This window comes from Jeotgalibaca porci (genome assembly GCF_011299095.1).
Classification (GTDB): Bacteria; Bacillota; Bacilli; order Lactobacillales; family Aerococcaceae; genus Jeotgalibaca; species Jeotgalibaca porci.
This window is the reverse complement of record NZ_CP049889.1, coordinates 2205247-2262917: the sequence shown is the minus strand read 5'-3', so window position 1 is coordinate 2262917 and position 57671 is coordinate 2205247. Positions and strand designations below refer to the sequence as shown.

The 57671-nt window shown below is 39.5% G+C and carries 50 protein-coding genes (2 of these 50 only partly in view); 5 read left to right on the top strand and 45 right to left on the bottom strand.

What is annotated here, in order from left to right:
• Positions 1-456 carry the 5' portion of a glutamate racemase gene (gene racE, locus G7058_RS11345; protein WP_166063628.1) on the bottom strand. Its footprint begins 348 nt before the window's first position, so the window shows 456 of its 804 coding nt (coding positions 1-456); its start codon is at positions 454-456; its stop codon lies off the left edge, out of view.
• A 104-nt stretch (positions 457-560) separates the two neighbouring features.
• Between racE and G7058_RS11340 the strand changes: the two genes are divergently transcribed.
• A complete protein-coding gene (locus G7058_RS11340; protein WP_166063627.1) occupies positions 561-863 on the top strand; it encodes a hypothetical protein in 303 nt (100 codons plus the stop codon).
• A gap of 274 nt (positions 864-1137) precedes the next feature.
• Positions 1138-1548 (top strand): DUF2507 domain-containing protein, encoded by a 411-nt coding sequence (locus G7058_RS11335; RefSeq protein WP_166063626.1) that lies wholly within the window; start codon positions 1138-1140, stop codon positions 1546-1548.
• Positions 1549-1607: 59 nt separating this feature from the next.
• Here G7058_RS11335 and trxA read toward each other — a convergent pair whose 3' ends face one another.
• From trxA to G7058_RS11270, 13 genes are all read right to left on the bottom strand, one after another.
• Positions 1608-1919 (bottom strand): thioredoxin, encoded by a 312-nt coding sequence (trxA, locus tag G7058_RS11330; protein WP_166063625.1) that lies wholly within the window; start codon positions 1917-1919, stop codon positions 1608-1610.
• A 71-nt stretch (positions 1920-1990) separates the two neighbouring features.
• Positions 1991-4369, bottom strand: a complete 2379-nt coding sequence (locus G7058_RS11325) for an endonuclease MutS2 (protein ID WP_166063624.1) — start codon at positions 4367-4369, stop codon at positions 1991-1993.
• Between the two features lie 37 nt (positions 4370-4406).
• Positions 4407-4955 carry a CvpA family protein gene (locus G7058_RS11320; protein WP_166063623.1) on the bottom strand — a complete coding sequence of 183 codons (549 nt, stop codon included), beginning with the start codon at positions 4953-4955 and terminating at the stop codon, positions 4407-4409.
• A 4-nt stretch (positions 4956-4959) separates the two neighbouring features.
• Positions 4960-5421 (bottom strand): cell division protein ZapA, encoded by a 462-nt coding sequence (locus tag G7058_RS11315; protein WP_166063622.1) that lies wholly within the window; start codon positions 5419-5421, stop codon positions 4960-4962.
• Between the two features lie 116 nt (positions 5422-5537).
• The gene (pheT, locus tag G7058_RS11310; protein WP_166063621.1) at positions 5538-7952 is read right to left on the bottom strand and encodes a phenylalanine--tRNA ligase subunit beta; all 2415 of its coding nucleotides are present in this window, start codon (positions 7950-7952) and stop codon (positions 5538-5540) included.
• A gap of 3 nt (positions 7953-7955) precedes the next feature.
• The gene (pheS, locus tag G7058_RS11305; protein ID WP_166063620.1) at positions 7956-9005 is read right to left on the bottom strand and encodes a phenylalanine--tRNA ligase subunit alpha; all 1050 of its coding nucleotides are present in this window, start codon (positions 9003-9005) and stop codon (positions 7956-7958) included.
• A gap of 313 nt (positions 9006-9318) precedes the next feature.
• A complete protein-coding gene (locus G7058_RS11300) occupies positions 9319-9648 on the bottom strand; it encodes a winged helix-turn-helix transcriptional regulator (protein ID WP_319593428.1) in 330 nt (109 codons plus the stop codon).
• Between the two features lie 44 nt (positions 9649-9692).
• Positions 9693-10223 carry an HD domain-containing protein gene (locus tag G7058_RS11295; protein WP_166063619.1) on the bottom strand — a complete coding sequence of 177 codons (531 nt, stop codon included), beginning with the start codon at positions 10221-10223 and terminating at the stop codon, positions 9693-9695.
• Positions 10224-10326: 103 nt separating this feature from the next.
• Positions 10327-11067: a TrmH family RNA methyltransferase gene (locus G7058_RS11290; protein ID WP_166063618.1), complete on the bottom strand. Its 741-nt coding sequence runs from the start codon at positions 11065-11067 to the stop codon at positions 10327-10329.
• A gap of 72 nt (positions 11068-11139) precedes the next feature.
• Entirely contained in the window at positions 11140-12468 is a 1329-nt protein-coding gene (locus tag G7058_RS11285) for a murein hydrolase activator EnvC family protein (protein ID WP_166063617.1), read from the bottom strand.
• A 350-nt stretch (positions 12469-12818) separates the two neighbouring features.
• Positions 12819-14222, bottom strand: coding sequence for a dipeptidase PepV (gene pepV / locus G7058_RS11280; RefSeq protein WP_166063616.1), 1404 nt, complete (start codon positions 14220-14222; stop codon positions 12819-12821).
• 44 nt (positions 14223-14266) lie between these two features.
• Positions 14267-14995: a 16S rRNA pseudouridine(516) synthase gene (locus G7058_RS11275; protein ID WP_166063615.1), complete on the bottom strand. Its 729-nt coding sequence runs from the start codon at positions 14993-14995 to the stop codon at positions 14267-14269.
• Between the two features lie 15 nt (positions 14996-15010).
• Positions 15011-16750: a putative polysaccharide biosynthesis protein gene (locus G7058_RS11270; RefSeq protein ID WP_166063614.1), complete on the bottom strand. Its 1740-nt coding sequence runs from the start codon at positions 16748-16750 to the stop codon at positions 15011-15013.
• Positions 16751-17119: 369 nt separating this feature from the next.
• Between G7058_RS11270 and G7058_RS11265 the strand changes: the two genes are divergently transcribed.
• Entirely contained in the window at positions 17120-18163 is a 1044-nt protein-coding gene (locus tag G7058_RS11265; protein WP_264372314.1) for a LysM peptidoglycan-binding domain-containing protein, read from the top strand.
• 126 nt (positions 18164-18289) lie between these two features.
• Here the strand turns inward: G7058_RS11265 and G7058_RS11260 are convergent, their stop codons facing one another.
• The 18 genes from G7058_RS11260 to tig all read right to left on the bottom strand — a co-directional run bounded on the left by G7058_RS11260 (position 18290) and on the right by tig (position 39574).
• Positions 18290-19930, bottom strand: coding sequence for a phosphoenolpyruvate carboxykinase (ATP) (locus G7058_RS11260; RefSeq protein ID WP_166063612.1), 1641 nt, complete (start codon positions 19928-19930; stop codon positions 18290-18292).
• A 135-nt stretch (positions 19931-20065) separates the two neighbouring features.
• Positions 20066-21202, bottom strand: coding sequence for a molecular chaperone DnaJ (gene dnaJ / locus G7058_RS11255; RefSeq protein WP_166063611.1), 1137 nt, complete (start codon positions 21200-21202; stop codon positions 20066-20068).
• Between the two features lie 177 nt (positions 21203-21379).
• Positions 21380-23191, bottom strand: coding sequence for a molecular chaperone DnaK (dnaK, locus tag G7058_RS11250; RefSeq protein WP_166063610.1), 1812 nt, complete (start codon positions 23189-23191; stop codon positions 21380-21382).
• Between the two features lie 59 nt (positions 23192-23250).
• Entirely contained in the window at positions 23251-23751 is a 501-nt protein-coding gene (gene grpE / locus G7058_RS11245) for a nucleotide exchange factor GrpE (protein WP_166063609.1), read from the bottom strand.
• 12 nt (positions 23752-23763) lie between these two features.
• Positions 23764-24810, bottom strand: coding sequence for a heat-inducible transcriptional repressor HrcA (gene hrcA, locus G7058_RS11240; RefSeq protein ID WP_166063608.1), 1047 nt, complete (start codon positions 24808-24810; stop codon positions 23764-23766).
• Positions 24811-24906: 96 nt separating this feature from the next.
• Positions 24907-26040, bottom strand: coding sequence for a radical SAM family heme chaperone HemW (gene hemW, locus G7058_RS11235; protein WP_166063607.1), 1134 nt, complete (start codon positions 26038-26040; stop codon positions 24907-24909).
• A 2-nt stretch (positions 26041-26042) separates the two neighbouring features.
• Positions 26043-27020 carry a riboflavin biosynthesis protein RibF gene (gene ribF / locus G7058_RS11230; protein WP_166063606.1) on the bottom strand — a complete coding sequence of 326 codons (978 nt, stop codon included), beginning with the start codon at positions 27018-27020 and terminating at the stop codon, positions 26043-26045.
• Positions 27021-27043: 23 nt separating this feature from the next.
• Positions 27044-27967, bottom strand: a complete 924-nt coding sequence (truB, locus tag G7058_RS11225; RefSeq protein ID WP_166063605.1) for a tRNA pseudouridine(55) synthase TruB — start codon at positions 27965-27967, stop codon at positions 27044-27046.
• 87 nt (positions 27968-28054) lie between these two features.
• On the bottom strand, positions 28055-28261 hold the full coding sequence (locus tag G7058_RS11220; protein WP_264372336.1) for a DUF1294 domain-containing protein: 207 nt from the start codon (positions 28259-28261) through the stop codon (positions 28055-28057).
• Positions 28262-28325: 64 nt separating this feature from the next.
• On the bottom strand, positions 28326-29558 hold the full coding sequence (gene pepT / locus G7058_RS11215; protein WP_166063602.1) for a peptidase T: 1233 nt from the start codon (positions 29556-29558) through the stop codon (positions 28326-28328).
• A gap of 20 nt (positions 29559-29578) precedes the next feature.
• Positions 29579-30721 (bottom strand): Nif3-like dinuclear metal center hexameric protein, encoded by a 1143-nt coding sequence (locus G7058_RS11210; RefSeq protein WP_166063601.1) that lies wholly within the window; start codon positions 30719-30721, stop codon positions 29579-29581.
• Complete coding sequence (locus tag G7058_RS11205) at positions 30718-31419, bottom strand: tRNA (adenine(22)-N(1))-methyltransferase (RefSeq protein WP_166063600.1); 702 nt, start codon at positions 31417-31419, stop codon at positions 30718-30720. The genes G7058_RS11210 and G7058_RS11205 overlap by 4 nt, the downstream gene beginning before the upstream one ends.
• 265 nt (positions 31420-31684) lie before the next feature.
• Complete coding sequence (gene rpoD, locus G7058_RS11200; protein ID WP_166063599.1) at positions 31685-32812, bottom strand: RNA polymerase sigma factor RpoD; 1128 nt, start codon at positions 32810-32812, stop codon at positions 31685-31687.
• Positions 32813-32839: 27 nt separating this feature from the next.
• Positions 32840-34702: a DNA primase gene (dnaG, locus tag G7058_RS11195; RefSeq protein WP_166063598.1), complete on the bottom strand. Its 1863-nt coding sequence runs from the start codon at positions 34700-34702 to the stop codon at positions 32840-32842.
• A 147-nt stretch (positions 34703-34849) separates the two neighbouring features.
• Complete coding sequence (locus G7058_RS11190; protein ID WP_166063597.1) at positions 34850-36118, bottom strand: MFS transporter; 1269 nt, start codon at positions 36116-36118, stop codon at positions 34850-34852.
• Positions 36119-36199: 81 nt separating this feature from the next.
• A complete protein-coding gene (yihA, locus tag G7058_RS11185) occupies positions 36200-36787 on the bottom strand; it encodes a ribosome biogenesis GTP-binding protein YihA/YsxC (RefSeq protein ID WP_166063596.1) in 588 nt (195 codons plus the stop codon).
• A gap of 89 nt (positions 36788-36876) precedes the next feature.
• Entirely contained in the window at positions 36877-38121 is a 1245-nt protein-coding gene (clpX, locus tag G7058_RS11180) for an ATP-dependent Clp protease ATP-binding subunit ClpX (protein ID WP_166063780.1), read from the bottom strand.
• A gap of 172 nt (positions 38122-38293) precedes the next feature.
• The gene (gene tig / locus G7058_RS11175; RefSeq protein ID WP_166063595.1) at positions 38294-39574 is read right to left on the bottom strand and encodes a trigger factor; all 1281 of its coding nucleotides are present in this window, start codon (positions 39572-39574) and stop codon (positions 38294-38296) included.
• Positions 39575-39817: 243 nt separating this feature from the next.
• On the opposite strand from tig, the gene recU reads away from it, so the two are divergent.
• Together recU and G7058_RS11165 are read left to right on the top strand one after the other, a co-directional pair.
• The gene (gene recU / locus G7058_RS11170) at positions 39818-40438 is read left to right on the top strand and encodes a Holliday junction resolvase RecU (protein ID WP_166063594.1); all 621 of its coding nucleotides are present in this window, start codon (positions 39818-39820) and stop codon (positions 40436-40438) included.
• Positions 40439-40450: 12 nt separating this feature from the next.
• The gene (locus tag G7058_RS11165; RefSeq protein WP_166063593.1) at positions 40451-43039 is read left to right on the top strand and encodes a PBP1A family penicillin-binding protein; all 2589 of its coding nucleotides are present in this window, start codon (positions 40451-40453) and stop codon (positions 43037-43039) included.
• A 59-nt stretch (positions 43040-43098) separates the two neighbouring features.
• On the opposite strand, the gene G7058_RS11160 is transcribed toward G7058_RS11165, so the two are convergent.
• The 13 genes from G7058_RS11160 to cmk all read right to left on the bottom strand — a co-directional run.
• Positions 43099-43794, bottom strand: a complete 696-nt coding sequence (locus G7058_RS11160) for a DnaD domain-containing protein (RefSeq protein ID WP_166063592.1) — start codon at positions 43792-43794, stop codon at positions 43099-43101.
• 85 nt (positions 43795-43879) lie between these two features.
• Entirely contained in the window at positions 43880-45163 is a 1284-nt protein-coding gene (asnS, locus tag G7058_RS11155; RefSeq protein WP_405002870.1) for an asparagine--tRNA ligase, read from the bottom strand.
• Between the two features lie 33 nt (positions 45164-45196).
• Positions 45197-46384 carry a pyridoxal phosphate-dependent aminotransferase gene (locus tag G7058_RS11150; RefSeq protein ID WP_166063778.1) on the bottom strand — a complete coding sequence of 396 codons (1188 nt, stop codon included), beginning with the start codon at positions 46382-46384 and terminating at the stop codon, positions 45197-45199.
• Positions 46385-46402: 18 nt separating this feature from the next.
• Positions 46403-46882, bottom strand: coding sequence for a cell wall elongation regulator TseB-like domain-containing protein (locus G7058_RS11145; RefSeq protein WP_166063591.1), 480 nt, complete (start codon positions 46880-46882; stop codon positions 46403-46405).
• A 102-nt stretch (positions 46883-46984) separates the two neighbouring features.
• The gene (locus tag G7058_RS11140; RefSeq protein ID WP_166063590.1) at positions 46985-49723 is read right to left on the bottom strand and encodes a helicase C-terminal domain-containing protein; all 2739 of its coding nucleotides are present in this window, start codon (positions 49721-49723) and stop codon (positions 46985-46987) included.
• A gap of 187 nt (positions 49724-49910) precedes the next feature.
• Positions 49911-50381: a hypothetical protein gene (locus tag G7058_RS11135; RefSeq protein WP_166063589.1), complete on the bottom strand. Its 471-nt coding sequence runs from the start codon at positions 50379-50381 to the stop codon at positions 49911-49913.
• Positions 50382-50496: 115 nt separating this feature from the next.
• Positions 50497-52074 carry a CCA tRNA nucleotidyltransferase gene (locus G7058_RS11125; RefSeq protein ID WP_227004446.1) on the bottom strand — a complete coding sequence of 526 codons (1578 nt, stop codon included), beginning with the start codon at positions 52072-52074 and terminating at the stop codon, positions 50497-50499.
• A 31-nt stretch (positions 52075-52105) separates the two neighbouring features.
• Positions 52106-52657: a ReoY family proteolytic degradation factor gene (locus tag G7058_RS11120; RefSeq protein WP_166063588.1), complete on the bottom strand. Its 552-nt coding sequence runs from the start codon at positions 52655-52657 to the stop codon at positions 52106-52108.
• A 26-nt stretch (positions 52658-52683) separates the two neighbouring features.
• Positions 52684-53955 carry a tetratricopeptide repeat protein gene (locus tag G7058_RS11115; RefSeq protein WP_166063587.1) on the bottom strand — a complete coding sequence of 424 codons (1272 nt, stop codon included), beginning with the start codon at positions 53953-53955 and terminating at the stop codon, positions 52684-52686.
• Positions 53956-54334: 379 nt separating this feature from the next.
• Positions 54335-54613: an HU family DNA-binding protein gene (locus G7058_RS11110; protein WP_166063586.1), complete on the bottom strand. Its 279-nt coding sequence runs from the start codon at positions 54611-54613 to the stop codon at positions 54335-54337.
• 191 nt (positions 54614-54804) lie between these two features.
• Complete coding sequence (gene der, locus G7058_RS11105) at positions 54805-56118, bottom strand: ribosome biogenesis GTPase Der (RefSeq protein WP_166063585.1); 1314 nt, start codon at positions 56116-56118, stop codon at positions 54805-54807.
• An 86-nt stretch (positions 56119-56204) separates the two neighbouring features.
• Positions 56205-57449, bottom strand: a complete 1245-nt coding sequence (rpsA, locus tag G7058_RS11100; protein ID WP_166063584.1) for a 30S ribosomal protein S1 — start codon at positions 57447-57449, stop codon at positions 56205-56207.
• Positions 57450-57614: 165 nt separating this feature from the next.
• A protein-coding gene (cmk, locus tag G7058_RS11095) for a (d)CMP kinase (protein ID WP_166063583.1) crosses the window boundary here: on the bottom strand, positions 57615-57671 show its final stretch. The gene runs 606 nt beyond the window's last position; 57 of the gene's 663 nt are visible here — the last part of the coding sequence; its start codon lies beyond the right edge, outside the window; its stop codon occupies positions 57615-57617.

Below are 57671 nucleotides of genomic sequence, written 5' to 3'. Positions count from 1 at the left end.
TTCTACTAAAGGGACAAACTTTGGACAGCTCAGACTTTCCACCTTGATAGTGGGATCTTTATCAAGCAAGGTCTGCTCATAAACATTACTGGCGATTGTCCCTTTTGTTCCTATTACGCCGATACGATTGTTTGTTGAGTACTTAATAGCAGCACGGCTACCAGGCAATATAACACCAACGACCGGGATAGAGATTCTGCTTCTTATTTCATCAAGCGCGACGGCAGTAGCCGTATTACACGCTATTACAAGTAACTTTATTTCTTTCTCCAATAAAAATTGGACTAATTCCCAGGTGAATTCCACTATTTCTTCAGCAGGTCGTGGGCCATATGGACAACGGGCGTTGTCACCAATGTAGTAGATGGATTCATTAGGCAATTGCTTCATCGCTTGTTTAACAACTGTTAAACCGCCCACACCTGAGTCAAGAAAACCGATTGCTTTTTCATTCATATAAACGTCCCCATCCTTTTAGTTACAACAATTATTATAACAAATATTCGGCAGTTTAGCTTGGATATGATACAATTAAAGAAATATTAAACGGAGGTGGTTCTTTGAGTTATCAAGCAATTATCACGATTATGGATCGCGGTTTATGCAGTAAAGCGGTAGAAGCTGTGACCGAAACTGGCTCCCATTCGGGAACATTACTAAAAGGTAGAGGTTCAGGAATACACGAGAAAAAAACAATCTTAAACATGGCTCTAGAACCCGAAAAAGATATTTTACTACTGATTAGTAAAGAGGAAAATGTGGACGAAATCGTACAGAACATGGATAAGAATCTTAACTTAACAGAACCAGGTCAAGGCCTCTTAGTCAGCATGAAAGTGAAGCGGATGCACGGTATGCGATAAAGTATGTTCATAGACGAAAAAGGAGCTGGGAAATAAATCCCAGCCCCTTACTTTTTTGTGAATAAAAATTTCCTAAAAGCGCTCAAATTAATAGCGTTTTGACTCTTCTTTCCAGTCTTGAACATACTTAACAACTGGAAGGACAAGCAGAATGAGGCCTATCCATTTTCTAAATGTTCTCATGCTTACAACCACCTTTCAATTCCATAACTTATCTAAATTATGCATGAATTAACCAAAAAATGCTATTAATAACTACGAAAGAAGGAACGAAATGTCTCAAGATAAGAGAAGTGAACTTATTGATTCCCCACATTTCAACTACATCCTAATCAGAGATTTTCTTTTAACCAATATTTTAGGTGATGATACGGATGAAATTTTATACTGGAGCGGGAAAGAACTTGCCCGTCAGTTCCCACTGACAGAAAAAGATGCTGTTATTGATTCTTTCTCTCATTGTGGCTTTGGAGAGTTGATACTAATCAAAAGTGAAAAAGATCAAAACCAGTATCAGCTTACAGGTGATCTTGTCTCAACAAGACTTCTGAACCCAGACGTATCATTTCAACTAGAAGCTGGCTACCTTGCTGAACAAATAAATCATATTACCGGTTCTTCCTGCGAAGCACGTGTGACTATCACCGATAAAAAAGAAGTTCTACTAGTCGTTACAATCGAGTAAGATGGAATAAAAAAACGTTAGGCTATCCGAATTGGGAGCCTAACGTTTTTTGGTTTTGCTTATACGTATTGTTCTAATACTTCTTCTAGCTTTTCTTTAGCTGTGTAACCAACCAATTTTTCTACAACTTCGCCATCTTTTTTAATGAGCAATGTCGGGATACCCATAATACCAAATTGTTGTGGTGTTGCAGGGTTTGCATCTACATCCATCTTAGCGAAAGTCACTTGGTCACCCATCTCTGCATCTAATTCATCAATGATTGGTGACTGCATACGGCAAGGTCCACACCATGTTGCCCAAAAGTCTACAAGAACTACGCCTTCTTTTGTTTCTGTATCAAAGTTTGCATCTGTAATTTCTCTAACCATTATTTATTCCCCCTGTTATATTTTCGTGTATTTAGTATATCAAATATTATACACGAAACCCATTTATCTGCCTAACCTTTAAAAACCGCAATTGTAGCACCGTTACCACCCGAACTTTGTGGTGCAAAATCAAACGACTTTACTTGCGGATGCCGTTTCAATGCATCCGTCACGCCTTTTCTGATTGCACCGGTCCCTTTGCCATGGACAATAGTTACTTGCGGATACCCTGCTAGTAGCGAAGCATCTAAATAACTATCCAACTCCTGCAACGCTTCCTCATAGCGGAAGCCGCGTAAGTCTAATTGCGTTGACACATGACTGGCCGTATTCGAACGGACAGTAGCAATTTGACGCTTGGTTCGTCTTGTTTCTTTCTCAGGTTCCGGTTGAATTCTGCGTAAATCTGTCTCAGGTAATTTCATTTTCATGATTCCCAGTTGGACAACCCACTGATCTTGACCGGACTTCTCGACTAAAATACCACGTTGGCCATAAGACTCTGTAATAACTTCGTCCCCGACTTTTAATTTTTTCTTTTCTTTTTCGCGACGCAAGACTTTATTGCTTGGAACGGTATCTTCTTGCCTCAAATCATCGAACTGTTTACGTAAACCGATCAATTCATGTTCTTTGACCTGCGCATTCTTCGAAACGTTCATTTGCATTTCTCTGATTTCTTGCATCAGCAACTCTGCTTCTTCTTTGGTCTTGGAAAGAATGCTATTGGCTTCTTTCTTAGCCTTGTCTATTTCTTTCTGTTTCGCAAATTCTAAAGTCTCAGTTTCCCGCTTCAATTCTTCAAGTAAGCGATCTGACTCTTGAATTTGCTTTTCAAGACGGTGCGATTCCTGCTCTGCTTTTCTTCTTTTTTGTTCTAAATCTGCAATCATTTCATTCAGTGACTGATTGTCTTCTTGAATAAAACCTGTTGCTTGGTCAATAATTTGAGATGGAATTCCCAATCTGCGTGAAATGTCAAAAGCATTACTGCGGCCTGGGATACCAATCTGCAGACGATATGTAGGAGCCAATGATTCACTGTTAAATTCCATACTGGCATTGATTGTACCCGGGCGGTTGTAAGCATACACTTTTAATTCGGGATAATGCGTAGTAGCCATGACATAGCTCCCTTTAGCCCCGATATAATCCAGTATAGAAATGGCAAGAGAAGCACCTTCTTGCGGATCCGTCCCTGATCCCAACTCGTCAAACAATAGTAACGATTGGTCATTTGCTTTATCTAAGAATGAGACGATATTCGTCATATGAGAAGAGAAGGTACTCAAACTTTGCTCAATAGATTGTTCATCACCGATATCAGCAAAAATTTCAGTAAAGATACCAATTTGACTGTCTTCAGCAGCTGGGATTTGTAAGCCCGCCTGTCCCATTAGTTGGATTAAACCAAGCGTCTTCAAGGCAATCGTTTTACCCCCAGTGTTTGGACCAGTGATGATGAGTGCTTGATATTCTTCACCAATCAACAAATCATTCGCAACAACATCTTCTTGGTCAATTAAGGGGTGACGTGCCGCCCAGATAGCAACATGATTCTCTTTGCTCAAATGCGGTTTCGTTCCATTGATGCTTTCTGAATAACGCGCTTTCGCATTAATCATATCTAAGATAGCCAAAATTTCATGATTATAGCGTAATTCTTGGATATGCAGCTCGAGTAAAGCTGATAATTCGTAAAGGATACGTTCTTCTTCACGCTTTTCGTCGGCTCTTAAGGTACGCAGTTTATTATTCAATTCAAGCACTGCTTGAGGTTCAATAAATAAAGTTTGTCCCGTCGCACTTTGATCGTGCATAATGCCCCCGAAGGCATTCCGATATTCTTGCTTCACAGGCAAAACAAAGCGATCATTTCTAATTGTCACCAATGTTTCACTCAAATAGCTAGCCTTGGTCCGGATTAAATCATCCAATTTCGTCCGGATAGCACCCTCGCCACTTTTGATAGCTTGACGAATACGGCGTAGCTCAACGCTTGCATCACTTAATATGTCGCCATCATCTGAAACAGATGATGTGATTCTTTTTCTTAAGTCGGGTAAATCGACCAAACCATCAATAATTTCATAGAGATGGAAAAACGCAATTTCATGCTCGCGGAACCAATCAAAAAAACTCATTACTTCTTTGGTCGTGCTAAGTACACGTCCAATTTGGGCAATCTCTTTTCCGTTTAAGTTTCCACCAATCTGTAATCTTTTCAATGGCAGTCCGATATTAGCTAATCGGGGTACCGGAATACCGCCTTTTAGACGCAACACTTTCCGGCCATCATCAGACTCATCTTGCTTTCTCTGTACGTCTTCGAATGTAGTAGACGGTTCTAAGGTAAGTAGTTGTTGTTTACCGATTTCAGTTGCAGCAAACTTTGCCAATTGCTGTCTTATCTTTTCAAATTCAAGTGTTTTAATTATTTTTGAATTCAACCCATTCACCTCTCCTGCGGTTGATTTTCAGTATCTATTACGCGGCAATAATGCCAACCCACCATTCGTAAACAGTAGATGATAAATAAGGCGTGTTTTGAATAATCCAATTTGCTAAACCACTTTCTGCCAATTGATTTTGAATAAAATCAAAAGGTATAAATGTAAAGAAGGATAATAGTAAAAATACGCCAAAGTATTGCATCAATAACCCAAGGATTGCTCCACCTAAATTATTGACTTGTTTCAATACCGGTAAATAAGCGAGTGAATTTAGCATGTAGCCAAGGATTCTCGTCACTAACCACCCAGCAGCAATAATAATTAAGAATGATAAAGCGTTATAAAAGGCTAGGTCTAAATTCAATTTTTCTAGGGTATCGTAATATACCATCTCATCTCCTATTCCTGGTTGGGAATACGGAATCAGCATTTCTAAGTGCTCAGCTAAAAGTAAATAATAATTTTTTGCAACAAAAAATGAAACGATATAACCCGCCGTATGAACGACCTGCAAAATCAGACCACGTCTCTGCCCTGCATAAACGCCGATAAAAAGGATAATTAATATAATTAACGTTAACATGTTATCACCTTTTTTCCATTTCAGTTGATCGATTTAATAGTTTTTCCTTTGAAGCACGTGGCATTCCGGGTGCTTGCTTTGATTGTGAGCGTAAACGTTGTTTTGCTGTGGTTGTATTCTTTGGGCTCACAGGTTTTTTGTGCGCTTCCAGTACTTGCGCACTTTGTGTTGTTACTTTGGTACTCACTGTTTTACTTGCTAGTGGTTTACCTTGTTCCAACTCTGAAATACGTTCTTTCAAGGCATTAATTTCTGCTTGTTTACTGATTGCATCAGAGATTGCATTCACAGCAACCAAGACAGAACGTTGTTCAATATCTAACTCCGGCATTGCGCCTTTTATTTGCGTTATTTTATCATTAGCTATTTCTGATACTGTTTTAAGATGTTCTTCAGGTTTGTTAGCTAAAATCGTGTAAGGTCTTCCCGCAATGATGGTTTTAAAGCGTCTTTTATCTTCGCTCATTCTCGTTCCTCCTCTTACTACATCCTTGTTATTTTACCATGTTTTTATGATGTTTTCAGTAAATTACCCGTAAAAAGCCACCCAAACATTACTTTTTGCTTGGGCGGCTCTTCGTATTATCTAATTGTTGCGTTTAATTCGGAAATTAAAGCTTCTTTTACAGCTTCAACGGCTTTTGTTACTTCTTCATCTACTAACGTCGCAGACGGATTTAGGAACGATAACGAGTAAGCCATTGATTTCATACCATCTTCAATTCCTTTACCTTGATAAATATCAAACAACTGAACAGTCGTTAAATACTTGCCTGCTTTTGCTGTGATAATTGCTGTGATTTGTTCATGTGTCACAGTCTCAGCAACAAGAATTGCTAAGTCGCGACTTGTTCCTGGATATTTAGGAATAGGCTGTTGCGTTACAACTTTTTTATTTACAGCTAAAACTGAATCTAGGTTGAACTCGAAAACGTACGTCTCTTTCAAGTCATACTTAGCAGACACCCCTGGATTCAATTGTCCCACATAACCGATAACCGTATCATTCAAAATGATATCAGCTGTACGGCCCGGATGCATCCAGTTGATTGCGCTGTTTGCTTCAAAACGAATTGCGTTGGAAACACCGATTGCTTCAAAGTATGCTTCTAGAATACCTTTTACATGATAAAAGTCTACTTGGACAGCTTCTTGTTGCCAGTCTTTCTCAATAATATTTCCTGTTAGAATACCCGCTACTTGTTCAGACTCAGTTGGCAGAACCTCTCCCGCATTTGGTAAGAAAATCTTGCCAATTTCATAAAATTGAATATCGGAATTCTTTCTCGCAACGTTATATGTTGCGTTTTCTAACAAACTTGCCAGTAAGTTCATGCGCAACGTTGAACGGTCTTCGCTCATTGGCCATGACAGACGAACGGGTTGCCCTTCTTCACGGGTAAAGCCAGTCGCATTTTCCTCTGTTGTTAAAACATAACTAATATTTTGAGTCAATCCAGCCGCTTCTAAATAGTTACGGGATTGGCGTACGAGCTTTTGTTTCTTAGTCAGTTCACTTGGAGTGGCTGCTGTTACAGGTAAAGTTGATGGCAGACGATCGTAGCCGTATATACGTGCTACTTCTTCGATAATATCTGCTTCAATACGAATGTCCCATCTTCTTGGTGGAACAGAAACAGAAATAACATCATCGGATACAGTATGTCCAAAAGCTAGTTGGTCAAAGATAGATTCAACTTCTTCTAAGGAAATCTTTGTTCCTAAGAGACGGTTAATACGCTCTAGCGTAATAGTAACTGTTACATTTTCTGGTTTAATAGTATTTACGGAAGCAGTTCCCGTTACAATCGTACCGCCAGCCAATTCGCTGATTAACTGTGCCGCTTTTTGACCCGCTTCTTGCAAGGTTGCAACGTTAATTCCTTTTTCAAATCGTGCGCTTGACTCACTGCGTAAGTTAAATTTCGAACCTGTTCTTCTGATTGAAAGAGCATCGAATAAGGCAGTTTCTAAAGCTACATTCACAGTCGTGTCGGTAATTTCAGAATCTAATCCACCCATTACGCCGGCGAGAGCAATTGGTTCCGTACCGTTTGTTACAACGATATTTGAAGCGTCTAAGATACGTTCTACGCCATCCAAAGTTGTAAATGGCTCGTCCTCTGTAGCACGACGAACAAGGATTTCTTTCGACCCAATCTTGTCATAGTCAAATGCATGCAAAGGTTGACCGTATTCGATTAAAATATAGTTGGTAATGTCAACGACGTTGTTAATCGGACGGATACCCGCGCTCATCAATTTTGTTTGTAACCAAAGCGGACTTTCTGCGATTGTCACATCTTTAATGACTTGGATATGGTACGCAGGTGCATCTGTAGTATCGGCAACTTCAACACGGATATAGTCCTTAATATCACCTGTCGTCTCTGATGCTTCTACGTTAGGGAAGTGCGCTTTTTTATTGTAAATTGCTGACACTTCGTGCGCAACCCCGCGCATGCTCAATGCATCTGCACGGTTTGGCGTAATATCTAATTCTAGGACTTGATCGTCCATATTTAATACAGAAACGACGTCATCTCCAATGGGTGTGTCCGCTGGAAGAACGTAAATACCATCTGCATATTTTTTAGGAACAACACTTTCAGAATAGCCCAATTCGTCTAATGAACAGATCATCCCATGGGAAGCTTCTCCACGAATTTTGCCTTTCTTGATCTTGTAGTTTCCAGCAATACGAGCACCATGTAAGGCAACAATCACTTTTTGATTTGCAGCAATGTTTGGAGCGCCACAGACAATTTGAATAGGCTCTTCTTCGCCTACATCAACCTGACAAATATGCAGGTGATCTGAATCAGGATGATCCACAACTTTTAAAGTGTGACCCACAACAATTTTAGACAGGCCTTCGCCTGGTTTCGCAACGCCGTCTACTTCAATACCTGTACGCGACATTTTCTCTGCTAGTTCATCAGCACGAATACCTGATAAATCAACATATTCTTGTAACCATTTATAAGATACTTTCATTGATTATTGCTCCTTCGCCTTGAATTGATCTAAGAACCGTTTATCATTTTGGTAGAAATGACGAATATCATCAATTGCATATTTCAACATCGCAACGCGTTCTGCTCCTACACCAAATGCAAATCCTGTATATTTAGAAGAATCAACGCCTGACATTTCCAGTACGTCTGGATGAACTTGGCCCGAACCTAAAATTTCAATCCAACCGCTGCCTTTACATACATTACAGCCGTCGCCACCACATTTGAAACAACTAACATCCACTTCAACAGATGGTTCGGTAAATGGAAAGTAACTTGGTCTTAGACGGATCTCACGGTCTGCACCGAATAATTTCTTAGCAAAGACATCCAACGTTCCTTTTAAATCACTTAATGTAACATTTTCAGCGATTACAAGACCTTCTACTTGTGTAAATTGATGCGAGTGAGTCGCATCATCGCTGTCACGACGGTATACTTTACCCGGGCTAATCATCTTCAATGGGCCTTTAGCAAAGTCATGTTTCTCCATCGTACGTGCTTGAACAGGTGATGTATGCGTACGCATCAATACTTCATCCGTAATATAGAACGTGTCTTGCATGTCACGCGCTGGATGGTCTTTTGGTAAGTTCATTTTCTCAAAGTTGTATGAGTCAAGTTCAACTTCTGGTCCATCAACTATTTGGTAGCCCATGCCCAAGAAGAAATCTTCAATCTCTTCCATAATTTGTGTCAGAACATGTTTTGTTCCAACCGAAATTTGTTTACCAGGTAGTGTTACATCAATCGTTTCGGAAGCAATTTGAGCTGCTAGCGCTTTTTCTTCCAAAACAACTTTGACATCTTCAATTGCTTGCGCGATATCGTCACGTACTACGTTCGCAATTCCCCCAATAACGGGTCTTTCTTCCGGTGATACATTCTTCATACCACGTAAAGCTTCCGTAATCGGCCCTTTTTTCCCTAAGTAAGCAACACGGTATGTGTTCAATTCATTCAAATCAGCAGCAGCTTGAATTTTTTCAATTGCTTCTAATCGAAGCAACTCTAATTGTTCTTTCAATCCCATTCGAATACCCTCACAATCTAATTTTTTGCATAAAAAAAATACCTCTCCCTAGAAGGGACGAGATATCGCGGTACCACCCTTGTTTTGCCCAAAAATAGGACAACACTTCCTTCGCTAACGACAAACATGCCGGGTCTTTATTCATTGCTATCGCAAATTCCAAAGCCTGCTCCGGGAGTGAAAAATCATGCCGTTATCGTCATTTGCTCTCAGTCTAGGCAAATTTCCCTGTAGTCTCTTTTAGGCAGATGGTTCCCATCTATGCATTTATATTATTTAATTAAATCTATCAGTAAATCAGTCAGCCGTCAAGCTAGATTGTAATCCATTGGTTTGACCAACGCTGGATTTCTATCATTGCGGGTTCTAAATTTTTACCTTTTTCAGTTAACCCATACAAAATACGAATCGGACCATCAGCTAATTCTTTACGAATAACGATGTCTTCATCTTCCAGTTCTTTCAAACGTTCAACTAAAACGCGGTCGCTGACGCCAGGTATCTCTTCAGCAATTTCTTTAAATCGGTGGTCGCCAGTCAGTAAAACTTCGATAATCAAACCGGACCATTTTTTACCTAAAATTGAAAAAGTTTTTTCAAATTTAGGACAGATGCAGGCATGCATCTCAACTCTATTTTCCATTTCGTGCACCTCTTCTCGTGGATGTTTCATTAAATATTACTTATCTAGAATGAGATTGGATTGGTAACAATTGCTTGTTTTACCGCCGTCCATTTTCCGATAAGTAAAAGCTTTGCTTTAGAAAATAATGGTGAGATTGCTTCGTCGCAAGCACAGTACTTATCGACCAATGTCACTACAAAACTTTCTTTATATTTTGGAAGAGCTACTGTTGCGCCCCACATATGTTTCAGGATAATATCTTTTTCTAAATCTGTTAATTCCGTCAATTTTTCAGCATTGGCACACGCAATCCTTGGATGTACGTAAGCATGAGAACCTTCATCAAATTTCGTTGTACGCCAATCATAATAAAATAAATCATGCAAGAGACCTGCACGTGCAATTGCACGGGTATCACAGTTGAATTTTTTTCCAATACAGAAACTCCGGTATGCGACAGAAATTGAGTGATCTAAGCGTGTGCTATGGTAATGTTGTGTAATATCTTTTAGCTGTTGGACCTCTTCGCACGCAAGCAAATCTTCTATGTGCGCTACAAATTCTTTGTCCAATTCCCATTTCTGCATTTTCATTCATCAAGCTCCCTTTTATTTGTTCGAGGTTTATTATACATCAAAAAGTGCCTTTGAAAAGATTTTTTACTTACTTTTAGTCAAATTGTAATATTCTTCACAATTAAACAAAGTAGTACATTAATATCCCACCAGCTATCGCCACGTTAAGTGATTCTGCTTTACCAATAATGGGAATGTATAAGTTATGGGTAGTCGCTTCTAAAACTTCAGAAGAGACACCATTTCCTTCGTTCCCAAGAATCACAGCGATATTATCTGTTTGAGGTACTTCGCGATAATCTTTCGCATTTTTATCCAGCGCTGTTCCGTAAATGTATTCAAATTCACCCATCATGTCACGAATATTCCCTCTATAGATAGGAATATGGAACTGGCTGCCTTGCATGGAGCGAACGACCTTATCATTATAAGGATCTACGCTACCCTCTCCAAAAATGACGCCGTCAAAGCCTGCAGCATCTGCCGTTCGAACAATCGTCCCAGCATTTCCTGGATCTTGAACGCCATCTAGAAGAACAAACTTGCCATTAAATGTTTTTGGCAAACGTTGCTCTGGTATTTCCAAAATACAGAAAATACCCTGCGATGTCTCTGTTTGCGAGAGTGTGTGCATCACATCATCTGTGACCAAAATGACTTGCTCAAGATGAGCAGGATTAACTTTACTTAAGAATTTCTCTGTCACAACTACGGTATCCAGTATCATGGCACTTTTAACTGCTTCTAAGTACAAGTGCTCCCCTTCAATCACGTATTGGTTGGTTTCTCTTCTACCTTTAGATGTCTGTAATTTTTTCCATTGTTTGATTTTTTGATTTTTCGCGGAGGTGATTTTCTCCATCGTCGGATCCCCCTTATTATTAGAAAAGGATCATTGTTTCTCCGAGAGAACAATGACCCTTCATATTATGCATTATAGTGAAAAATATTTCAATGGATTAATACGTGTTCCATTTTCGTAAACTTCGAGATGTAAGTGAACACCAGTTGATTCACCAGTTGTTCCCATAGTTCCAAGTTGTTGACCCGCGCTCACTGATTGCCCTGGTGCAACCGTTAAGCCCGGTGTCATGTGTGCATAAAGTGTTTTTACATTATTACCATCAATCGTGCCATGGTTAACAACGACATAGTAGCCCCAAGAAGGACTATATGTTGCCACTTCCACTGTCCCTTCACGTGCCGCAACGATTGGACCGCTGCCCGCGAAGTCAATACCATTATGTGAATGGTATGTTCCGGTGATTGGATGGAATCTCATTCCGTAAGGTGAAGAAATGTAGCCTGATGCGGGACGAATAAAGCCACCAACTGAACTGGATGAAACAGAGCTTGGTACCGATGATTCAGACGATGCAACCATATTGTTGGCCGCTTGTGCAGCGGCCGCTGCAGCTGCTTCTTCCTCAGCTTTTTCACGTGCAATTCTTTCAGCTTCAGCCTTCTCACGTGCGATACGTTCTTGTTCAATACGCGTTTCTTCTGCAGCGATTTCTGAACTAATTTCACTCGTCTGAGATGCTAAATCTGATTTCGTTGCTTGTAATTTACTTTTTTCTTTTTCAGTTAATTGCACATTTTCGAGCACCAATGTAATTTGATGATTCAACTCGTTTTGTTGTGCTACGACGTTGTTTTTACTGACAATAATTTGTTGTTTCAATTCTTCAGCTGCTACACGCTCGTCTTCGACAGCTGCTTTCGTATCTTCAACTTCTTGTTTATCATTTTCCTGTTGGATAACGATATCTTTGTTCGCTGTGATTAGACGGTTAACAGTAGATATTTTACCCACCATATCAGTCAATGATTCAGCGTTCATCACGATTGATACCATATCTGTCATACTAGCTTCAGTTTGAATAACACGTGCTTGATTATTTAATTTTTCAGTACGTTGCTCAATAATGATTTGTAAGGCTTCTATGCGTTCTTGCAAATCATTAATTTTTTGCTCAATTTTTTGCAGTTCTTCTTCTTGTTTGTCTAATTGTAATAATAGTTCATCTATACTTTCTTGAAGCTCCGCAACATGGCTCTCCAAGTTTGATTTTTCATCTTCCAGTTTTTGTAAAGAAGATTCTTTATCATTGATTTTATTTTGAACGTCTTCTGACTTTTGCTCTAATTGTTGTTTTTCACGGTTAAGTTCATCAAGTGTATCTGCTTGAACTTGCATACCGCCTACAAGCGGTGATAGCAAGACCATTGAAGATAGTAATGCAATATACTTCTTATTCAATGTTTCCTCTCCTTTTTCAAAATCTAACATTAAGAAGTATAACATTGTCATGTCGGTAATTCTGTAATAGGAGTATGACAGTTTGATTGCATCATTATCGAAATATCATCGCAGACACTCTGACTCTTATTTCTCAATATCATGATAGTAGCGTCATAATTTGGACATTTATTCACATATTAAGTCTCATACAAACTTAAAGATATGATTTAATTGCACTATTAAAATTTTAAAATTACATTATTCAAAAACTGTTCAAATTTAGATTGTAACATTTGTAACGCGTTTGTAACATACATGTGTGAACTAAACAAAAAAACGACCGGAGCCCTTACTCCGATCGTTGAAAATTATTTAATTAGCTCGTAGATAGCATCTGCATAGATTGCTGTTGCACGGAATAAATCATCCAATGCCAAGAATTCGTTTGCTTGATGCATCGTGTCGATACTGTCTGGGAATAAAGCGCCATAAGCAACGCCACGTTTTAATAAGCGGCCATACGTTCCGCCACCGATTGAACGTTCAGAGCCTTTTAAACCGGTGTGTTTTTCGTATACTGCCAATAATGTTTGAACCAATGGATCATCAGCTGGTACATAATGTGGTTCTTTGCCTAAACCGCCTTTTGCGATGGTAATACCGTATTGGCTCAATGCTGATTCCAGGTTAATTTCTAACCCTTCTGCAGACACGCCTGTCGGGTAACGGAAGTTCAAGGCAATTTGACCGCCCTCTTCAACAGTAAATGTGAAGACACCTGCGTTCATTGTTAATTCACCCATCACTTTATCCGTGTATGCCAAGCCTAATTTATCAGCGGTAAACTCTAAATGAATGAAGTCTGTAATCAAGCTGAAGAACTTCGCTGCATCGCCACCAAAGTTAAATTGGTTCAAGAATACTGCCAAGTAAGTCCCGGCATTGATTCCTGCTGCCGGATTCATTCCGTGTGCGGATTTACCAACCATTTCGATTGTAACAACATCGCCTTCAGTTGATAGTGTTGCTTTCACAGGATGGGTAGCTAAGAAAGCCTCCAAAGCCGTTTGAATTTTATCAGCTTCCAAACTTGTGAAAACAACTGTCGCATCTTGCGGGACCATATTCTCACGTAGGCCAGCATCAAAACTGATGAGTTGGTTTTTCCCACCCGCTAAATCATTTCTGAAACGCACGTATAGAGATTGATTTCCTTTTTCACCGTTGATGATTGGGAAATCTGCGTCTGGAGAGAAACCGAAGTCTGGTAACTCTTCGTGTTGCAGATAGTGATCCATACATTGCCAACCACTCTCTTCATCAGTACCAATAATCATACGGACACGCTTCGATACAGGTAACCCTAAATCACGAATGATTTTAATGGCATAGTAAGCTGCCATTGATGGTCCTTTATCATCACTTGAACCTCGGGCGTAGACACGATTGTCTTTGATGACCGGCTCAAAAGGATCCGTATCCCAACCTGTTCCAGTGGGTACCACGTCAACGTGACCAAAAACGCCCATTAACTCCTCGCCAGCACCGTATTCAATGTGACCTGCCAAGTTACCAACGTTCTTCGTGATAAAGCCGTCACGCTCTCCTATTTGCAAGAAAGCTTCCAAAGCTTCTTTCGGTCCTGGTCCAACAGGCATTTCTGGTGTTGCTTTCGCATCATCACGTACACTGTCAACTTTTAGTATTGTAAATAAATCTTCTAGAAGTGCTTCTTTACGCGCTTCCACTTCTTTAGTCCAATTAATTTCCATCCAGACACATCCTTTTTTTAACTGATACTTATAGTTTAACACTTTTAGCTGTTTTGGGGTAAAAATTCCTTTAATCCATTCAGTTCTTGATCTGTTAACGGACGGTATTCTCCTAGTTTTAGATTTTCGTCTAATTTTAAGCTACCCATCGTTAAACGTTTCAAGAACGAGACTTCTTTTCCGCAAGCCAAAACCATTCGTTTGACTTGATGGAACTTACCCTCTGAAATCGTAATATGCACGTCAGAGCTATCTTCCGCTGTACTCAAAATTTCCAAGTTAGCCGGAAGACATTCATACCCATCTTCCAGGATAACTCCTTCGTTAAATGCTTTCACGTCAGCCTCATCCATCACACCCACGACTTTTGCATAATACGTTTTATGCACCTGTTTTTTTGGAGATAACAGAAAATGCGCCAAATCTCCATCATTGGTCAGTAAGAGTAAACCTTCCGTATCTTTATCCAGCCTTCCCACAGGAAAGGGACTAAAGCGTTGCGAATCGGCGTCTAACAAATCGATGACTGTTTGTTGATGATTGTCTTCTGTTGCACTCAAATATCCGCCTGGTTTATTCAGCATTAGATAAACAAATTTTTGATAATGCACGACCTCATCATTTACCGTCACAGTATCTGTATCTAATTTCAGTATAGTGTCACCTTTTGTAATGATGGCTCCATTTACTAGAATACATTTTTTCTTTAATAATACTTTCACTTCTTTACGGGTTCCATAACCCGTATGAGCAAGAAACTTATCTAATCGCATGAATCATTCACCTCGCTAGCTGATTCTTAATTTTTCTCTTAAGGATTCAACACGTGAACCTAAAATCTTATCAGCCACTCTAAGCTTTAATAGTAAGTAGACATACACACCAGCGCCAACTCCAGCAATAATCAAAACAAATAGGAGCGCAGTAATTTTGCGGTCAGGTGCCATGAAAAGACCGAGCAAGCGACTGACAAAATAAGCCGCCGCCACCATGTACCCTGTTGACAAAGCAATTAGCCCCGTCATTCTACCTGTTTCTTTAACATTAAACGGCACCAATCGGTAAATTTTTATAAGTGACAGAATCATTGTAATCGTGAAGCCCAGGCCAGTCGCATATAAAGCACCCGCTGTTCCGAATAACATGATAAACGGATATTGCAGAACAAGCTTTGCAACGAGTCCAATAATTAAGTAAAGAATTGCTTCAAGGTGTTTTCCGAATGATTGTAAGATAGAAGAAACAATCGTGAAGGCACCAAGGATGACACTCATCACTGAAGAAATTGCCAACAGACGGACACCAACAGGACTCAACTCCGTTATCGGATAAAATACATTATAAATGGGTGCTGCAACAATCATCATCCCAAAAGCTGCCGGGAACATTGCAAAGGCAAAGAGTTCAAATATTTGTCTAATTTGATTTCCAAGTTGTTTTACATTGCCTTTGATATAGTTTTCTACTAATAGCGGGATAGACGTTGCTGCCATTCCCACAGCTAATGAGATAATAATCATTATCAACTTATCAGCGTTAAAGCTGAACAAACCGTACAAAGTACTGATTGTTTTGGCATCGAATTCTGTTGTTCTTTGCATAATCGGTTTAAAGGTGAACTGATCAATCAATTTAGAAAAAGTGATACCAGAACCAATAATAATAAACGGAATGGATTCTTTAATCATTTCTTTAATCGCTTGCGTTGTATTAAGCTTTTGTCCAGTAGAACTTCTTTCAATAACCGCGCCATACTTACGCATATGCTTTTGGTAATACCACATCAACATGATTAAGGATGCCACAGCACCAACAAAAGCTGCGAAAGTCGAATGTGCAACTGCGGTCGGAAATTGTCCCTGGAAAATATTCATGACTACAAAGGTTGCTAAAAGAATATAAACAACACGGATAACTTGCTCAACTACCTGTGTAATCGCTGACGGCACCATATTTTGGTAACCTTGGAAGTAACCACGAATAAGACTCATGATCGGTACAATCAACAAAGCTGGTGCCAATGATCGGATGACCAGGGTATTGGCTTCTACAGAAATACCCGGGCTATTGGCTCCGATTGCCGGAGCAAGCACATACATCAAACCAGCACTTAATATACCTGTAGCAACCATGAATAAAGAACTTTTCTTAAATAGCTCTTGTCCTTGATAATATTCACCTTTAGCGTTGTATTGCGCAATTTGTTTGGACATAGCGGACGGAAACCCGGCTATTCCGATTGATAGGAATAATTGATATGGGGTATATCCCACCGCAAAAAGTGCATTCCCCATTTCAGCGCTTGCACCCATCATAGCATTCCAAGGGATAATATATAACGCACCTAGTAACCTGGAAAAGATACTTCCAAATGTCATCCAAAACGTTCCTTGGATCATTTTATCTTCTTTTTCGACAGGAACACTTTTACTTATCTCCTGTTGATTATCTGTTTCGAGCGTTTGAATTTTATTGAGAATTTCTTCTTCTGCTCTTTTTCTTTCTTTTCTACTATTATAATTTGGCATTATTCAACCCTCAATTTAGTTACTTTTTTACATAATAACCATTTTACCAAACTGTACGGTGTTTTCAAATTACATTTTATAAGTTAAAGAGTTATTTAAAATTCATCAATCTTTTTATAGTCACATAACTCGATTGTGTTTATTATTTATCTTTTTACTGCTATAATAAGGGTAGAAGTAAACAATCCCATTTGGAACACAAACAAGAAAAGAGGGATTAAGATGTACGGCTCAAAACACTTTCTATTGCATCGACTCTTCCCTATTCTTTTTACTATCTCTACTCTCCTTCTTTTTTTCACTATGCCTGCTCAGGCAGCCACTTCGCAGTTTATCATGCAGGGGAACACCTCAGAGAAAGTCATCGCTTTGACCTTTGATGACGGTTCCGATGGTACTAACTTTTCAAAAATTCTAACGATACTCTCAAATCACCAAGTAAAAGCAACGTTCTTTCTGACCGGAAGCGGAACACGTTCACATCCCGCAATTGTCAAGACTGCCGTCCAAAATGGTCATGACATTGGTAATCATTCCTTTAATCACGCTGACTTCACGACATTAACTCCTTCGCAAATGGCGAATCAGCTAGCTCAAACGGAAACAATTGTTAAAAATACAACCGGAAAAACAACGAAACCTCTCTTTCGAGCTCCTTATGGTGCAACGAATCTGTCTGTTCTTTCGACAGTAGGAAATGCCGGCTACACATATACGGTGCATTGGACTGTCGACACGTTAGACTGGACCGGAAATTCCGCTACTACTATCAGCAATCGTGTTTTGAACGCACTCAAACCGGGAGCGATTGTTTTGATGCATACTGGTGACGGTGCTTCCGGAACACCAACCGCTCTCAACACGCTCATTCCGCGTTTGAAAAATATGGGTTATCGTTTTGTGACTCTTTCTCAATTACTTAACCTAACACCCCTCCCTTCTACAGGAGGAGCAACTTATACCGTTAAAGCAGGAGATACTCTCTCCCAAATTGCGCTGCGTCACAATGTGAATCTCGCACAACTCATTGCACTCAATAATATTAAAAATCCAAATCTGATAAGCATTGGTCAAATTCTACAAATCCCGGGAGCAAAACCGATTCCTTCAAACAGCTCCTACACCGTCAAGGCTGGCGATACGCTTTACAAAATCGCCAAAGCATATAATGTTTCTGTTTCCAGTTTAGCAACTGCAAACAAAATTTCGAACATTAACCTGATTCGAGTTGGACAAATCCTAACGATTCCTGGAGTAACTGTGAAGCCGGTGACTCAATACACAGTTAAACCGGGAGATAGCTTGTACGCGATAGCCAATCGTTTTAACACCACTGTCCATAACTTAGTCGTCGCCAATAATATATCGAACCCTAACTTAATTAGGGTAGGAGCCGTGTTAATTATTAAGTGATTCTTGGCAAATGTTCACAAACTTCTATACTAAAAAAAGGCTGGGAAACTCCCCCCTAAAGTAGTTTTACTTTTTCAAGCGTCTACTTTAGAGGGAGCATATCACAGCCTTTTTGCATTCTTCTTTTTATAAAGATGCAATAACGTTTTTAATTGCTCCCAGTGCTTCTTCCGGAAGTTGGTCTGGGTTTTCTTGGTTATATTTTTCCATAAAATCAAGACGCATTTGCATTCTTTCTTTCACCAACTGTAAATAGGATTCTGTAATTTCTGGATTGAACCCTGGCACATCTAAATAGCTCATTCCCGGTGCATCTCCCAATGGCTTAAAGGTATCAGCCTTCTCGACCATACTTTCAATGACTGAAATCGATATTTCTTTCGGTATCTTTTTACCCATAAAGGAGCCGGTATTAATGATATAGCAATTCATATCTTCCCGTTCCAATAATTCTTTGAAATCCTTGAAGTCTTCACTTAAAGGATAGACACGGAATGGATTCGCATAAGGTTCAATAACAAGCTTGTCCGTTGATTCCCCTTTTTTTATGTTCTCAGCTGTTGAACGCTTCGTTGCCAGAGTAGCACCAAAGGCGGAACCGAGCACCGGATCATCGATTTTAACGAGCGGCGGTAAAGCATCGTCTTTCATAATCCAGTAAACGGCATTAATTGGTTCAGAGAATTTATCAACGCGGTTAGGAGTTGAATAACGCGATTTAACCGTTCTTCCGTTCCCATTTCGAATATCTTCTGTGACAAGTACTTTCTTGCCTTCAGTGTCTAAAGTGACACCAACGTTTTGAACTGTCACAAAGTAATCTTGCTCGGGGTGATCGGCCGGATAATCCTGCGTTTTATCAAAATAAGAAGGCTCCAAAGCAATGGATGAGCCATCTGCCAGATTAATAATAAAAGCATCATCATGCAGAACTTTTACGTTGTATTTATTGCCATGTTTGTCGTGTGTCAGTGTCGATTTTCCTGATCCCGATAATCCAAAGAAAGAAGCTACGTATGAATTGCCACCCTCTAAATAGAACGCTTTTTGGCCACCATGGCAAGCAACATATTTATTACGATGCGCTGTCCCCCACGCAAGCGTCAAGGTACCTTTTTTGAACTCGCCAAAATACTGCATTCCAAGAATACAGGCAACATTTTTTTCAGGTTCAAAATAGGCTAATCCAAGTGGATAGTCCGGATGACGCCAATCTGGATCTGTATAGATAAAAATATCTCCTTCGTTGTACTTTTGAGATTTTTTGTACATATCATTATAAGTATCTGTAGCCGGTTGAAAATTTAATAACCATGAATAAAGATTGTTTTCCTGGCCTTCCGGGAACGCAATATGCGCTTTAATCATAAAATCTTCATCCAAACCGACATAACCGCTTGTCTTGTAATAAAGACTATCTCGGTTGTTGTAAATCGCGTCACGAACGATACCTTCAACTTTTTCATCAACTTCTTTATCATCACCACGAATGACTCTGGCACGGGCAGTACGACCGACAACTTTACCTCCATTTTCAATCAAAATCTTGGCATCATCCGGTAATCCCAACTCTTTCGTGTGTTTAACCGGAAGATCAGTGACAATGGTGCTGGCGGAATCTTTTGCGAGTAGGTAAGCTTCTGCGAGATTGGTAACTTCAACCATATTATTACCATAAAACGCTGTTTCCACAGTTGTACGAAAACGGGACAATAAGTTGTTGTGTTTCTTTAAATCTGACCTTTCGTATCTTCCTACAGTTGCCATGTACTACCACTCCTTTTGTGTTGTTAATTCTATTATAGACTTATTCCACTTAAATGTAACCCCTTTCAAATTGAATGATTGTATAAAAAACGAGGAGGAGATACACTCTCACCCTCGTTTTTTTGTCGGTAATTATTAACCTTTTTTGAATGCATCACGCATTTTATCAAAGAATCCACTTGAATCTTCTGATAGATGATCTCCGGAAACTTCTGCAAATGTACGTAAAGCATCTTTTTGCTCGTCTGTCAGGTTCTTAGGTGTCACAATCGTCACTTTGACGTGTTGATCACCGTTTGTTGTTCCTCTTAGACGCGGTGCACCTTTTCCTTTTAGACGGAAAGTTGTACCTGTTTGTGTTCCTGCAGGAATTTTCAGTTTAACATTGCCGTGTACAGTAGGCACTTCTACCTCTGTACCCAACGCTGCATGGACGAAAGGAATAGGTAGAACATAGAAAATTTCAGCGCCATCTCGGTCAAATATATCACTTTCTTCAACTGCGAAGACGACATATAAGTCACCATAAGGACCACCATTTCTACCTACTTCACCTTGACCTGCCAAACGAAGTTGTTGGCCGTCTTCTACTCCAGCTGGAATGGTAACATTAACAGAATGTGTACTTTCAACATGGCCAGAACCATGACAGTCATTACATTTGCTAATAATTTCTTTACCCGTTCCATTACACACATCACAGGCTGCTTGTGTCATAACGCGACCGAATGGTGTGTTACGTTCAACTTGAACCGCACCCGCACCGTGACATTTTGAACACGTTCTCGGTTCTGTCCCCGGTTTGGCTCCTGAACCATGACACGTCACACATTCTTCTTCACGTGAATAACGAATCGTTTCTTTCTTACCAAAAATAGCTTCCTCAAACTTTAAATGAACACGGTATTGTAAATCGGCACCTTGACGCGGCGCATTTGCATTACGCGATCTTCCGCCTCCACCAAAGAAAGTATCAAAGATGTCATCGAATCCGCCGGTAAATCCACCAAAACCACCGCCACCGAAGCCACCACCGGCTCCAAAGTTTGGATCCGTGCTTGCATGACCATATTGATCATATGCTGCTCGTTTTTGGGAATCGCTTAATACTTCGTAAGCTTCAGTTACTTCCTTGAACTTTTGATCTGCATCATCCGCTTTATTAATATCCGGATGAAACTTTTTAGAAAGCTTACGATAAGCTTTTTTTATTTCGTCCTCCGAAGCACTTTTAGAAACACCCAGTACTTCATAATAATCTCTTTTCGCCATTTGATTTCCTCCATTTGATCACTATGACACGGATCTTTTCCGCTCATGATGCTGAAAAGGATTGTTTTTATCCATCCGCATGCAATAGTTGCTCAAGAGTTTGGCAACCGTTCAGGAAAACACGTACAGTTCATCTAGCGCCCTGTACGTGTTTTCCATTATTCACAGTTGATTTGCTTAGTCTACTTCTTCGAAATCTGCGTCAACAACGCCGTCATCAGAACCTGCCTCAGCATCTTGTCCTTGTTGTTGTGCAGCTGCTTGTTCGTAAAGTTTAACAGTTAAGTTTTGAACGATTTCGTTAAGTGCGTCACGTTTAGTCTTCATTGCTTCTAAATCGTCTGCTTCAATAGCAGCTTTCAGCTCGTCACGTGCTTCTTCAGCTTTCTTAACTTCATCTGCATCTACTTTTCCTTCTAAATCTTTCAATGTTTTGTCAGTTTGGAAGATTAGTTGGTCAACTTCGTTGCGTAATTCTACTTCTTCTTTACGTGCTTTATCTGCTTCTGCGTTTGCTTCAGCATCTTTAACCATTTTCTCGATTTCTTCATCAGTTAGACCAGATGAAGATTTAATCGTAATTTGTTGTTCTTTTTGCGTTCCTAAGTCTTTTGCACTTACGTTAACAATACCGTTTTTATCAATGTCAAATGTAACTTCAATTTGTGGAACACCACGTGGTGCTGCAGGAATATCAGTCAATTGGAAGCGACCAAGTGTTTTGTTGTCAGCTGCCATTGGACGCTCACCTTGCAATACGTGTACATCTACTGCTGGTTGGTTATCAGCTGCTGTAGAGAATACTTGTGATTTGCTTGTTGGAATTGTTGTGTTACGATCGATCAATTTCGTGAACACGCCACCCATTGTTTCGATACCTAGTGAAAGTGGTGTAACGTCTAGAAGAACGATATCTTTAACGTCTCCAGAGATAACGCCACCTTGAATTGCTGCACCCATTGCTACTACTTCGTCCGGGTTAACAGATTTGTTAGGTTCTTTACCTGATTCACGACGTACTGCTTCGATAACTGCAGGGATACGTGTTGATCCACCAACCAAGATTACTTGGTCAATTTCAGATTGTTTGATTCCAGCGTCAGCGATTGCGCGACGTACAGGAATTTTCGTACGTTCAACTAAATCATGTGTTAATTCATCGAATTTAGCACGTGTTAAAGTCATTTCCAAGTGCAACGGACCAGCTGCTCCAGCAGTGATAAATGGCAAGCTGATTTGTGTTGAAGTAACACCAGAAAGATCTTTCTTAGCTTTTTCAGCTGCATCTTTCAAACGTTGTTTAGCCATTTTATCGTTAGCTAGGTCAATTCCGTTTTCTTTCTTGAATTCAGAAACCATGTAGTCGATGATCTTATCGTCGAAGTCATCTCCACCTAGTTCGTTGTCACCAGCTGTACTCAAAACGTCGAATACGCCGTCACCTAGTTCAAGGATTGATACGTCAAACGTACCACCACCAAGGTCAAATACTAATACTTTTTCGTCTGTATCTGTCTTGTCCAAACCGTATGCCAATGCTGCTGCAGTCGGCTCGTTAACAATACGTTCAACTTCTAGTCCAGCGATACGACCAGCATCTTTTGTTGCTTGACGTTGTGCATCATTAAAGTAAGCTGGAACAGTAATAACTGCTTTGTCTACAGTTTCTCCAAGATATGCTTCAGCATAGCCCTTCAAGTATTGTAGAACCATTGCAGAAATTTCTTGTGGCGTGTATGTTTTTCCTTCTGCTTCTACTGTGTAACCTGGTTGACCCATGTAACGTTTAATAGATGCAATTGTATGTGGGTTTGTGATTGCTTGACGCTTTGCAACTTCCCCTACTTGAATTTCTCCATTTTTAAAGGAAACAACTGAAGGTGTTGTACGGTTACCTTCTGGGTTTGGAATAATTTTCGCTTCTCCACCCTCTAATACAGCAACAGCTGAGTTTGTTGTACCTAAGTCAATACCGATAATTTTACTCATAATCAAAATCCCTTCCTGTCTATCTTTTTTTAGAATCATTCAATTAACTGGATAACCTATTATTGTGCGACAATTACCATTGCTGGGCGCAAAATACGGTCTTCTAACTTGTAACCTTTTTGCACGACATTGATAACTGTATCTGGTTCTTGTCCTTCTTCAGCATCTTGCACTTGGATGGACATATGGAAATTCGGGTCGAATACTTCATTGATAGGATTGATTGCTTCAATTTTTTCATTTTTCAAAGCTTCAATCATCAAATTATAAACCATTTCGACTCCTTTTTTAAAGTTAACAGCTTTTTCATCTTCAACTTCGATTTCCAAAGCACGTTCGATATTGTCAATAACTGGCAATAATTCCGTTGCTAAGTTTTGCGAACGATATTTCGCTGCGTCCTGTCTTTCTTTAAGGTTACGCTTTTGGATATTTGCAAGTTCTGCTTGAACACGCAAATACCGATCTTGTAACTCATCTAATTGCTTTTCTAATTGCTCTACTTCCGTAGGCTCAACTGCTTCTGTGTTTTCATTTGGTGCATTATTTTCTTCAGCCATGTCAATTCCCCTTTACTCTTCTTGATAAAAATCATGCATGCTATCTGATAACTCTTCTCGTGTAATACGCATAATATTAATAATTTGCTCATAGGGCATATTTGTAGGACCGAGTAATGCGATTAAACCTTGTGCATCAGGTCCGACATTATACGTCGCCGTGATGAGACTAAAATTGGACAATAAATCATTTTTCATTTCAGTTCCAATTTGAATACTGAAATCATCCTGTCCAGTTTTTAGCAAACCAAGAAGGTCTTTTGATTCATGGATTAGACCAAGAACAGCTTTCATTTGCTCTCTTTCGTGAACACGTTCGAGATTAAAATGATTGAGCAGGTTCATTTCTCCACCTACATAGATGCGTTCATTATTCATTTTTAGTACCACTTCATTGAAGATGGCCTGCAAATTCAATTCCTTACCGATATATCTGCGGATAATATCTGGAATTTCATTTTGGAGTTTCTTATGAACCTCCGTTAACTTCAATCCGACCAGCTCTTCATTAAAGATATTGACCATCGTTTGAATTTTCGCGACATCCACATCTTTGGAAACTGTGAACATTTTATTCTCGATAAATCCTTTATCCGTAACCAATATTGCCATATATTGCCCCGTAGTAATAGGAACAATTTGAAAATTGGATAAACGGCTATCTAATTTTTCGGGTCCAATGCTTAGAGCTGTATAATTTGTCATGTATGACAACATTTCAGCCGATGTTTCCAATATTTCTTCTGCCTCTTTATAAGGGGCGCGGATAGATTCTTGCACTTTCCTACGCAAACCATCTTGTGAACGCTTCTTCTTATCTTGTAAGAGAAGATCAACATAATGACGGTAACCGAGAATGGAAGGAATCCTACCTGAAGATGAATGCATTTTTTCTAAAAATCCTAATTCTTCAATATGCAGCATTTCATTACGAATTGTTGCAGGTGAAACGGATAAATTCGTTTCGTGCAATAATGTCTTTGAACCCATTGGCTCCCCGTATTGAATATAATGCTTAATGATTGAATTTAAGATTAAAAGTTGCCTTTCCGTTAACATCTTTTCACCTCGCTTTAGCACTTGGCTTTCGTGAGTGCTAACCCATGAAATAACTTATCACGATGAATATTTTTTGTCAACAGTAATTGCTCGAATTTAATTAAATAGGAATTTTTGGAATACTTCATTGCCCAGATATTTACCTTTTTGAGTTAACCGTAAGAAATCATCTTCCACCATTAACAACTCGCGTTTGATTAGACTTTCAATTTCATCTGCATAATATTTCTCGACAGGTTCGTTAAATTTTTGTTGAAAATGTGAACGGTTCACACCTTTCATCGTTCTTAAACCAAGCATCAACTCTTCTTCGATGACATTCAGAGGTGTGAGTTCTTTTTGATAGAGAATCGGTGATTCTTTCTTTCGTAAAGGTTCCAGATAATGCTGAATCGGACCGTTGTTGCTATAGCGCTTGCCCTCAATGTAGCCATGTGCGCCTGCACCAAATCCAAAATAGTTTTCATTACGCCAGTAAGCGAGATTATGTTGTGATTGATAACCGGGTTTAGCGTAGTTAGAAATCTCGTAATGCTCTCTACCCGCCTTGGCCATCCGCTCCATTACCAATGCATACATATCTGCTTCCTCATCTTCTGACGGAAGTGGCAGTTTTCCTTGTCGCATTAAATTATAGAAAATCGTTTTATTCTCCAGGATGAGAGAATAAACGGAATAATGAGGCAAATCCAATTCCAACGCACGATCCAAGGTCTCCGAGAAGTCAGCCAATGTTTGCGTTGGCAAACGAAAAATTAAATCGATGCTCATATTATCAAAACCAGCTTTTTGAGCCATTTTTACACACTCGTACACTTGATCAGAAGTGTGAATGCGCCCAATTTTCTTTAAAATGGCGTCATTAAATGATTGGACTCCCATACTGATACGGTTAACACCGTATTCTTTCAAGACCTTAAACTTATCGAAACTGATACTCTCTGGATTCGCTTCTACTGTAAATTCTGAACCTTTTTCCATGGGGAAATACGTTTGAATTCCAATGAGGAGTTTTTCCATTTGTGATGCAGTCAGCGTGGTGGGCGTACCGCCGCCAATATAAAATGTTTCAACTTTTTCATTTGGATGACGCTCTTTCATGATTGCCATTTCCTGAATAACCATGTCAACGTATTCATCAACCGGTTGTCCTTCTAGAAAAACTTTATTAAAGTCACAATAGAAACAAATATGATCGCAAAAAGGAATATGCAAATATGCTGCAGTCATAATTATCGCTCCAATTCTGTTGTCTCTAAAGCAGCGGGGTTTTCTCTAAAGTATGTTTCAGTATCCACTTGGTCTTGCTTTAATTGTTCAATCAAAGCTTCAATACCGTTGAACTTCACTTCATCACGAATGAAATGGTGCCAACGTACTTCAACTTCCTCACCGTAAATCATCTTGTTGAAATTCAATATATTCACTTCGATTGTTTTGTCACGGTCTTTTTCAAAGGTAATATTGTAGCCGATGGAAGCCATCCCTTGATACCACTCGCCTTGCACGCGAATACTAACTACGTATACTCCCGTTTTAGGCAGGCGCACATTTTTTTGCACTTTTATATTAGCAGTAGGAAATCCTAATTCGCGTCCACGTGCATCTCCATGCATAACATGACCGCCGAATTGATAGGTATAGCCTAACATACTATTCGCTTTGGCTAGATCACCCGTAGCCAGTGCTTCCCGAATACGTGTTGAACTGATTTTTTCTTTGTTCTCAGAAACCTGTGGGGACACTTCAACAATAGCAAAACGATTTTTTGCATATTGCGGCAAATGTGCCATGTCTGCGATTGTTTTCGGTCCATAAGTATAATCAAAACCGGCCACTACTGCTTTTGCATGTAGACCGACAATATATTGATCAACAAATTCTTGCGGTTTAAGCGTTCCGAAATCATACGTAAATTCGATGACATAGAAGTAGTCTACCCCCAGATTCTCCATAAGTTCGATTTTGCGATCCATAATTGATAAGTAACGCATCGTTTCTGCATCCAACTTTTGGAAAACAATACTTGGATGATGGTTGAAAGACATAACTGCCAATTTGGCATTGTGCTTTTCTGCTTGGCGTTTTGCTTCAAGAATAACTTGTTGATGTCCTTTATGAACACCGTCAAAAAAACCGAGCGCTAATACAATCGGTTCATTCGGAATTTGTTCCTGTTTATACGGATGATGAATATTTATAATTTCCATTTATATATCAACACTCTTTCATATTAACCAATGTTTGAAAGAAACATTTTTCTTGGCTTCTTAAAATCCGTTTTACGCGCATGTGTCTCATATAAGGCTACCAAATAACCTTCATAATAAACAGCGATTAAAGGTGCATCTTCAAGTCCTACAAAAGTCTGAGCTTCTAAAACTGCACCATTCTTGATTTGCTCCCAAACGTTAGCATCCGCATCAAAGCGTGGAAATTCAGAAAAAATCGACTCGATTGGAAGAAAGACAGAATCTATTTCGCCTTGATCCATTTTTTCTTGTACTTCTGCTAACGTTAGACAATTTTCTTTTTTGAAAGGGCCGCTTGCTGTCCGCGTCAAACGTGACATATGTGCCGGATACCCTAATGCCTTACCTAAATCAACTGCCAACGTACGAATATAGGTGCCTTTTCCACACTCTACGGAAAAATCCCAAGACACTGTTTGTTCTCCTTCATTGTAACGAAGTTCACTTGTACGCGTAAAAGAATAGATTACAGCTTCACGCTTCGGACGTTCGACCGTTTCACCTTTACGTGCGTATTCATATAATCGGCGGCCATTTACTTTGACCGCTGAGTACATAGGTGGCACTTGAATAATCGTTCCTTCCAGTGTCTGCATCATGGCATCAACAACAGATGCATCTGGTAATTCCGTAATTGGCAGACGCTCTACGATTTCACCGTGTGCATCTTCTGTTTCAGTTGAATAACCCAGAGTTATTTCACCTTCATACGCTTTCCCCATATCGGTCATGAATTCAGCTGCTTTAGTCGCTGCACCCACACAAATAGGTAAAACGCCATCCACTTCAGGATCTAACGTTCCTGTATGACCAATTTTTCTTGTTTTTAATATTCTTCTTAAATGAAAGATGCAATCATGACTCGTCATGCCGCGTTCTTTCCATAGTGGCAAGATACCATTCATCGCCTCTATCCCCCTTTTTTCAACTCGCTTATTATAGCATATATATCGTAAAGAAGGCTGCTTCTATACCTAAAAGCAGCCCACCTCTTATCGTATTACACGCGTCATTATCCATACCCATAGACTCATTCCCAGAATATAAACCAGGTAAAAATAAGTGTGTTTCGTTTTATGTCTAAATAGATGCATCCCCAAAATACCACCCAAGCTGCCTCCCAAAATACCTAGTATGAGTAAGTATTTTTCGGGTATCCGGTACTTCCGTTTGCGTGCCTTTTGTTTATCGCTATACATGAAATAGAATAAAAGAATATTTGTGATGCCTAACCAGACAAATAAATAATTAGTCGTCATTGCCTTAAGCTTCAAGTCCGCTTTGACGGATAATTTCTACAATAACTGCTGTTGCTTTCTCCATTGCTTCAATCGAAACAAATTCGTAGCGACCGTGGAAGTTTTCGCCACCAGCAAAAATATTCGGTGTCGGCAAGCCCATATAAGTTAATTTCGAACCGTCTGTTCCACCACGAATTGGCTCAATAACAGGTTTAATATCAAGAGCAAGCATAGCTTTTTCTGCTAAGTTAACTGAACGCATATCATCTTTAAGAATCTCACCCATGTTGTAGTAAGAATCACTTAACACAACGGAAATACGCGGTTCGTCGAACTTCTCATTCATTTTGGCTGCTATTGCCAGCATTTTTTCTTTTTTATCTTCAAATAGTTTGCGGTCATGATCACGAATGATATAAACCATTTTACTTTCTTCGACTGTTCCTTCGATGCCGGATAAATGATAGAAGCCTTCTCTATTTTCAGTCTGTTCCGGAACTTCATTCGCTGGTAAGTAGCTGTCATATTCAAGGGCTAATTTCATCGCATTTACCATTGTATCTTTAGCGGTACCCGGATGAACATTCTTCCCTTGAATCGTAACGATTGCTTGCGCCGCATTAAAACTTTCGAATTGCAACTCGCCAACAGGTCCGCCGTCCATTGTATAGGCAAAATCAGCTGCAAAAGATGCTACGTCAAATAAATCAGCACCTCTTCCAATCTCTTCGTCCGGTCCAAACGCTACTTTAATGGTGCCGTGTTTAATGGTGTCATCATTTTTAATGATTTCAATGGCACTCATAATTTCCGCAATACCGGCTTTATCATCTGCACCCAATAACGTTAAGCCGTCTGTTGTGATGACTGTCTGACCGATATAGTTACGTAAATTCGGGAAATCTTTTGGTGAAAGAACGATATTTTTCTCTTTATTTAATACAATTGCTTCCCCATCATAATTTTCATGGATTTGTGGGTTCACGTTCTCTGATTCAAAATCAGCCGTATCCATATGAGCGATGAAGCCAATTGTAGGAATCCCTTCTGCGTTAGCTGGTAGTGCTGCAGTTACGAAACCATTTTTTGGATTATAGGTAATATCAGAAAGTCCGATTTCTTCTAAATGCGGCATAATAATTTCTTTTGCGAACGCTACTTGCGAGGGCGTTGATGGGATAGTTTCACTCTGCTCATCTGAGCGTGTATCATATTTTACATAGGTTAAAAAACGTGACAATAATTTTTCAGTCATTCGTTGGACATCCTCTCAAATTAAATCTCGTGGTCAAAAATAAACGGGTGTGTATTTGTTTGTGATTCGATAATGTCTATTTGCCATAACTCTTCTCGTTTCCACTCTGCTAGCAGCGTTGCTAATTTTGGAATACAGATTTTTTCGATAATATGGCCCGGATCAACAACCATCAAACCGTCTGCCTGCATATCATGAGCTGTGTGATAGTACACATCTCCCGTAATATAAACATCCGCTTTCTGCTTAATCGCATCCGGATAATATTTACCGGCATCTCCACCACATAGAGCCACACGTTTAATTAATATGTTTTCTTTCGATGGTGGAACAACGATCCGTACACCTTTGACATCAAAGGATTCTTTAACATGCGGGATAAACTCAGCGAGTGTCATTTCTTTCGCTAGTTCTCCCACACGTCCCAAACCAAACTTTTCACTTTGCAGTTGGTCAATTGAATACATTTCATAAACGGGTTCTTCGTACGGATGGGAAGCTAATAAAGCCTCCATGACCGCTTCTACGTTTTCTTCTTCTAGGATGACTTCGATGCGTTCTTCTTGAACCATTTCTTGCTTGTTCAATTCACCAATAGAAGGTTGGGCATTTCCAACCGGTGTAAAACGACCGACTCCTTTTACCGAGTAAGAACAATCTTCGTAATCCGCGGAAATTTGGCCCGCTCCTGCGCCGGTAATTGCGCTGCGAACAGCATCAGCATCTTCTTCCGGAACATAAACATTCAGCCGTTTCAATTGCTTCGTACGGGATGGCGCCATGATTTCAACATCATTCAATTGCAGGGCTTCCGCAAGCCAATCATTCATACCGCCGTTCGCATTATCCAAGTTCGTATGTGCGGCATACACGGTAATATCATGCTTAATTAGATCGGCGTACATACGTGTCTGTGGATTTGACAAATCAAACCGCGCTAATGGTTTATAAATCGGCGGATGATGCGCCAAAATAAAATCAACGCCCTTTTCAATCGCTTCTTGAACAACTTCCGGACGAACATCCAGGGTCACCATTATCTTATTGACTGGCCGACTAAGGTCACCAACGTGCAAACCAACCGGATCACCTTTTTCCGCCAACCACAAAGGGACTTTCGTTTCAAAGTATGCTACAAAATCATAACCAGAAAGTTGGGTCATTTTATTTCCTCCTCTATGATTTCAATCATACGTAAGACTTCTGCTTTCTTTTCAGCGATGTCACGGTGTGATTGTTCTAAACTTCGCAGAATATATTCATATTTCTGAATTTCAGACTCCCATTTACGGACAAAGATAGCATTTTTTTCTGACCGTAAGAATTTACCAAATAGATAATCTTCAGACGATAATTTTGAAACCTCTGTTGCGGGTTCAGCAATAATGATTTCATAAATTTTACTATTTTCTTCCAGAATTGTTTCTGTCATAATTTCAAAATTGTTATCTGTCAACCAATGGCGCAGTTTCATTTCAGCGTTATTCGGTTGCAGAATCAGGCGCTTCACATTATCAAGCTTTCCTTCTTCAAAGCCAGCATCCAGGATTCGGGCAATTAAATCGCCCCCCATCCCACAAATTGTGATTGTATCGATACGATCATTTGACTCTATAACCTCTAAACCATTTCCTAATCTTGCTTCTACTGTTCCTTCCAGTCGAGAGGCAGCGATTTGTTTTTTTGCAGAAGAAAAAGGCCCAAGAACCACTTCTCCGGCAATTCCAAATTCGATTAATCCTTTTTGCGCTAGGTTACAAGGTAAATAAGCGTGATCAGATCCGATATCTGCTAATCGCGCTCCTTTTTCGACATAGGATGCAGCAGTTTCTAAACGTTTGGATAATTGATTTTCATTCATTTCTGCTCCTCCTTTCACGTTTGTTTTAACCTATTAATCTTATCAGTTTCTGGCTAAAAAGTGAACTATTGCAACGATTCTTATAAAAAAAGAATGGGATTTTTTTAAAGTTGATTAAAATCCTAGTCTACAAAAAAGTCTGCACAAGTTTTTGATTCTAGCTCATCTTGTGCAGACTTATCATTTTTTCACCACGAACTTATTAACTTATGCAATCTAAAAAAGGCCCGGGAATATCACTCCGGGCCTTCCTGCTTTTACTTTTTTACTCTAAGAAGTCTTTCAATTGTTTTGAGCGGCTTGGGTGACGTAATTTGCGGAGTGCTTTCGCTTCGATTTGACGAATACGCTCACGTGTAACCCCGAATACTTTCCCTACTTGTTCAAGTGTACGGACATTACCATCATCCAGACCGAAACGTAGACGTAATACGTTTTCTTCACGGTCCGTTAATGTATCCAATACTTCTTCTAATTGTTCTTTCAATAATGTTTGAGCAGTATGCTCAGCAGGACTCGTTACATCTTGGTCTTCGATAAAATCTCCTAGATGTGAATCGTCTTCCTCACCAATAGGCGTTTCTAGAGAAACAGGCTCTTGTGCGATTTTCAGGATTTCACGAACTTTTTCAGTCGGCAAGTCCATTTCGGCACCGATTTCTTCTGGTGTTGGTTCGCGTCCTAAATCTTGTAAAAGTTGTCTTTGGATACGAACAAGTTTATTGATCGTTTCAACCATATGTACAGGGATACGGATAGTACGTGCTTGGTCAGCAATCGCACGTGTGATTGCTTGACGAATCCACCATGTCGCATAAGTAGAGAATTTGAACCCTTTTTCGTGGTCAAATTTCTCAACAGCTTTCATCAATCCCATATTTCCTTCTTGGATAAGATCCAAGAACTGCATACCGCGGCCCACATAACGCTTCGCAATAGAAACAACCAGACGTAAGTTTGCTTCAGCAAGCTCTTGTTTCGCTTCTGGTTCTCCTTGTTGAATACGGATAGCCAATTCTTTTTCTTCATCAGCGCTAAGAAGTGATACACGTCCGATTTCTTTCAAATACATTCTTACCGGGTCATTAATTTTAACCCCTGGTGGAGCTGCTGTATCGTCTTCAATCGGTTCTTCTTTTTTAGTCTTCTTAGCCACTTCGTTGGTCTTTAATTGACGGGCAGTTGGACCACCATCAGCATCAACAACGCTGACCCCGCTATCTTCCATTTTTTGGATTAGTTTATCCATTTCATCGGCATCAAGCTGGAATGGTGTTGCGATTTTATCAGTCAAATCGTCATAAAAGATAGATCCAAGAAGTTTTTGTTCCTTGATCACCTTATTCGTAACTTGCTCGATTGTTTTACCTTGTTCATTTTTTTCTATTGCCATAAAATGATTCCTCCATCCCAGTATGGATTATTTTCTTGCCGTCCGCAATTGTCTGTTCAAGTTGATTATATCAGCTAAAAGGGTTTTTGCCCTCTCTTTGTCATTATTTCGACTCGCTGATTTCATTTCTTGATTCTTCAGACTTAATTCTTTCTGCAAAGATTCGTATCTCAAACTGATAATAATATCACTAATTTCTTGCCTTGAAACCTCAGCTTCAAGCTCATTCATATTTATTTCTGATACAATTTCAGTTAGTTTTTGGTCACGCAGACGATCCAAGAAATGATCGACATGACCCACGGACTGTATCTCGTCGCGGAAAGCACTGTATAAAAAGTAAATCGTTTGATGCTGTTCATTTAAGAAGTGAAAATCTGGGGCTACTTCGTTTAAGTAGTGCCAGGCTTCTTCATGATGAAACAGGCGATTGAGTATCTGCCGTTCAATCGTGTCCATCTTGGTTAGTTCTTGCCGTGTCGGCAATGTGATGGTTGCAACCGATTCACTCGGATTTTGATACTGCGGTTCTTGCCGTTTCGATTGCATATGGACTTGCTGATATTCTTGCAGTTGTTTTTTCAACACTGCTAAATCAATATCGAAATCTTCTGCAAGCTCGTTCAAATAGAGTTCTCTTTCGATAATCGAATCAACCTGAACTAATTCTTTCAACATGCGCTCCAGATATTCTACTCGGTTCTTTTCAGAATCCAAGTCTATCTGTGTTTTTAAGAAACGCGATTGAAACTGGAAAATTGATTCTTTATGATTTTGGATCCCCTCACGAAAAGCCTGCGGACCCTTTTCTTGTATATAATCATCCGGATCCATACCCGGCTGCATCGGAAAAATAGAAATATCAAACCGTTGATTGGTACTCAACAAATCAATGGCTTTCCTTGTCGCTTCCATCCCCGCTCTATCACCATCGTAACAAAGCACTACCGAATCAACTGTTTTGTTCAATATTCGCATCTGTTCGTCCGTCAACGCCGTCCCCATGGAGGCAACACCATTCTTTTGGTCCGCATTCCATGCAGAGATAACATCCATGTATCCTTCAAATAAGACAACTTCCGATGTCTTTCGCATATTCACACGGGCTTTATCAAGGTTGAAAAGAAAGTTACGTTTGGAGAATAGAATCGTTTCAGGACTATTCAAATACTTCGCTTCGTGATAGTCAGACTTTTCTGCATTATCCGTTGGAAGAATTCTTCCTGAAAAAGCTACGGTCGCACCCTTTTCATTGCGAAGCGGGAACATAATACGCCCTGCAAATCGGTCTAATAATTCTGAAGAATCCGATCTGTCGGAAAAAATCCCCGTTTCTTTTAAGAGTGACGCTGCGAAATTTTGGTTTTCTAATATCTTTTGGGTAGCGGTCTTGTCCGGAGGTGAAAAGCCGATTTGAAATTCCTGCAGTAATTCAGTTGTAAATCCTCTTTCCTTTAAATAGGCGAGAGCAGGTTCACCGGTTACGGTATTCATCAATACTTGGTGATAAAATGCCGCAGTAGCATTATGGATGGCAATCAATTTATTTTTTTTATCCTGTAATTCGCTTTGAGGTTTATTCGTATCTAAATCGATATCCAGATGAATATCATTCATTTCAGCGGCTTTCTTTACAGATTCAGCAAAATTGATGCCTTCTACTTCCATCAAAAATGTAAATAGATTCCCACCTCTACCGCAACTGAAACAATGGAAAATCTGTTTCTCATCTGTTACAGAAAAAGATGGTGTTCGTTCATCGTGAAACGGACAAAAACCGAAATAGTTTTTTCCTCTTTTTTTTAACTGCACATATTGACTGACAACATCGACAATATTTGTTTCTAACCTTATTTTGTTAATTGTTTCCTCTGGAATTCTGGTTGCCAAAAAACCACCTCTTTACTACGCTTCCTACTCAAAAATGTGCATAAAAATACATAGTAATTATACCAAATTTTGCGCGAATAAGCAATGTTCCTGTTTAGATAACGTGTGAAGCTCCGCGACAGCCTTAGCTGAAACGGAGCTTAAAAATTATACTTCATGTACTTCGGGAATTTTGACGCGTACTAATAGCACCCCACCGACAACGAATAACACAATTAAAGCAAACACACCATCTAATGAGTTGCCCGTTATTTGTGCGATAATTCCTACTAAAAAGGGTCCCACCACCGCTGCAAATTTACCGAAGATATTGTAAAAACCAAAAAATTCGTTAGAACGACCTTCCGGAATGAGTTGTCCGAACAAAGACCGGCTAAGCGATTGAATACCGCCCTGTGCTGTACCTACCAATAATGCCAAAATGATAAAAGTTTGCAAGCTTTCGAGCTGCAACGCATAAACACAAATAATAATATATGTTGTAATTCCAACGAAAATCATGTTTTTCGCACCCAAACGTTTTGCCAGCATACCATAAAGAATAGAGAACGGAAATGCTACAAACTGAACGACCAACATGACGACTATTAAATCATTCGACGAGAGACCAATGTCACTCCCAATCGCCGTTGCCATCTTAAAGATTGTTCCTACTCCGTCAATGTAAAAGAAATAGGCCAATAGAAATAAAAAAGCCTGCTTATGTTGCCGAATATCTCTAATCGTATGGAACAAACGCTTGAAGCTACTGCGAACAATTTCCGGTTCCCGTTCAATGTAGGATTTTTGTTGTACATTTTTCCAATACGGAATCGTAAAAATGAACCACCAGACGGCCGTCATCACGAACCCTAGCTTAATCAGCATGACTTGGGAGATTGGTAATATGCCGGTTAGTTGTAAAATAATGAAAAGAACAAACGGTATAGAACTACCAATATAACCCCAACCAAATCCTGCGGCTGAAACACGGTGCATGCGCGTTAACGTGGTTACATCTACCAACGAACCATCATAGAAAATATTGGCACCCGAGAATCCAATTGCAGAAAGAACATAAAATAAAAACAAATACTGCCAGTTGCCCTCAGGAGCAAAAGCGAAGCCCACTGTTGCTAAAATACCGCTTAACGTAAACCACGTAAACAACGGCATACGTTGATTCTTGTAATCTGCTAAAGCTCCCAGTACAGGGGCTAAGAGTGAAATAACCAACGTTGCGATTGAATTGGCATAACCCCAGTAAGCTGTTGAAGTGGCGCTGTCCAGCCCACCCGATTCAGCAACTGCTTTAAAGAATAAAGGAAAAACAGCAGTTGTAATCATGATTGAGTATGCTGAGTTTGCCCAGTCTTGCATAATCCAACTGCGTTCTTCCTTGGTATATTTAAATCGTTCTTTCTGTATGCGCACCATTAAAAAACCTCCTTATTATCAATCGATAACTGAAGCTTAACGAACGTTTTCTTGAAGGAACCTCTTTCAGTTTAGAACGAATTACTCATTTAAATAGCGACTGATCAATCCCCATGCTTTGTCTTTTCCTTCTCCTGTCTCTGAAGAAAAAACAATAAGGGATTCCATACTTGGTAAGTTCATAGCTTTCTTAATGACAGAAGCATGTTGATTCCATTTACCACGCGGAATTTTATCACATTTTGTCGCAACGACTGTATAAGGTAGACCGTAATACTCTATAAAATCTTTCATTTGAATATCATCAGCAGTCGGTGGGTGACGGAAATCAACCATCAATAAGACGTGGCACAATGTCTCACGTTGCGTGAAATAAGTTTCCAGCATTTGTCCCCATTTGGCACGCTCTGTTTTAGATACTTTCGCATATCCATAACCCGGTACATCGACGAAATAAAAAGCTTTATTAATTAAATAATAATTCAATGTTTGCGTCTTTCCTGGCTTACTTGATGTCCGTGCTAACGCTTTTCTATTGATTACTTTGTTAATAAAAGACGATTTCCCTACGTTCGATCTTCCAGCTAGTGCGAATTCTGGTAATCCTGTGCTGGGATATTGTTTAGGATCAACTGCACTTATAATAATTTCAGCATCTTGTACATGCATCGGTATCACTTCCTCTAAATATTTTCTATATTATACATGAAAAAACCAATGTTTGGGAATTTGTCCAAACATTGGTTTCATCGAAAAGATTAACTAATCAAGCGTTCGTCTTCGTCGTACAACAACGGCAGACCATTACCCTCGATAATATCTTTTGTGATTACAACTTTTGAAATTTCGTCGCGACTTGGGATTTCGTACATAATGTCCAACATAACGTTTTCGATAATTGAACGAAGACCACGTGCTCCGGTATTACGTGCAATCGCATGTTTAGCAATCGCGTTCAATGCTTCTTCATCAAACTCCAACTCAACGTTGTCCAGCTCAAGTAGTTTTTGGTACTGCTTAACTAGTGCGTTTTTAGGCTCCGTCAAGATTTTAACTAGATCCGCTTCTGTTAATTTCTCTAGAGCTGCCATAATTGGTAAACGTCCGATGAATTCTGGAATTAAACCGAATTTTAATAAGTCTTCCGGAATAATTTGTTGCATCAGGCTCTTTTCAGCCTCTTCTTTTGTTTGCGCTGTTTGACCAAATCCAATGACTTTCTCACCCAAACGCTCTTTTACAATGGTTTCGATACCATCGAAGGCACCACCAACAATGAAAAGAATGTTTGTTGTATCAAACTGGATAAGCTCTTGTTGCGGATGTTTACGTCCTCCTTGTGGTGGAACGTTCGCTACAGTTCCTTCAAGGATTTTTAGAAGTGCTTGTTGAACACCTTCTCCGCTGACATCACGTGTAATGGAAACATTTTCGCCTTTTCGTGCAATCTTGTCAATCTCATCCACATAAATAATCCCGCGTTGTGCACGCTCAAGATCATAATCCGCTGCTTGAAGAAGTTTCAAGAGAATATTCTCCACATCTTCACCAACATAACCCGCTTCTGTCAAACTTGTCGCATCTGCGATTGCAAATGGAACGTCTAAAATACGCGCTAAGGTTTGACCTAGGAATGTCTTACCGGAACCAGTTGGACCAATTAAACAAATATTACTCTTTTGTAATTCAATACCATCAGCTGATTGTGCATCCATTTGGCTGATACGTTTATAGTGATTGTAAACAGCAACAGAAAGAGTTTTCTTAGCTCTATCTTGGCCAATAACGTAATCACTTAATATTTTACGAATTTCTTGTGGTTTTGGAACCTCACCAAATTCAACTGCTTCACCACTGTAAATCTCTTCATCAATTATTTCTTTACACAAATCGATACACTCATTACAAATATACACATCTGGTCCAGCAATAATTTTCTTTACTTGCTCGGAAGATTTCCCACAAAAGGAACAGTGAATGCTTGTGCCATCATCTCGGAACATATGCATTTTCCTTTCTCTCTATGTCTTTGAAAACTCTATAACCCTGAGTTTTCCTCTTTAATAACGCATTTAATCTTAACATATTTTGACCAAATCACAACTCTTACGCTTACATTGAAATAAAAGGGGCTACTGCTGAATGCAATGCCCCTTTTATCGTGTTATTTATGAATTAAGCTTCAACAACAGTATCAGTAACTAATGCCATTGCTTTCTTCATTTTAATATCGTTTGTAACCATGTCTTCGCTTACTAGGCCACGTACACGTTCAACGTCCATGTTATATTGACCAGCAAGTGTTGTAATTTCTTCGTTGATTTCGTCTTCAGTAACTTCAATGTTCTCAGCTTTAATGATTTCTTCAAGAACAAGTGTTGTTTTCGTACGAACATCAGCATCTGTTTCCATTTGCTTGTGCAAGTCTTGCTCAGTTGTACCAGTAATTTGGTAGTAAAGCTCTGGTGAGATCCCTTGACGTTGCATATCGTTCAAGAATAGATCCATTTGACGGTGAACTTCGTCATGAACCATTACGTATGGTAAGTCAACAACTTCTGCATTTTCAACAGCTTGACGGATAGCAGCATCTTGAACAAATTCATCAGCTGCAGCGTTTTTGCTGTCTTCTAATTCTTTGCGGATTTTAGCTTTCAATTCGTCTAAAGTTTCTACTTCTTCTTCTAAATCTTTAGCAAATTCGTCATCTAGAGTTGGTAGTTCTTTACCTTTAACTTCGTGAACAACAACTTTGAAAGTTGCTTCTTTGCCTGCTAAGTCAGCTGCGTGGTATTCTTCTGGGAATGTCACAACAACATCTTTCGCGTCGCCAGCTTTAGCGCCAACAAGTTGCTCTTCGAAGCCAGGGATGAAAGAGTTAGAACCTAATTCCAATGAATGGTTTTGGTCTTTTCCACCTTCAAAAGCTTCTTCTCCTACGAATCCTTCGTAGTCAATAACAACTGTATCGCCTTCAACAGCTGCATCTTCTTTAATAACTAATTCAGCTTGTTTCGCTTGGCGTTGTTTCAATGCTTCTTCAACATCAGCATCTGTAACTTCGCGGTCTTGTTTTTCAACAGTCAAGTTTTTGTATTCACCTAATTTAACTTCAGGTTTAACCGTTACATCTGCAGTAAGTACCCATGGTTGGCCTTTTTCCATGCTCTTGATGTCGATTTTTGGTTGTGCTACAGGATCGATTCCTGCTTCCTTAACAGCTGCATCGTATGCTGCTGGTAGAGCTTGGTTCAATGCGTCTTCAAATAATGAAGCTTCGCCATATTGTTTGTTGAAGATATGACGCGGAACTTTTCCTTTTCTGAATCCAGGTACAGTAATATTTTTTCTTACACGTTTAAATACTGTATCCATTTCTGCTTGCATTGTTGCTTCAGGTATTTCAAATGTTAAGACACCTTCGTTAGTGCCTGTTTTTTCCCAATTTACAGTCATGATCTTTCCTCCAAAAATGTATCATTCTCGCAATTAATGTACCATTGCATACTCATTTAGTTTACACTAGAAGTACCTTAAAGTAAACATAAAACGGTTAGAGAACCATTAACCTGTTTGAAATAAGAATGAATGATGATAAAATCAACCCTGTCAGAATGATGATTTTATATAAACTTAAAACTAAAGCACTGTTTTTTTTAGGTAAAATTGCTAAAATCTAACAGAGGGAGCGAGGTTTGCATGACAATTAATTATCCAAATGGTAAAATTTACCGATCACCAATTAAGGAAATTACCAAGGTAAAAAAGACGGCTTCTGCCAGCCACGCTAAACGTGGAATGAAATTGGAAGACCAGCTATCTGAATCGAATGCCTACTACCTTCAAAAAGGAATAGCTGTCATCCATAAAAAACCGACTCCTATTCAAGTCGTTAAAGTAGACTATCCGAAAAGAAGCGCCGCAGTTATTAAAGAAGCGTATTATCGACACTCATCAACAACGGACTTTAATGGCATTTATCGCGGGAAGTATATTGATTTTGAAGCTAAAGAAACGCAGAATAAATTATCTTTTCCTTTAAAGAATTTCCATGAACACCAAATCACCCATATGAAGCAATGCTATGAAATGGGCGGAATTACGTTCGTCATCATCCGCTTCTCTACATTAAACAGAGTTTTTTTGTTGGAAAGCCAACACCTCTCGCTATACTGGGAGAAGCAACATTCAACTGATCAGCGGAAATCAATCCCCCTGACCTATATAGAAGAACACGGATACGAAATTGAGTATGGCTTTCGTCCTGCTCTTGACTACTTAAAAGCTCTCGATACTATTATCGGCAACGAAAACAAATAAGAGGTGAAGAATATGCCGAAGCAGACGCAAACAAGGCAACAAAGAAAACAAAGCACGACCAAGAAAGGAAATGGCAAAAAAAGGACAAATAAGAAAAAAACGAATAAGAAAAAACAAACCGGTCTTTTGAAAAAAATTATTTTAGGGATTATTGCACTAGGCTTTATCGCCCTTCTGGCCGGCGCCGGACTTTTCGCTTATTATGCTGCCAACGCTCCCGAAGTGAATCGTGAAGCATTAGAAGATACGGAGCCATCAAAATTACTCGCTCTCGATGGCTCGATAGCGACCGAAGTCGGAGCTGGCGCTCAGAACCGGGAACTAGCAGCCTTGGATGAAATTCCTGAACTGCTTCAAAATGCTGTTGTATCAATTGAAGATCAACGTTTTTACGACCATTTAGGTGTCGATCCGATTCGTATTTTAGGAGCTGCACTTGCGAACGTTCGTGGTGGTGGTATTTCCCAAGGTGGGAGTACAATTACGCAGCAATTGATTAAACTTTCCTTCTTCTCTACTTCCGAAGAAGATCAAACCTTAGAAAGAAAAGCACAAGAAGCATGGATGGCTTTACAATTGGAGCGTGAAATTTCAAAAAATGAAATTTTAGCACTTTATATTAACAAAGTTTACATGGGTAACAACGTGTACGGAATGGCGACTGCTGCTGAGTACTATTATGGCAAAGACCTTGCAGATTTAACGCTGCCAGAAGCCGCAACCCTAGCAGGTATGCCCCAAGCTCCTTCCTACTATGACCCTTACGTTAATCCAGCTGAAACAGAGGAACGTCGAAATATCGTTTTAATGATGATGGTTGATAAAGGTGTCATCACTGAACAAGAGCGTTCTGAAGCAACACTTGTTCCTGTGACAGAAAATTTAGTGGATCATTCTAATGACGTTGATAACTCTTTGGTCGTTGATTCCTACATCCAATTGGTTATGGATGAAGTGTATGAAAAGACTGGACTTGAAGTTGAAATGGGCGGTTTGACAATTCAGACCAACCTGGACATGGATGCCCAACAACGTTTGTTTGATATCGTCAATTCCGAAGAGTATATTCTATTTCCTGATGACGAAGTACAAACGGCTGTCACTTTAGTTGATGTTCACACCGGCGCACTAAATGCTGTAGTCGGTAACCGTAAAAAATCTAATTTACTAGCTGTAAACTATGCGAACCAAAACAACCGAAGTGTGGCATCTACAATCAAACCGATTATCGACTACGCACCCGCGATTGAGTACAATAACTATTCAACCGGAACGCTTATCGTAGATGAGGAATGGACATATCCCGATGGCTCAGTATTGAGAAACTACGACGGTAATTATCGCGGTTCACTCACTATTCGGGAAGCGTTGGTTGACTCCCGAAACGTTCCTGCGGCTAAATTGTTAAACGAAGTGGTTGGTATTGATAACGCAGATGAATTCTTAAGTAGATTGGGTATCGAAAGCATCCAAAAAAATGGAAGCAATGATATTTATCCTTCAAGTGCCATCCAAGGAGATATCACCAATATCCAAATGGCAGCAGCTTATGCGGCATTCTCAAATGGTGGAACCTATTATAATCCTTACACGGTTCAATCCGTCATTGACTCTGATGGGAATGTTTACGAGTTTGCTCCAGATGGAACAGTTGCAATGAAAGATTCTACTGCTTATATGATGACAGATATGATGAAAGACGTTGTGACAGATTCAGCTCCAAATGCACTCGTTCCTGGCGTTCCCATTGCTGGTAAAACCGGTACAGAAGAATTTAGTGATGAAGAAATTGCGCTTGTGGGTGCAACACATGATATGAACGTGGCGAAAGATTCTTGGTTTGTAGGTTACTCACCAAATTATTCTATTGCCGTTTGGATGGGGTATGAGGAAGTAACGCTAGAAGGTAACTACCTGCCCTTCCAAACAAGAGAAATTACGCGTCACATTTTCAACGAATTAATGAATTACGTCTCTACTGATAAAGACAATTCAGATTGGATTAAACCGGACTCCGTCGTAGAAGCAACAATGGAGAAATATAGTAACCCCGTTGCAAAACCAGGTCCGAACACACCGAACGAGATGCGGATTACCGAATTATTTGTCAAAGGGACAGAACCAACTACCGTTTCTAAAAAGTACGGTGAAGAGCTGAAAGCACCTACTGGTCTAAAAGCAACCTACGACAAAGATACAGACAAGTTAACCGTTACTTGGGATGCATACAAGCTCGCTGAAGCTGATAAACGCACCCCTCAGTTTGATGTTACTGTCGGTGCAGCAACAAGACCTACAACGGATACAACTATCGTTATTGATAATCCGCCTAAAGGTAATGTGAGCATCACCGTCCGTGCTAAAGTTGGCACAACGACATCACCAAATGCAACAATTCAAATTAAAATTGAAGAACCTAAAAAGCCTGAAGAAGAGGAAGAAAGCAAGGAATCAGAAAGTAGCTCTTCCAGTGAATCAGAACAAAGTTCAGAAAGCAGCGAATCCGTTCAAGAAAGTGAATCCAGTAGCGTTCCTCCTGAGAGCCAACCAAGCGAATCAGTCGCCCCACCGGAATCCTCAAACACGCCGCCTGCTGAATAGTAAAAATAAAGGACCCGCACCCCGGAATATACGGGGTGCGGGTCCTTTTATTGGGTTCGTTATTCTTCTGATTCAAGCCAGTTAAACAAAGGAATGCGTTCGGATGATTCCTGCGGTTGCGTCACTGGTGGCCGTTCTTGATAATTTGAAAAGCGCTTTGTCTCTTCTTTTGCCTGAACGGAAGTCCGAATATTTTTCTTCTCCCAAGACATAAGGATACGGTCAATGTAACGCAAGCTGTATTTCTGATTCAGAACCGCTTCTTTTAATGCTTCAAGGATTAGTTCTGTTTGATAGCGATCTTTATCCATCCACTCACCTATCGTCTGCATTTCAATAGGTGTTAGTAGCCGTCCGAATTCTTGTTGGAAAATCTCTAAGAGATTGATATCCTTTTCTACTTCGCTCGTTTGCAGTGTTGATTTTTCCAAAACATGAGCTAATTTCCGATAGAGGGGTGTTAAGGAATAACGATCAAAGTCTTTGCCGGTGTTATCTTTTTCTGTATTTATTGCCACTAAATTCCGTTGAATTAAGTCGTGTAAAATCGCAAATACTTTTGATTCTTTAACACCCATTCTGTCACCAATTTCCGACATACTCGGGAAGTACTGCTTCTGATCGAGATAACTTTTTAATTGAATGACAAATATGAGTTCCTCACTATCTAATCCTAAAATCCGGTAATGAGTCAAAAGCCCATTTTCAATGATTGTTTGCCCCTGCTCCCACCATTTATCCAGTAAATCACTCATTTAATCACTCTCCTATTCAAAAGAGGCTGGGACAAATGTCTCGGCCTCTTTTTATATCTAATTATTTATGTCGCTATATCCTATATTATGGGTATAGACGGTTCAACAAACGTGGGAAGGCTGTTGATTCACGGATATGTTCTGTCCCGGAAATCCATGTTACTGTTCTTTCTAATCCCAATCCGAAGCCAGAATGTGGAACTGAACCGTATCTACGTAAGTCCAAGTACCATTCATAGTCTTCTAGTGACAAACCAAAGTTTTCGATTTGTTGACTTAATTTATCGTAGTTTACCTCACGTTCGCTTCCCCCGATAATTTCTCCGTATCCTTCTGGAGCAATCAAGTCTGCACATAATACAACATCATCGCGATCCGGATGTTCTTTCATGTAGAACGGTTTAATTGCTTTTGGATAGTTCAAAATAAATACTGGGCGGTCCGATTGCTCGGCAATAAATGTCTCATGCGGTGAACCAAAGTCGTCTCCCCATGTGATATCAGTAAAGTCATTTTTGTGTAGCAATTCAATCGCATCATCGTATGAAATACGGTCGTACGGTAATTGCGTGTATTTTTTCAAGACTTCTTTATCACGTTCTAAAACATCCAAGTAATAATCGCAGTTATCTAAAACGGATTGAATCAGGTACGCAACATATTGCTCTTGAACTTCTAAACTTTCATCTTGATGCATGAATGCCATCTCAGGTTCCATCATCCAGAATTCAATTAAGTGACGACGTGTTTTTGATTTCTCAGCACGGAACGTTGGTCCAAAGGAGAACACTTTACCGAAAGCCATTGCTGCAGCTTCCATATAAAGTTGACCTGATTGTGACAGGTATGCTTCTTGATCAAAGTATTCTGTGTGGAATAGTTCTGTTGTTCCTTCAGGAGCACTACCCGTTAGAATAGGTGGATCTACTTTCATAAAGCCTTCTTTATTAAAAAATTCATAAGTCGCACGAATAATTTCGTTACGAATTTTTAAGATTGCATGTTGTTTTGATGAACGCAACCATAAGTGACGATGATCCATCAAGAACTCAGTTCCATGTTCTTTCGGTGTAATCGGGTAGTCATGGCTTTCACCTAAAACTTCAATGTCTTTAACTAATAACTCATAACCTAATTTAGAGCGTGTATCTTCTTGAACAACACCTGTTAACATAATTGAGGTTTCTTGCGTCAAACCTTTTGCTGTTTCGAAAACTTCCGGTTCAACCTCATTCTTCAATACGATACCTTGGAAATAATAGTCGCCATCACGTAATTGTAAAAATGCGATTTTCCCACTACTGCGCTTGTTTGTTACCCATGCGCCGATTTTAATTTCTTTTCCTAAAAACTCTTGAGCCTTACTCATCGTAATTCTTTCCAACATCACTAACCCCTTTAATTAATCTTTTGCTTTTTTAGCAATAAAATCCTCTATTCTTGTTGCTGCTTCCGTTAATGTTTCTTCGTTTAGCGTATAGCTTATTCTAACATAGTCCGGGAAGCCAAAACCATCCCCACTGATAACAGCGACTTTTGCTTCTTCAATCAGGGCCAATGAGAACTCTGTAACAGAACTGTACCCCGTCATTTCAGCAGCCTCTTTAGCATTCACAAAGATATAAAATGCGCCTCTCGGTCTCACTAGCTTAAAGCCAGGAATCTTTTCAAGTAAGGGATAAAAGTGATTCAATCGTTTTTCGAAGATTTGTTGCATCTCTTCGCTGACAGACTGTGGGCCTTTTAATGCAGCAAGAGCGGCATATTGACTGACTGCAGCCGGATTCGCTGAGTGACCTGCAAATTCCGTCATCTTACTAATAATTTCTTTGTTCCCCATGGCATAGCCAATTCTCCAACCTGTCATCGCATACGATTTGGAAACACCATTAATGACAATGGTTTGGTTCTTTATTTCCTCAGAAATGGAAGCAACAGAGACCGCTTCATTCCCGTTGTAGCACAAATTATAATAAATCTCATCAGAAACGATAAGGATATTATGTTCCACCGCCCAATTCCCAATTGCTTCCAATTCATCTTGGGAGTATATCGTTCCAGTTGGATTGTTCGGTGAATTTAAGATAATCGCGGTTGTTTTTCCAGTTCGTTTTGCCTCTAAATCAGCAACGGACACCTTAAATTCATTCTCTGATTTAGAATCAACAATAACAGCGATACCACCCGCCAATTTGACTTGTTCCGTATAACTTACCCAGTACGGAGCCGGAATAATAACTTCATCTTCTGGATTGAGAATTGTTTGAAACAAGCCGTATAACGCATCCTTGGCTCCAGTCGTTACAATGACTTCGTTTGTCTCATAGGTAATACCATCGTGCGTTTCATGATAAGCAACAATCGCTTCCCTTAATGGCAAAATACCAGGAGTCGCCACATAATGATTCACTTTATTGTCTTGTATCGCTTTTATTGCGGCATCACGAATGTGTTGCGGTGTTTGAAAATCTGGCTCACCAACAGTCAAGCTGATAATATCCATACCTTGCGCTTTAAGTTCTTTAACCTTATTGGATGTCCCAAGTGTCGGAGATTCTTCTACTTGGAGCATACGGTCTGAAATTTTCACCATACAACATCACCATCCCTAGATATTCTTAAATTCCTTTATCTTTTGACCTGTTTTTGCCGATAACTGATAATAGCCTAATTTGCCGTTTGCATCTTTATAAGCGACTTCCCAAAATGGTTCATCAGAATCAATTCCAATACGTGCCTCTAACATGCTCACAGGATTTTCAACTGCTTGAACGATTGCCTTTGCTTCATCTTCCGTAACAATCTCATTAGAATCAAATACCCAAGTTTGTCCACCGTCTTGTTTAATTACAACATAAACAAGTTTATCCGCGTCAGTATATCCGGAAACTGCAAAATATGTTGCATCCGTTCCATTATACCAAAAGAAATCTTCAACTTTTTGTACAGCTCCAACTTGCTCAGCAATCGCAGCCGCTTCACTTTCAGCTTGGACAATTGGTCTTTGGGATTGATAAAAGATCGAATATGAGCCAACAATTAATACAAACAATACACCAATTAGCCCCATTACAATATTTCTTTTCACACGTTTACCCTCTTCCTCTATCGTCAAGCCAATCCTATATTCTAATATCATACTCAAAAATCACTAAAAAAGAAATCACTATTTGCTTCTCTGTCAGTATTTCTAAGAAAATAATTCTTCAAAATTTGTTTCATGCACTTTTATTCCTGACGGCAAGTTAGCCGTGATTTGTTTGGCATAGGGACTATGCACCAAGCGTGTATCTAAACAATACACAATTCCTTTATCCGCAGGGTTTCTGGATATGCGCCCCATGCCTTGAATCAAACGCATAATCATTTTCGGGAGTGATTCATTTCTGAATGCGTTAGCTCCGCCAACTTCGCGGTAGTACGCTTCAATCGCACGATTTTCGGGCGTGTCAGGCGGATCGAATGGGAGACGTGTCATCACTAAAACCTCTACAGGTTGATCAGGAAAATCTACCCCTTCCCAATAAGAGCCGCTGCCTAGTAGAACAGCCTGCTCAGCTTCCAAAAAGCGTCGATGCACCCGGCGTTGACTTCCCGAGAACCCTTGTGCCAGAAATTCGATGGCTTTCTTCTCTTTGTCATTACGATTCCTCAGACGAATCAACACTTCTTCCAACACTTTGTTTGAATTGAATAGAACTAAAATTTTCTTTTCTGAATGACTAACCAATTCAAAAACAAATTTCGTCAACATATTCAGCCATTCATGGTGATCCATTTTGGTTACTGCACCAATGTCGGTTGGTATAAAGACATCTATTTTTTTGTCTTGATCCTCAAATTGGGACGTATACGTAATAGCATGGATGTTGTCCAAACCAATCTTACGAGAAAAATAATGAGAATGTTCCTCTAGCAGCAACGTGGCACTGATATACAAGGTCTGTTCGAAAGTCATTTTGATTTCTTTTTGTAATTTTTCGCCAATATCCCAATGGCTTTTCTCCAAATTAAACGTTTTACTGTCACCCTTATGATTGACTTTAAGGGAATAATAACTATAAAAGTCGTTTGATTGTATCGCGTGGAACTCACTCATTCGTGTTTCCATCGTTTCAAGGAATCCACTCAATCTGCGCGTAAAGGAATTCTCTTTGTCCGTAAACTCCAGTTCCATAAAACGTGCTTCCATTAACTTGAGTTCTTCGAAATGCAGTAATAACTTACGAGAAAAACGTCTGAACCAAGCACTATCGATAAACTCACCTTCCAGATAGTGTCCCTCTTTCACTGATTCTTGTGTCTCACGTACCTGTGCGGCAAGTTGCACTTCCAATTCTGCTAACGTATGAATGACCTGATCCATCGCAAATTCCAAGTTAATTAATTCATAGTGAGGAAATGCAATTTTAGCATTTTGCTCTAAGTGTTCCCGGTAATCTCTGACCACATTTGAAAATTTAAGTACTTTTCGTTTCACAGCTGATAAAGGGAAAGAAACTTTTTCTTTATCTTTGTAGATAGATGCTAATCGGTGCGCTTCATCAACAATCAATGTCAATGCGCCATCCGGTGAATAACACTTAATATCTTCGAAATGATGACTCAGATACGCATGATTTGTGATTAAAATACTGGCCTCTTTCGCTTTTTTTTGATGATGCGTAAAATAGTCCAAATGGCGCTCTTTATCGTGCGAATCATTTTCTTCAAAATCGTACGTTAACGTATCTAATAATGTCCCCATCCGATGACTTGCACTTAACTCCGATAAATTTCCTGTTTCAGTCTCAGTCAACCAAACGAACACACTCATCATTACCAATGCTTCTGTGCCACGCAGCTCTGCTATATCTGTTTTCTCTACTTTATCCAGGCTAATCAAATGCTTGCGGCTGCTTAACGTCGCAAACGCTACATGGAACGGTAAAGTTTTCTGCAAACCAATCATTACTGTTTCTAACTGTTCTTGAAGTAATAAAGTGGAAGTCGCTATAATTACTTTATTTTTTGGATCTGCTCGCAAGATAGCCGGGACAACATAGGCCAAAGTCTTGCCAAATCCAGCCGGTGCTTCAATCGCAAAGGCACTTTCGTCCTTATTATTTAAGAACATTTCAATTTGGGTCATCATATCTGACTGTCCTTCTCTGGATTGAAATGAACTATTTGAGATGATGTCTTGCCATAATTTTTCAGTGTTGTACATTTCCTTGGCACGATAATCTGTCTGCTCATTTAAGGAGGTGACTTTTCTAACAGCCAGGCTATTGGCTATATGAATATCTGAAGATAGTGGCGCCCGTTGTTCTCGGCTCATTTCTAAGCACATCGCGAAGAAGTCAGCGTTATTCCTTTGAGTTTGGTTACTTAATTGATTTAATTTCTCTAAGGTAACAAGTGGCAGCGAAACAGCCTTTTCTTGCAACTGTAAGAGTAATTCTGCCGTTGCTCTTGCGTCCCCGGCAGCATCATGAACATTTAGATGCGTTAATTCAAAATGGCGCGACAAGTCCGATAAACGATAACTGTCGAGCGTTGGATATAATATTTTAGTCAGTTCTACCGTATCCATACCAGGGATTGTCAACTCTTGTAAACCAGCATCACTGAAAGATTGGCTCAAAAAAAAGTAATCAAAACCGATATTATGCGCAACAAATACACACTCTTCAAGTAGATTAAAAACATACTCTGCTATATCTTCGAAATACGGTGAATCTTTAACATCTGCATTCGATATACCTGTCAGTTGTTCAATCATCAAAGGAATCTTTTTCCCGGGATTGACCTTGAAATCATATTCTTGCAAGATCGTATTGTGCTGAACAAATGTTATGCCAATCTGGATAATCCGATCGCCATTTTTATAGCTTGATCCTGTTGTTTCTAAATCGACAACAGCAAAAATTCTATCTTTAAATCCCATTTGGATAATACCCCGATTCTACACTACATTCCTGTCACTCTATATATTTTACTAGATAAAGACCTATATTAGTAGGGGTTCAAACAAGTTATTCCAGGAAAAGAGAATGCCTTTTACTCATACTTCGGCTGCAACACAAATAGTAAAGGGCTGAGACAAATGTCCCAGCCCTTTACTATTTAGATTATTATTTATCAGGATAAATATCGTCTACTGTATGGTTTGGATCTACTACAATATACAACTTATCTTTAACGACTTTAGATGATTGGTATTCATTGTCATTGCCATCTATGTCTAAAGCTTTATATGGGAAGTAAATACGGTCACTTTGAACGATTGTATCTGACTTCGGATGATCTTCATCATGATACATAATATCCATCATTTCGATATCTTGATATTTCGCAACACGGTCGAACATACCTGCTTCAATTCCACCTAGGTTGATGTCACTTGAATGCACGTGATCAGCTTCTTGCGAGAGCTCGATACGCAATGATTCACACGGGTGAATCTCTTGAAATTCGCTGTTGCCAATTCTACCATAGCTTGTCGTTACTTGCTTTATCCATAAATCTCCGATATGCTCCCGGTTAATTGTCCAGGTTTCACCATTTCGGAAAATAATTTTTAAATGCGCCATTACTTTTTTCATATTATCACTCCTATTTGATAGCTTGTGAATATTTTATCATACTTTGCATTGAAATGGAAACAAAAAGCAATAATAAATTAAAGATTCTTGTAGAATTAACGAACAGCTTACTATTTCACTTTGTAACATTTTTCATAAACCGTTCTGACTTTACAATGACACGTGTGTGTTCGCCTTGTGCAATTATTTCATCGGAATCTTTAGCAACTATTGAAAATGAATATTTACTGCCGCTTAGTTCCTTAATACGTGCCTCGATTACAATAACTGCTCCAACTTTAGATGGTGCACTGTGCTTCATCGTAACGAAGGTCCCGACAGAAGTTTCGCCTTCATTCAGCAAATCCTTCATCATTTCCTTGCAGCAGTTTTCCATATACGCAATTAAACTGGGCGAGGATAGAACCGCTAAATCACCCGATCCAACATGCTCAGCAGTTTCTTCTTCTGTGACAGTATAAGATTTCATCATTACTTCATCCAAGTAAATTAATCTCCTCTTATCAATAAATTCACTAATGACTGCTTTGTTATTTTCAAGTCTTTCAGTGAGAATACGTTGTTTAACATCTGCAAGAATCTCCCCTAAGTAAGGACCGCCGCGATGCGTATCCAAGAGAGCCATTACTTCTTTACCGTTAATAGCCATGTCTTGAATTCTGTGAATTGGCATTGTTTTATCGAGGGCCAGCAAACGATTACTATCATTTGTGAAACCAAAACCGGTGATTAGCTCTTCGATTTCAGTTGCAATTTCGATTCCTGTCTCAAATAATAATGGATAATCCCAAAATTTATCAAATCTTATGATTAGTGCACGATAAGCTTTTTGAATATTACTGATTTCATTATTAGACAGTTTCCAACCACGTAAGAAGCTATCTACATTTTCTTGTGGAACAGAGAAGAAATAAAGAAGAGTCGTCCACGCAGATAACGATGTCTTAAATTGCATTGGAAAAAGTGCTAAATCTATCAATTCCTCATGCTTATTTTGAAAGCCGGGACACATATGAAAGAGACGGGTTTCAACAAAAAACTTAAGGCCACCTTTGCGGTTGCGCCCCATCAGTAACTTTACAAATTCTTCGCGAACGCGTTCGATAGCAATTTTGGAAAGTAAGGGGTGATAATCAACAACTGCTTCTTTCGTCTCCGCTTCAATTTCAAATCCAAGTTGACTGACAAAACGAGCCGCGCGCATCATACGTAAGGCATCTTCTCTAAATCGTTCAACCGGATTTCCCACTGCACGAATCAACTTTGCTTTTATATCCTCTTGTCCATCAAAGGGATCCTTAATAACACCTGTCCGACTAAGCGCGATAGCGTTAATCGTAAAGTCACGTCGTTTCAAATCTTCTTGCAGACTTCGGACATAGTCCACTTTTTCTGGACGTCTAAATTTTTCATATTTCGATTCAGTTCTAAATGTGGTTATTTCGTATGTTTCTTTATCATTCAAAACCATAACCGTTCCATGTTTAATGCCAACATCAAAAGTTATTGGAAAAATACGCTGAATTTCATCAGGTGTCGCACTGCTGGCAATATCGACATCTGAAATTGATAGATTCAGGAGCGTATCTCTCACGCCACCTCCGACAAAGTAAGCTTCATATCCCGCGTCTTCAATGGTCTCTATCAGCGGAAGAGCTTTATTAAATTCTGGTATTTGCTTTACATTAATCATTTTAATCCATTCCATTACCCACTGCGGTAATTCAAATCATATTTTTTTCGTCGATTGCTTTTAATTCTTCAGTATACTTATTGAATTTTTCTTCGTCTTTATCAGTCAAGGATTGATCAATTAACGTGAGTAAGTGGCTCTTTCTTTGTTGCCAACCCAGTCTTACTAAAGATTCCTCTACTGATTTCTTTGTTTCTTTTGTAAAAGCTGTTTCTTCTGTTTCATTCGGATTCTTTTCGAGAATACCGTATGAACTCAAAGTTTGGTATGCACCATCAAAATAAAGTTCTAAGTAGAAGTCTTCCTTCCAATTAAGACGTAAATCATGAAATGCTTGTTCAGGATCATCAAAACGCTTGCCTTCTTTGTAATAAACAAATGGTTCTTGGTCGCTGTCAACACTGGAAAGTCCCATGCCACGATTAGTCAGAGCAATATTCTCAACAAAATGAACATTTTTAAGCAGGAGCTCATGGTTTAGCAAGTAGTTCAATATCCATAAAGATTCCCGTCTTTTAAGTTGATAATTCTGAATAAACCACGTCAGGAATTTTTTCTTTTCCTCAAGCGAAGGTCGAATCATGTCCCCACCCCCTTTTACAAGATGAACTAACTTAATCGATTGATCATAATATCCATAAAATACTGGTTGTTTGAATCTATTAACAGTGCTTGTTCCACTACTTCTTTAAGCATGTCAAGATTCCCTTCTTCTTGAAGAAATTCGCTGTAGTTTTCTAAGAAATCTAAATTATCAACGAAATAATGATACGCTTTTTTGTAATAGTCGTTGGCTTTCTCGAATTCTTCCAACTCATTATAAGCGCGTGCTAAACGCCATTGGTAATACGGTTGATTAACGTTGTCAGGGTTTGATTCCAAGTACGCTACAACTTCATCATAACGCTCTCCATCCATTGCCATGTCCACTTTCAGAAGTACCGCTTCAACGAACTCAGGTTCAAATTCAAGTGCACTGTCGAGTAACGCTTCAGCTGCTTCCGTTTGCTTCAACTTACGATACAATTGCGCAGCCGCCAGATAAAACTCAGCTTGGAAAGGATTTTCTTTTACGCCCAACAACATCTTTTCCAAAGCTTCCGGCAGGCGTTGATCAGCTTCCAAAGCTTGTGCCAGGTACAAGTAAACACTCAGATAATCAGGATCTTTTTCCAATAACTCTTCAAAAATTTGAATGGCCCGTCCGTAAGCTTGCGTTTGCAAATACGCAAAACCTAATTGGAACAAACTATCCGAACTGTGATCAGAGGTTTGTAACTGCTCCAAATAGTATATACCTTCTTCAAACTCACCAATACCGTGGTAGCATTCCGCTAACTGCATCACAATATTGTCTTCCCATGGCATTTCTTCCTCTATTTCAAATAATTCCTCATACAACGGTATCGCTTTCTTAAAGCTGCCGATTGTATAAAAAAGTTTCGCCAAAGCATACTTTAGAACTGGTTCATCCGGAAGTAAGGACATTGCTTCACGTATTTTTTGTTCACTTACTTCATAAAGACCTAAACTTTGATACGCATCAGCCAGAACCAAGAGAACATTTGGATACAATTCACTCTTCGAATCGAATTGAAGTAATAGATCAATCCCTTCTGAAATTTGATCATTATCAATTGCTATCTCGGCCATGTATAGATCCCATTCTTCATATTGGGGCGCCAATTGTTTTAACAACTGATAGGTTGTCGTTGCTTCACTTAGAAAACCCGCATGATGTAGGGCTTCCGCGAATTCAGATAGTCCCTCAAGGTCGCCTTCTTCCATAGCAAGCTCTAGTGACTCATTAAAAAATACTTGTGCAATTTCCAGCTCATTATCTCTAATAGCTTCGAACATCTTTTGTGCTTTACTATTCATTGTCTTCCACCTACTTATTATATCTGTTTCCATTTTAACATAATCTTCATAACCACGCTCTTTATATTCCTGAACTTAACAAAGAGCTACATTTCTGTTTTTGGAGATAATCCTTCAACTTATTAAAATCTATGCGATAAAGGGTGGGATAGTGTTTGACTCTTTATACCGGCGTTCGGTACTTTTTAACTTCCTGAAAGCCGGTGTTTTGTCCCTTTTACCGGCTTTCAGCTTTTCATTCCCTCCTGAAAGACGGTAGTTTCTCCCTTTTACCGGCTTTCAGCCCTTCGTCTTTTCCTGTATGCCGGTAGCTACCCCCACTTTTTAAAAATATGCGTAAAAAAAAGCCTCGGATACAAGATCCGCGGCCTCTAATTAATTAGTTCTTAACTGCATCTTTCAATGCTTTACCTGGTTTGAATGCAGGAACTTTGCTTGCTTCGATTTGGATTTCTTCACCTGTTTGTGGGTTACGTCCTTTACGAGCAGCGCGCTCACGAACTTCAAAGTTACCAAATCCGATAACTTGAACTTTTTCACCGCTTGCTAAAGTTTCTTGAATTACTTCAAACAATGCATCTACAGTAGCTGTAACTTCCTTTTTTGTAAGGTTTGTTTTTCCAGCAACTTTTTCGATCAATTCTGCTTTATTTGCCATATTGTCTTTTCACCTCCTGCCAAAAAAAGAAGATTCCATGTTCTTATTTTGTAACAACATGTTAACTACTTTTGAGTGGTCCAAAAATAGTGAAGTGAAATACCATTTTTTCAGGTGATTTCTTATAAAGAATATCATAGAAATCCTATCACTGCAACGATTATCGGCTGTTTCCCACTATTTTATCGTCTTTATTTTTTCTGACGTGCAATCACTCTGAACGGTGTTCCATCAAATTCGAAGTTTTTACGAATTTGATTTTCAATATACCGCTCATAAGAGAAATGTAAAAGTTCTGGTTCATTTACGAACAAAACAAATGTAGGTGGTTTGACTGCAACTTGGGTCGCATACGAAATCTTCAACCTTCTACCTTTATCTGTAGGTGTAGGGTTACGCGCAATCGCATCCATCAAGACATCATTTAATAATGATGAAGAAATACGACGCGTTTGCGAAGCATTAATATCTTTAATCTTGTCTGGAATATGAGAAAGGCGTTGTTTCGTAATTGCCGACACATATAGAATTGGCGCATAGGAAAGATATTGGAATTCATCTCTGATTTCAGTTTCGAATTCTTTCATCGTGTTATTATCTTTTTCAAGTTTATCCCATTTATTAACGATAATCAGGATACCTTTACCCGCTTCATGGGCATAACCGGCAACTTTCTTATCTTGTTCTTGAATACCTTCTTCAGCATTCAATACCATCAAGACTACATCAGAACGGTCAATCGCTCGCAATGAACGCATAACGCTGAACTTTTCAGTACTCTCGCTGACTTTCCCTTTTTTACGGATTCCGGCTGTATCAATCATACGGAATCGCGTGCCTTCGTCATCTTCAAATGATGTATCTACCGCGTCACGTGTTGTTCCAGCGATTTCAGATACTATTACACGTTCTTCACCTAAAATAGCGTTAACCAGAGATGATTTACCTACGTTTGGACGACCGATTAGACAGAATTTGATGATGTCTTCTTCTTCGGCCAACTCGTCACTCGATGGAAACTCTGCAATTACTGCATCCAACATATCACCTAGACCTAGTCCGTGACTTCCTGACAATGGATACGGTTGCCCTAAACCTAAACTATAAAAGTCGAATACATCCGCACGCATTTCTGGATTATCTGCCTTGTTAACTGCTAATATGACTGGCTTCCCTGAGCGATACAAGAGACGCGCAACGTGCTCATCAGCATCTGTTACGCCTTCTCTTACGCTTGTAATAAATAAAATAACATCAGCCTCTTCAATCGCAACTTGCGCTTGAAGTTTAATTTGTGACATAAATGGTTCATCTTGGATATCAATACCACCCGTGTCGATAATATCGAATGTTCTTCCCATCCATTCGCCCTGTGCGTAAATACGATCACGTGTCACTCCGGGAATATCTTCGACGATGGAAATCCGTTCTCCCGCCAATCGATTAAAAATGGTTGATTTTCCAACGTTTGGTCTTCCGACGATTGCTAAAACAGGATTTGGCATTTTCATCACTCCCTCAAAATTTCTATTTTATTTCACCCAAAAAGGACAGAGACAAAAGTCTCCGCCCCTTTTGTAATATTATATGGTTATTCGTTATCTTGCAATTCTTTTAATTTGTCACCTAAGACATCTCCAAGTGTAAACGATGAATCATCTTCATTGTCTGCTTGGTAAGAATCAGTATAATCTTCTTCTACTGGTACATCATTGCCTTTTTCTTGCAATGCTTTGATGCTTAGTGATAGACGGTGTTCTTCAGGCTTCACATCTAAAACTTTAACTTCAATCTCTTGTCCTTCTTGCAACATTTCATGTGGTGTCGCAATATGTTGGTGTGAGATTTGAGAAATGTGAACAAGTCCCTCTACACCTGGGAATACTTCAACAAATGCTCCGAAGCTTGTCAAACGCTTAACCGTTCCCTTATGAACAGAGTCAACCGGTGCTTTGTCTGCAATTGTTTCCCATGGTCCAGGCAGTGTATCTTTAATACTCAAGGAAACGCGTCCTTTTTCTTGATCTACTGAAAGGATTTTAACATTCACTTTTTCACCGATTGTTAAGACATCTCCCGGTGTTGCTACATGCTCGTGAGCGATTTGAGAAATATGTACCAAACCGTCTACGCCACCCAAGTCAACGAAAGCACCGAAGTTAGTTAAACGTGCAACAGTACCTTCTACTGTGTCACCCTCTACCAATGTTGCCATTCTTTCTTCGCTCATTGCAGCTTTATCAGCCATAGCAACCGCTTTGTGAGATAGAATCAAGCGGTTTTCGCTTGGTTCAAGTTCAATAATTTTAAATTTCATTGTTTTACCTTTGTAATCAGAGAAATCTTCTACAAAGTATTCTTCAACCATAGATGCTGGAACGAATCCACGAACACCTACATCAACGACTAATCCACCTTTAACGACGTCTTTAACCGGCGCTTCAATGTACTCGTTGTTTTCAAATTTTTCTTGGATATCTTTCCATACTACCTTAGCGTCGATACGACGTTTTGAAAGTAGGAAGCTACCGTTTTCTTTGTCTTTAATTTGTTTGATAACAACAACCTCTACGACGTCTCCGACGTTCAAGATTTCAGTTACTTCATCAAAAGGCTTAGCAGATAGCTCTTTGTAAGGGATAACTCCTTCAACTCCGCGTCCTTTAATACCTACGATAGCTTGGTTATCTTCAATCGCAAGAACTTCAGCTTGCACTGTATCGCCGACTTCCAATGGTGGATAAGCATTCAGCATATCGTCCATTGTCATTTCGCCGTTTTCTTGTGTTGAACCAACCTCTTCATTCAATTCTTGGTTTTCATTGTATTCTGACATTTGACATTTTCCTCCCCGGTATCTTTTCTTACTGGTAGCAGTTGGCAATAATGAGAATCACCTTAAAACTACCTCTTGTAAACGTATAACCATATAACACCATTTTAACATTTACTTTATATATCGTCCAGTAATGTTGATTTTCGAATGGTTCGGAATGAAGGTTTATTTTTTAATCAGATTAAGAACTGTCTCAACAACAGCGTCAATCGACAGATGCGT

Excerpts from the sequence above, each read along its gene's own strand:
- G7058_RS11335 (WP_166063626.1), top strand. The coding sequence starts at position 1,138 with ATGTCTCAAGATAAGAGAAGTGAACTTATTGATTCCCCACATTTCAAC.
- trxA (WP_166063625.1), bottom strand. The coding sequence starts at position 1,919 with ATGGTTAGAGAAATTACAGATGCAAACTTTGATACAGAAACAAAAGAA.
- G7058_RS11320 (WP_166063623.1), bottom strand. The coding sequence starts at position 4,955 with ATGTTAACGTTAATTATATTAATTATCCTTTTTATCGGCGTTTATGCA.
- G7058_RS11315 (WP_166063622.1), bottom strand. The coding sequence starts at position 5,421 with ATGAGCGAAGATAAAAGACGCTTTAAAACCATCATTGCGGGAAGACCT.
- pheT (WP_166063621.1), bottom strand. The coding sequence starts at position 7,952 with ATGAAAGTATCTTATAAATGGTTACAAGAATATGTTGATTTATCAGGT.
- pheS (WP_166063620.1), bottom strand. The coding sequence starts at position 9,005 with ATGGGATTGAAAGAACAATTAGAGTTGCTTCGATTAGAAGCAATTGAA.
- G7058_RS11300 (WP_319593428.1), bottom strand. The coding sequence starts at position 9,648 with ATGGAAAATAGAGTTGAGATGCATGCCTGCATCTGTCCTAAATTTGAA.
- G7058_RS11295 (WP_166063619.1), bottom strand. The coding sequence starts at position 10,223 with ATGAAAATGCAGAAATGGGAATTGGACAAAGAATTTGTAGCGCACATA.
- G7058_RS11290 (WP_166063618.1), bottom strand. The coding sequence starts at position 11,067 with ATGGAGAAAATCACCTCCGCGAAAAATCAAAAAATCAAACAATGGAAA.
- pepV (WP_166063616.1), bottom strand. The coding sequence starts at position 14,222 with ATGGAAATTAATTGGACTAAAGAAGTGGAAGCGCGTAAAGAAGCACTT.
- G7058_RS11275 (WP_166063615.1), bottom strand. The coding sequence starts at position 14,995 with ATGCGATTAGATAAGTTTCTTGCTCATACGGGTTATGGAACCCGTAAA.
- G7058_RS11270 (WP_166063614.1), bottom strand. The coding sequence starts at position 16,750 with ATGCCAAATTATAATAGTAGAAAAGAAAGAAAAAGAGCAGAAGAAGAA.
- G7058_RS11260 (WP_166063612.1), bottom strand. The coding sequence starts at position 19,930 with ATGGCAACTGTAGGAAGATACGAAAGGTCAGATTTAAAGAAACACAAC.
- dnaJ (WP_166063611.1), bottom strand. The coding sequence starts at position 21,202 with ATGGCGAAAAGAGATTATTATGAAGTACTGGGTGTTTCTAAAAGTGCT.
- dnaK (WP_166063610.1), bottom strand. The coding sequence starts at position 23,191 with ATGAGTAAAATTATCGGTATTGACTTAGGTACAACAAACTCAGCTGTT.
- grpE (WP_166063609.1), bottom strand. The coding sequence starts at position 23,751 with ATGGCTGAAGAAAATAATGCACCAAATGAAAACACAGAAGCAGTTGAG.
- hrcA (WP_166063608.1), bottom strand. The coding sequence starts at position 24,810 with ATGTTAACGGAAAGGCAACTTTTAATCTTAAATTCAATCATTAAGCAT.
- hemW (WP_166063607.1), bottom strand. The coding sequence starts at position 26,040 with ATGACTGCAGCATATTTGCATATTCCTTTTTGCGATCATATTTGTTTC.
- ribF (WP_166063606.1), bottom strand. The coding sequence starts at position 27,020 with ATGGAAATTATAAATATTCATCATCCGTATAAACAGGAACAAATTCCG.
- truB (WP_166063605.1), bottom strand. The coding sequence starts at position 27,967 with ATGAATGGTATCTTGCCACTATGGAAAGAACGCGGCATGACGAGTCAT.
- G7058_RS11220 (WP_264372336.1), bottom strand. The coding sequence starts at position 28,261 with ATGTATAGCGATAAACAAAAGGCACGCAAACGGAAGTACCGGATACCC.
- pepT (WP_166063602.1), bottom strand. The coding sequence starts at position 29,558 with ATGACTGAAAAATTATTGTCACGTTTTTTAACCTATGTAAAATATGAT.
- G7058_RS11210 (WP_166063601.1), bottom strand. The coding sequence starts at position 30,721 with ATGACCCAACTTTCTGGTTATGATTTTGTAGCATACTTTGAAACGAAA.
- G7058_RS11205 (WP_166063600.1), bottom strand. The coding sequence starts at position 31,419 with ATGAATGAAAATCAATTATCCAAACGTTTAGAAACTGCTGCATCCTAT.
- rpoD (WP_166063599.1), bottom strand. The coding sequence starts at position 32,812 with ATGGCAATAGAAAAAAATGAACAAGGTAAAACAATCGAGCAAGTTACG.
- G7058_RS11190 (WP_166063597.1), bottom strand. The coding sequence starts at position 36,118 with ATGGTGCGCATACAGAAAGAACGATTTAAATATACCAAGGAAGAACGC.
- yihA (WP_166063596.1), bottom strand. The coding sequence starts at position 36,787 with ATGCATGTACAAGATGCTGAAATTATTATAAGTGCAGTTGATCCTAAA.
- clpX (WP_166063780.1), bottom strand. The coding sequence starts at position 38,121 with ATGTTCCGAGATGATGGCACAAGCATTCACTGTTCCTTTTGTGGGAAA.
- tig (WP_166063595.1), bottom strand. The coding sequence starts at position 39,574 with ATGACTGTAAATTGGGAAAAAACAGGCACTAACGAAGGTGTCTTAACA.
- recU (WP_166063594.1), top strand. The coding sequence starts at position 39,818 with ATGACAATTAATTATCCAAATGGTAAAATTTACCGATCACCAATTAAG.
- G7058_RS11165 (WP_166063593.1), top strand. The coding sequence starts at position 40,451 with ATGCCGAAGCAGACGCAAACAAGGCAACAAAGAAAACAAAGCACGACC.
- G7058_RS11160 (WP_166063592.1), bottom strand. The coding sequence starts at position 43,794 with ATGAGTGATTTACTGGATAAATGGTGGGAGCAGGGGCAAACAATCATT.
- asnS (WP_405002870.1), bottom strand. The coding sequence starts at position 45,163 with ATGAGTAAGGCTCAAGAGTTTTTAGGAAAAGAAATTAAAATCGGCGCA.
- G7058_RS11140 (WP_166063590.1), bottom strand. The coding sequence starts at position 49,723 with ATGGGATTTAAAGATAGAATTTTTGCTGTTGTCGATTTAGAAACAACA.
- G7058_RS11135 (WP_166063589.1), bottom strand. The coding sequence starts at position 50,381 with ATGAAAAAAGTAATGGCGCATTTAAAAATTATTTTCCGAAATGGTGAA.
- G7058_RS11125 (WP_227004446.1), bottom strand. The coding sequence starts at position 52,074 with ATGATTAATGTAAAGCAAATACCAGAATTTAATAAAGCTCTTCCGCTG.
- G7058_RS11120 (WP_166063588.1), bottom strand. The coding sequence starts at position 52,657 with ATGATTCGACCTTCGCTTGAGGAAAAGAAAAAATTCCTGACGTGGTTT.
- G7058_RS11115 (WP_166063587.1), bottom strand. The coding sequence starts at position 53,955 with ATGAATAGTAAAGCACAAAAGATGTTCGAAGCTATTAGAGATAATGAG.
- G7058_RS11110 (WP_166063586.1), bottom strand. The coding sequence starts at position 54,613 with ATGGCAAATAAAGCAGAATTGATCGAAAAAGTTGCTGGAAAAACAAAC.
- der (WP_166063585.1), bottom strand. The coding sequence starts at position 56,118 with ATGCCAAATCCTGTTTTAGCAATCGTCGGAAGACCAAACGTTGGAAAA.
- rpsA (WP_166063584.1), bottom strand. The coding sequence starts at position 57,449 with ATGTCAGAATACAATGAAAACCAAGAATTGAATGAAGAGGTTGGTTCA.